Raw genomic sequence first — 57,671 nt, 5'->3', positions numbered from 1 at the left:
TTTAATTTGCTCTTGCGAAAGATTATTTTTAATTGCTAAAGTTAATGTACCGATTAAATCTGATGCATGTGGTCCTACTATTGAAGCTCCAATGAATTTATTACTATTAGCATCTTTAATTATCTTCACAAAGCCTCTTTCTTCTCCATAAGTTAGAGCCTTACCATTAGCCATAAATGGGAATTTACCAATTTTTATTGCTATTCCCTGTTCAACAGCTGTTTTTTCAGTTACTCCGACAGTAGCTACCTCTGGAGTAGTGTAAACCACACTAGGAACTGCTGAATAGTCCATTTCCTTTTTCTCTCCTAGTATATTATCTACAGCTACCATAGCTCCATGGGATGCCACATGAGCAAGTCCGATTTTATTATTAACATCCCCAATTGCATAAATATTTTCTATGTTTGTTCTTAAGCTCTCATCAACCTTAATTCCTCTGCCATTAGAATTTAGCTCTAATCCTATTTTCTCTACATTTAACCCTTCTAAATTTGGTTCTCTTCCTATAGCAACTAATGCTTTATCACAAGTAATAAACTTCTCTTCACCATTGCTCTCAAAGCATACAATTGCTTTTCCATCTTCACTATTCTTAATTGAAGTAACTTTAGATGAGGTAAAAAACTTAATTCCCTTTTCTTCTCCTATAGCTTTAACTTCTTCAATAACATCCTCATCCATGGTGCAAAGAATCTTTGGCATATACTCAACAACCATCACCTCTACCCCAAAGTTAGCATAGATAAAGGCAAATTCCATACCAATAACACCGCCGCCTATAATCACCATTTTTTCAGGAAGTTCCTTCATACTTAATGCTTCAGTGCTATTCAATACTTTATCTCCACTAAAACCTTCTATATTTAAATTTGCAATTTTTGAACCTGTTGCAATTATTATATTCTTAGTATTTATAGTAACTTCTTCTCTTTTTCCTTTTACAAAAACCTTATTCTTATCTAATATCTCACCTAATCCTGTGATTTTCTCTACTGAATTCTTCTCTAGAAGAAAATCTATACCTGAGGTTAACTTATTAACTATTTTATCTTTTCTTTTTATCACTTTATCCATATTAACTTCTGCATTTGATATGCTTATCCCAAAGTCTTCACCATGTTTTATATCATCAAAAACTTCTGAAGATCGAACTAAGGCTTTTGTTGGTATGCATCCCACATTTAAGCAAGTTCCTCCCAAGTTTTCTTTTTCAATAATTACTGTTTTTAGACCTTTTTTAGCTGCATAAATTGCTGCCACATACCCTCCTGGTCCTGCACCAATTACAGTCAAATCACAGCTTACTTCTCTTTTAACTGGCTTTAACATTGAATTAAAGTAGTCAAAAGCCTTTGGTTTTTCCATTGTCTCTGGAGATCCTTCCATAGTTCCGAACACATCTCCAACATTTATTGTAGCTCCTTCTTCAACCTTTAATTCCTTTAACACCCCTGAGAAACTTGCTTTTATTGGAGCGTTTCCTTTGTCTCCCTCAACTTGAAAAATTATATCTCCAATAGATAACTTATCTCCAACTTTAACATTTATTTTTCCAACTTTACCTGTCTTACTATGACCAGCTAATTTTTCTATTTTTAATTCAATCATTTTTACCCCTGCCTTATATTCATAAATAAATTTACTTTGAAATGAATTTTGAAAAATATTTTTATATATAAGCTTTGTTAAAATTTTATAAAATCACAAGTATACAAAGCTTTTTTATTTTCAAAAAAGTTAAATATACCTGCACAATGTAATCGCACAGGTATTTGTTTAAAAGTTATTGAAAGTCCTTTTCGAACTCATCAATTGATTCTTTTAAAAGAGTTACTGAATATGCCATTGATGGGCCTCCACCAAATGCTACTGCAACCATAGCTGCTTCCATTATTTCTGCTCTAGTAGCTCCTGCTTCTAATGCCTTATACACATGGAATACTATGCAATATTCACAACGGCTGAAAGCACCGATAGCAACGCTTATTAATTCTTTTGTCTTAACATCTAAAGCTGCTGGTGCATAAGTTGCCCCTAAAAGTCCCATGAAAGCTTCTACATTAGCTCCATTAGTAGTTCCTACTTCTTGTAATCCTCCCATAAAGGCATTTAGCATTTCTCTTGGATTGTTACTCATAATATATCTCTCCATTCACCTTAATTTACTTGCAACACTAATAGTTGCTATGGCAAGTATCTATATAGATAATACCACTAATTTGTGGTATTGACAATAATTTATCATATAGTTTTTTCAAATGATTACCTATAGATATATATGATTTTACTATAGGTAGCTATTTTTGCTCTTCCATTAAATTAATTACAATCTTATTTAATACTTCTTTAAAGATCTCCAAATCATTCTCGCTAATACCTTTTATTGCTTCATTAGAGAAATTTTCACCAATTGGAAGTAAAGCTTCCCTTTTTTCTTTCCCTTCTTCAGTTAAGTATAGTTTAGATATTCTTCTATCCTTTGCATCTTTTATTCTCTGTACTGTATTTTCTTTTTCTAATCTATCAATAAGCCTTGCAACTGTGGATTCCTTTAAATCCATTTCTTCCGATAGCTCCTTTTGAGTTATGCCTTCATTTCTTCCTATGTAATAAAGAGCTATCCACTGAACCCTTGTAATATTATAAACTGCTAATCTATTGTTAAAAGCATCAATTATATGCTTTGTTCCTCTACTTGTTATAATTCCAATACAATCATCTAAATAAAACATGTATACTCTCACCTCACTATATATTATAAACTAAAAGGAGCTACCCTTCCACCATCACTAGGTTATGGTAGCTCTTTAAAGTTAAATTCATATAAAAATTTTCTGACAAATTAAATAGGACTTCTAGTATTTATTAGCACTTATTTTATGGTAAGTCAAGGTGAACCTTTAACTTATACACTATACCTATCTTGGTTCTTTTAAGGCTATTGAAGATGAGTAAAATAATTTTCATCTTCAATGCTATAAATTTTCGTGCTCTAGTTTTACACTGTAAAATAAAACAAATTTACTCTTTTGCCCTAGTAATTTTCTCAACTCTACTCCTATAAACTTTTTTCTTATCTCTCTTTAAAAGAATATAGCTATTAGCCACTACAAAAGCTATTCCTATTGCTCCCAAGGACTTAAAAGCAGTATTTAAAGAATATTTATCTCCAAGAACTCCTATGAGTGGAAATAATGTAATCATAAAAAAGCTAAATACCATACTAGCAAAGGAAAGAATAGTAGCTCTGTTTTCACTAGGGATCATTTTATTTATATAATCGCTAATAGAAACATAAATTATTCCTTCAGTGATCATTAGTAACACGAAGAAAACATAGTTAAATTTACTAAGAGTTATTCCCCAGATGCACCCTACAGTTAGTAGTGGAGTTATCAAAAGTATTCCTTGCTCTTTAATCTTTTTCTCTATAGCATGAACCTGGGTTGAAACTAAGGCTGAACCTAAAGAGCTTACTGCATAAATGATACCTATTATAGCCTCACTATACCCGTCACCCTTAAGGTAGTTTTGAAGATAGTAAAATATACAGGTGCAGAAGGCCATAAGAATTTGAGTAAATATAATTAAAAATCCTATCTTAGGTTTACTTAAAATAATCTTCAAACTAGTTTTTAGCTGATTAATAAATATATTTTCGTCACCATGAACTGACTTTACCCTACCTACATTTGGCTCTTTAAAAGTAAAGGATTGAGCTATAGTTATTATAGCAATTACTATAGTTAGAAGAAAGGCAATATTATAGCTCTTAGTTGCTAAATATCCTCCCAGAAAAAAGGAAACAACTCCCGCTACTTGAAAGAATAATTCTTTTCTACCAGATACTTTCATATAGGTTTCTTCTTCTCCAATTTCCTTTAGGGAGTCATAAATTAAGGCATCTCCAGCACCTGATTCTAAATTGTAGGATAGGGCTGTAAAGATAAAGGATATGGAAAACCAAAGAAAACTGTTAGCAAGTAGTAAGATTATCACACTAATCAATGACATAATTCTGCCTACTATTCTACTGGTCTTCCTTCCAAAGATATCTGCAACTGCACCAGTTGGAACTTCCATAGTAAAAGATGTAATATGAAATATGGTTTCTAATAAGCCAAGTTGAGTTAGGCTCATTCCTTTGCTTGCTAGATAAATCATCCATATTCCTCGAGTTAAATCTATATTTTGTAACAAAGTATATACATAATTTTTATAAACATTTTTTCTTAGTTGTAATTTTTCATTCATAATAAAATCCCCTTTCAAATTTGTGTAAAGATTCTTTGTGCCCACCCTACCTGATGCACTCCAAAATTTCATACAACTCAGAATTTTTGCCTATGAAAAACTTAATAAGCTTTTCTCAATAATCTTAAGTTATATAATAAAATTCATTTGTTGAAATCCTTACAGTTTGTAAAAGGGTATAAAAATACCCCTAAGTAGAATACTTAGAGGCTCACTTCTGTCATAATATATGTAAAATTAATATTCAATCATCACTTTTTATATTAATTTTTATCACATACTTATATTTATAAGAGAGCAAATTCTACACTATCAGGCTTACAACATATCTATTTTTGGACGCACCTATCCCGTAGTGACCAAAAATTGCTGTAATAGCATGTGCTGTAGCTAAATACTCTAACATGCTAGACCTGATAATAACAGACATCTTACTCCCTCCATTTCTAAAAAAATAGTGTACATGTGAATTTATCCACACATACACTATTATATCATAATTCTAAAAATTTGAAAGACTTTTTTTAATCATTATCTGTAGAGTGCTTATCTAAACTATAACCCTCAATAAATTTTACTATCTTAAAGAGAGTATTCTTCCTTAGTGAAAAACTGTTTTGATTTTAAGTACTTTGGAATGCTCTTCTCCTCACCATTTATAGTAATATTAGCAAACTTCTTTCTTATTTCCAGCATGTACACATTATTATCATAAGGTAAGTTTCCAATACATCTTAATCTAATTTTCAGATTATCATCTAACTCTCTTACATTAAATAATGTGAGGAACCTTTTACATCTTCCCTTAAAGGCTCTCTCGGGATCTAAGTTGTCTATTTGAGTATTGTCAAAAGTAAAATCAATGTTTAAATACTCATCCTGAACATAAATATTAGATTTACAAAACTCATTTATATATTGTCTATTTTGATTGGCCCTAGATATCCTTGAAAACTCTTCAAGTTCATCTATAAAGGTAAGAAAAGATGAATTACCTGTAATTTCACAGATTTGAAATCCATCGCTGGTGTGGTCAGTAATTGCTACTAGAATGTTAGATAAAGCGGTTAGACTAATAATGTCGTGTTTATCTACGATTAGTGTTTTATAGTCCACGTAACTAAACTGTTTATTATTAAATACTGATAATTTTCTAAATAGTAAAAAAGCACTCATTATTCCATGTTGATAGCTCTCAAAATCCTTTGAATATCTCACATGACTAGAATAATTGAAGGATAAATTTATGTTAACATCGTTTTCCATTAAAACTTCTTTATCTTCTTCTGATAGCTTTAGAAACTCTTCTTCTTTTATGCCTACTATATTTCCATACTTATCAAGAATAAGTATTTTTTCATATATCTTATCAGCTTTTTTTCCCGAATCCTCTATAAACTTGAAGCCGTAACACATTAGATTAAGAAAATCTTTAATTAGGTTATCATGAATATCAGAATAACTAAAGTCAAATTCATTATAATTATTTATTCCAAAGTGAGGTAAAATACCTTTTATGTTTTTATTTATAGAGTTTATTTTCTTTATTGGATAACCAAGATCATGGGTAAGTGCTGCTAGGCATCTTAAAGAGTCATAAAGATTTTCATTTTCATTCATAAGCTCACCTAACTCAAGAAAACCCTTGAATACATCCTTATGTATACTATTTTTAGCAACTTCACAGAACTGTTTAAACCCTTCATTTTCTTTTCCATATCTATGTAAAAAAGGCTTAAATTCTTCATTCTTAAAGATATATTCACCTAAGAAATAAACCCATAAACAGTGCATAGTATGATCTCTATAGAAGGAATCTGATGCAAATATTAACTCTTCGAAGTTTACATACTCATCAAAGTATTGAAATAAATCATCATAACCTCTTCTATCAGGATCAATATAACCCATGGAGGCTTCAAATAAAACTTTCCATAAGTTCTTGCAAATTTTTATCTTATTATGCATTTCCTTTTCTTCTTTGAGTTTTTTAACTTCTGCAGCTATTTCTTCCTTATACCAAGGTTTATTTTTTAAAAACACTATAGAGTCCTTGTCCATCTCCTCAAGATAAAAATCTAAAACTTTTCTTTCATCAATCATATTCATATAGCCACCCCATTTTTTCTTCGACACAGTATTAAGCAATTATCCCCACGAATACCTTGTCCATATTTGTAATATAGTATATATTTAATCACAAAATAACTTATATGTAAATAAAAGTAATAGACGCTGGATTTATTATATTAAAATGGTATAAAGTCTCTTTCTGTACCTGTTGACTATTTGGAGTGTTTGTATTAGCTCGTACTTACAGTTATACATTCATAAATAAGCTGAAGGTTTAAGTTATCCTTAAGTATAGACGTTTACTAATACAAATACTAATATTAATATTAACTTATATATTTGCCTTTAAGTGAAATAATAAGTAATATAACTTCTGTTATATATGCTTCAAAATTATGTTTGATAGTTTTAACATATAAGTTGCAATATTACTTTTGAAATGTGAAAAAATTTAAGCAACTTATATTAAAGAGAATGTAAAATAGAATTGGATATATTTATGCAGTGTCTTTATTACATTCTATATATAATAAAAAGCAATTAGTAAAAACTCTGCTTACTAACTGCTTTTCTAAATATTATGGTATTAAGTCTTACTAAAACTCCTTAAGTAAATTTGCCATTTCAATTGCTGTAACTGCAGCATCGTAACCTTTGTTTCCAGCTTTAGTACCAGCTCTCTCTATTGCTTGCTCAATGCTATCTGTAGTTAATACTCCAAAAATTACAGGAACTTCTGTTTCTAAAGAAACACTGGCTACACCCTTTGTAACTTCACTTGATACATAATCAAAATGTGGTGTTGCACCTCTTATTACTGCTCCAAGACAAATTACTGCATCATACTTTTGAGATTTAGCCATTTTTTTTGCAACTAGGGGAATTTCGAAAGCTCCAGGCACCCAGGATACCTCAATAGCATTTTCCTCTACTCCATGACGCACTAATCCATCTATGGCTCCTGTCAGAAGTTTTCCTCCAATAAACTCATTAAATCTGCCTACTATAATACCTATTTTTAACCCTTGTGCTACTAATTTTCCCTGATAAACTTTCATTTTTATTCCTCCTTATAATTTATTGTTCTATGCTATTGTTAAACTCCAACATATGTCCAAGTTTTTCCTTTTTGGTCTTTAAGTAATATTCATTTCTCTCATTGTGATTCATTTGAATAGGTTTTCTTTCAACTATTTCTATGCCATAACCAGTAAGTCCCGCCATTTTCTTAGGATTATTAGTCATAAGCTTTACCTTCTTAACTCCTAAATCTACTAAGATTTGAGCTCCTATACCATAATCTCTAAGGTCTGCTGCAAAACCTAAGGCTAAGTTAGCTTCCACTGTATCCATTCCTTGATCTTGAAGAGCATAAGCTTTTATTTTATTAATTAAGCCTATGCCTCTTCCCTCTTGCCTCATGTAAAGAATTATTCCTCTTCCCTCTTTTTCAACCTCCTTCATTGCAGCTGCAAGTTGTTGCCCACAGTCACATCTTAATGACCCAAAGGCATCTCCAGTAAGGCATTCAGAATGTACTCTCATTAGAACAGGTTCTCCATTTCCTACATCACCTTTTACTAAAGCCACATGATGTTCCCCTGTTAAGGTACTTTCGTAGCCAATCATCTTAAATTCACCATACTTTGTAGGAAGCTTACATTCTGCCATTCTTTTTATGTACACCTCAGTTTGTCTTCTGTAGGCAATTAAATCTGCTATAGTTATAAATTTAAGATCATGTTTTTTCACATATTCCATAAGTTCTGGAGTCCTTGCCATGGTACCATCTTCACTCATTATTTCACATATAACTCCCGCTGGATAAAGTCCCGCTAGTTTCGCAAGGTCTACTGCTGCTTCCGTGTGACCTGCACGTTTTAAAACTCCACCCTCCTTAGCTTCTAAGGGGAATATATGTCCTGGTCTTTTAAAATCTTTAGGTAAAGTATCCTTGTCCAAAACCTTCTTTATTGTAGCTGCTCTTTCAAAAGCTGATATCCCTGTAGTAGTCTCAACTGCATCGATAGAAACAGTAAAGGCTGTATGATGGGAATCTGTATTTTCACTTACCATTGGATAAATATCTAATTCTTTAAGTCTTTCACCCACCACTGGCATACAAATTAATCCTCTTCCATAGGTAGCCATAAAATTAATTGCTTCTGGCGTGACCTTCTCTGCTGCCATAAGAAGATCTCCTTCATTTTCCCTATCCTCATCATCAATTACTACCACCATTTTTCCAGCCTTAATATCCTCAATTGCTTCTTCAATAGTATTAAATTTACTCATTTTTCATTCCTCCCCTATTATGCAAAACCATTTTCACTTAGAAAATTAAAATCTATGCCCTTATTTATTGGAGCTTGCTCCCTTGCACCTAAAAACTTCTCAACATACTTTCCTAAAACATCACACTCTAAATTCACCACATCCCCAACTTTCTTTCTAAGAAGGGTTGTCATATCCTTAGTATGTGGAATAATTGATACTTTAAATACCTTATTATCAACATAAGCTATGGTTAAGCTTACCCCATCAATTGCTATTGAACCCTTCTGCACAATATACTTTAGTATTTCCTCTGAAGTATTTATTGCTATCCACACTGCATTGTCTTCTTTTTCAAAGCTTGAAATTGTACCCATGCCATCTATATGACCAGAAACAATATGTCCACCTAATCTATCACCTACTCTTAGAGCTCTTTCTAGGTTTACCTCTTCTCCAATAGAAAAGTTTCTTAGATTGCTTCTTCTCATGGTTTCAGCCATTGCATCTACTGTGAATTTACTATTGCTATAAGATGTTACAGTGAGACATACTCCATTAGTACAAATACTGTCCCCAAGTTTTACCTCTTCAAGGACTTTATTTGCCTTTATAGTGATTCTTGCTGATTTTGTTGATTTAGAAATGGCTTCAACTACCCCTATTTCTTCCACTAACCCTGTAAACAATTAATGCTACACCTCCTTTTAAAATTAAACTTATTTAACCTATGTGCTTTTTATTTTTACTTTTATTCTTTATTAAAAGTTTATTTGAAATTATGTTTTTTAATCTTCAGTTGTCTAAGTACTTTTACTTATATTCATTTTTATATAGTAAACTTTTCTTTACCTCTATGCTTCAATTAGTCTTCTTATTTTTCTATGTATCCCTCTACCATTAAGTCCTGCCCAAAGTGATGAACCCTTATTTCTTTAAGAGTTATCGCATCTTTCATGAACTCTTTCCCAATTCCTCCCACTGGAGTTTTTGAAGTTTCACCACCTATAATCTTTGGAGCAATAAAAGCATTGACTTTATCCACAATTCCTTCTTCTAGAGCTGAGTAGTTAAGCCTACTTCCCCCCTCTAAGAGAACACTGTCAATTTTCATTTCTCCAAGTATTTTCATTAAGTAGGTTAAGTCCACACTATTATTTTTTAAAGGAGTAACTATTATTTCTGTGCCTTTTTCCTTAAGCTGACGTATTTTATCCTGATTTGCCTTCTCAGTGGTAGCAATTATAGTCTTTGCATTTGAGGAAAGATTTAATACCTTTGCCTCTAAAGATATTTTTGCTGAAGAATCCACAATTATTCTAACTGGATCCCTAGAGTTTACACCTTCTAATCTGGTAGTAAGCATGGGATCATCTACAAGAACAGTACCAATTCCCACCATTATTCCTGATAATCTATGTCTTAATTCGTGTACGTATTTTCTTGAAGCCTCTCCTGTAACCCACTTTGAGTCTCCTGTATAAGCTGCAATTTTACCGTCTAAAGTCATTGCAGTCTTCATAACACAAAAGGGAGTACTCGTTATTATGTACTTTAAAAAAACTTCATTCAGCTTTTTTCCTTCTTCCTCTAGGACACCAGTGACCACCTCAATACCTGCATCTTGTAAAATTTTTATTCCTTTCCCACTAACCAAAGGATTAGGATCCTTTAAGCCTATAACAACTTTTTTAATTCCTTTCTCAACAATTGCTCTTGCACAAGGAGGTGTTTTTCCATAATGAGAACAAGGCTCTAAGGTTACATACATAGTTGATCCTTTCACCTCTTCTGTGGCATTTTTAAAAGCATTTATTTCTGCATGATGGCTTCCATAAACTTCATGGTATCCTTCCCCAATTACCTTTCCATTTTTCACTATAACAGCTCCTACCAATGGATTAGGATTTGTAAAGCCAATGCCCATTTCTGCAAGTTTAAGAGCTCTTTTCATATACTGAATATCCAACTTAATCATTCCCTTCCTAGGTACAGCTCATATTGTGCCTATAATATTAAAAGCCCTGAGATTTTATTCTCAGGGCTTAATTCCTTATACTTTAATAATACTATAGCCAAAAATACGTAAACTATTCCTAAGTTTACATATAAAAGGGTACTGTAATATTATATTTTTCTTCTTCCATCCAGACTATACTGTCGGCTTCGGAGTTACACCGAATCTGCCTTACGGCTCGCGGGCTATACCGCCGGTGGGGACTTACACCCCGCCCTGAAGACTTATTAAATTGTTGTAAAATTCACAAGCTAAATATAACACTGTGTATTTTATTAGTCAATAGGAATTTTACTTAAAATAGTAAATTCCTTATGCCTTTATCATATAAATATTAACTATTTATCCCATTTATAAACGCTAAATTTCAACAGTAAGTGTAATATTAAAGACTTACTATTTTAAGATATTAAGCTAACAAGTTCAAAATTAATTTAGTTAGTAATTGTAATTATTTTATATTACATATATAGAAATTAAATCAGATAATATTAGGAGTTATTTTTCTTTTAATTTGGTGTCGATAATAAAAATTCACTGACAAATAAAATAAGAAAGTGAAAGGTCTTTTGAAAAACTCAGAATGAAAAATAGTTCTTTCCATAATGTTTCTTACAGCAAACACATCATTGTAAAGTTGCCAATAGGCCTCTGTGAGCTGCTGTGGAGTCATATTTTTAGGAATGTGTACAGTTTCTGTTCCATTATAAGAATATATGTTATGATTGCAAATTCGATTTTCTTTCATCATATCTTCATAAAACTTCGTTCCTGGAATAGGCGTTAAAATGTAGAACCTAGGAACCACAATTTTATTATCTCTTATAAAGTCACTAGTTGCCTTAATAGATTCTAAGGTATCACCTTCAGCACCCACTACCATTTCTGTGGACACATCTATTCCTGCCTTTTGTATTTTCTTTAATAATCTTGGATAATCCTTTGGATTTTCCCAAGCTTTATTCATACTATTTAGACTTTCTTTGCTTATGCTTTCGAGTCCAAAACTTAAGGCTATACAACCACTTTTAGCTACAGCTTTTAAAAGTTCTTCATCATCCCCAATTTTTACAGAGCATTGAGACAACCATTGCATGTTTAGCTTTTCTATTTCTCTACAAAGTTCAAACATATAATCTCTATCTGAAAGTATATTGTCATCTAATAAAAGGAACTTTTTAAACCCAAGTTTTTTCACCTTCTTTATATCCCGTATAACATCTTTAATTTCTCTTCTGAAGTATTTAGTTTTATAAAGGCAATATACTGAACAAAAACTACAAGCGTTTGGACACCCTCGTCCTGCTTGCACCGGTAAAAAATCTCCTATTTTTTTATTTAGGATCAAGTCATATCTCGGCACTGGTGTTTGTAAAGTTGTTAATTGTTTTTTATATAAAGGTTTAAGCTGTCCACTTTCATAGTCTTTTAATAAATCTTCCCAAACAGACTCTGCATCTCCAACAACTACTGCATCACAATACTTTTTTGCCTCATCAGGCATAAGACTTACCATGTAACCTCCTAAAATTACTGTTTTTCCTCTTTTCTTAAACTCTGCTGCTATATCTAAAGTTCTAATAACTGCATGTCCCATACTACTTATGGCAACTATGTCTGCATCATTTTCAAAATCTATATCTTCAATGGTTTCTAAGATTATTTCCACCTGGTACTCTTCTGGTGTTAAGGCAGCTAGAAGTGGTAAGGCAAGTCCTACGAAGTATAGTTTCTTTTTTTTTATGAGTTTACCAGCATTATCATAAGGTGTTGGTTGAATTAGTAATATTTTTTTCATTAACTCTCTCCTTCACTATGATGTAATCACAAGTTTTAAATAGGTCTTCACTACTCCAAAAGACCCTTTTGCCATTCTAAGCACAGTACCAGGTCCAAATCTTTTTATCATATAGGAGGTGCTATTCATTCTAATATTTATATAAAGTACAAACCTTAAAAGTTCAAAATAATATCTTCTTAAAGACATTTTTGAAGGTATTATAGTTACTTTGCCAAAACTCCATGCCTCATACTCCATAGGATTGTATATAACTCTTTCCTTATACTCCTTATACATTGGCAAATTAGGAAATGGGGTCAATGGACTAAAGGTGGATATCTCTGGTTTAAGCTTTCTTACATAACTTTTCATGTATTTAAAATCCTTTAAATCCCAATCAGGGTGAAGCATAAAAGAAGCCCAAACATCAATACCTATTTGTTTTAAAATTTTGCTAGCTTTAATATTATCCTCTACAGTGGATTTTTTCTTGTAGTTTTTCATTTCCTCGTTATTAAATGTTTCATATCCCACAAGGACAGCTTTAAGCCCATTATCCTTTAACCTACTTATGGTATGTGGATGAGATAATACACTATGAACACTGCCATAACAAATAAAATTCTTAACTATACCTTCTTGCTCTAATAAATCACAAAATTTTTCTAATCTCTCTTCGTCATTTAAAAAATCATTGTCACAAATCATAACAGACGGCTCTTCAATTTCCTTAAGTTGTTTTATTATCAAATCTAATTGAATATCCTTTTCCTTAGCACCTTCAATTCTCCACCTTAAGCAAAAATCACAGTTTTTGCTGCAACCTAAAGAGGTTTGCATTATAGCGCAGGGTTTATAGCCTAAATAACTATATTTACTTCTATATTTTTTAGTTGCTATTCTATCTGGTACCATATATTCATTTCTTCCATGGACGTTGGTTCCTATAAAGTCCAAAGCTTTACTATGAATTCCATCTATAGGCTCAACGATTCCCCTGGATATGATGTGCATAAACTTTTTCAAATTGTCTGTTGTGGTATATTTAAACACATGATCTATGTGATTTGTAAAAAATCCTTCTGGATTTAAATAAGCTTGAGTTCCCCCTACAAAGGTAATTACCCCAGGTTTTAATTCCTTTGCTTCCTTTGCCAGTCTTATAACATTGTTTACATCTATACAAAGAGAAGTTATCCCTACTATATCTGGATTGAATTCTTTAAGGGTTCTTGAGAAATTTTCTCCAGTTACCATTAGATCTAAAATTTCAACACGGTGATCTTCTTTTAGAACTCTGTATAGACATTCAAGTCCTAGAGGTTCACAAAACATCATTTCTCCTAGAGTAATAGCTTGTTTAATTCTTGGAGGACGAACAAGTAAAATTCTCATTTAACCATCTTTCCTTTTCTATTTTATTTATATTTATAAAATCAAAGTTACTACATAACTCTTAGTCAATTTTACCATGGCTTTTAAGGTTTCCAAATACATAAAGCAAGTCACTACATATGAACCTAATATATGACTATTTTTCAGATTTTACCCAAATTCCGCACTAACCCCGTTGTCTCCTAAAGACTTGCATAAGATTATTTCCCCCTAATAGCCTTTAACATATATTGCATTGATATATTAGAACTTCCAATAGAAAGTTTCAAAGTTTCTAGGAATCCATATTTCTTAATAATATATAATACATTTGATGGCCTCATGATGATCTTGTAATATAGTTTTATTATATTGAAATAATAACTTCTAATGGATAGCTTTGATGGGGTCACTGTCATGTGAGCTAAATCCCACTTTTCATACTCTTCTCGCTTTACTATTAACTGGTTTTTATACTGCTGAAATAAATCTGTTCCTGGAAGTGGAGTGAAGGGCTGAAGGTTAACAAATCTTATATTAAGCTTTTTTATCCACTGGTATAACCTGTGAAAATCCTCTTTACCCCAATCTATTCCTAGTATTAAAGTAGCATAACATTCTATATCATATTTTTGAAGAATTTCAACAGCTCTTTCATTTAATTTCACTTCAGATTTTTTATTATATTTTATTAACTCTTCCTCACTTGAAGATTCAAGACCTACAATGCAAGCCCTAAGCCCTACTTCTGAAAGTTTTTCAATCACTTGTTGATTTTCAGCTATAAAATCTGCTCTTCCATAAACTAAAAACTTTTTTTTAATTCCGTGAGCTTTAAGAATTTCTGCAAACTTTAATAACCTTTCCTTGTTAAAAAGAAAGTCATCATCTACAATATAAACTTCCTCTTCTTCAATATCTTTTAATTCACATACAATATCCTCTAAATCTCTGGTAAAATACTTCCCATCAGTAATGTTTCTACAAAAGCAAAAACTGCACTTATAAGGACATCCGTAAGAAGTTTTAATAAGTGCACAGGGATTATGGAACATGTAATAGTATTTATTTCTATACCTACTTACACTTTTCCTATCTGGATGCTTCCATTTGAAATCCATAGCTTTCTCAATTGTTTCACCGTCATAGGTCCCCGGAATTTTAGAACACTCATGTGTTTCTAAGGAATTAATAATATTTATAAAAGTTTGAATTCCATTAGCTTTTATTATATAGTCAATGTGCTCTGATAAAAAATCTTCAGGTACTACTTCTGCATGAACTCCTCCCACCACAACTTTTATAGCCCTTGATACCCCTTTTATTTCTTTTGCATAATTCTTAATTACATTTACATGAGAAATATACCCAGTGATTCCCACTACTTCAGGGTTATATTTTTTTATATAATATTCTAAAGAATTCTTTTCTAGAATCATATCTAGAATTTCTATCTCATGTCCTAAAGGTTTAATATTAGCTACTAAATATTCAAGTTCTAGAGGCTCACAAATCATTACACTTTGAAGTCCTATAGTTTCCTTCGGCGGCCTTGGTCTTACTAGTAAAATCTTCAAACTATTTCCTCCTTAATTTAAAAACTACTATAGATGGCATATAAGCTCTTTCCCTTATAAGAATCTCTTTTTCCAAAATAAAATAGTCCTTTGTCAGTTCTCTTATTTCCTTTGGACTCAAATATTTAGCCTTAGTAGTAGTGAATTTAACTATAAACATAGCTACTTTATCATAAAAACTTCTTTCAGAAGCTTGAGCTAAAATTAAATATCCCTGGTCCTCTAGCAAATTATAAAACTTTTCCATAGTTGCTTTTTTGTCTTTATAATAGGGAAAAGAATGGCTACAAGTTATAATGCCATACTTCTTTTCTGCCTTAAATTCTTCTATTGAATAGTTGCTATAGCTAACTTTTGAAGCCTTATTTCTAGCTTCTTCTACCATTGCCTTAGAATAATCTATTCCTTCCAATGAATAAATATCATCCCTAAACTCTTCATCAATTTCTCTTGTTAGCTGACCTGTACCACATCCCACATCAAGAAGTGCTATTTTTCCTCTATTTGTAGATTCATTATTTCTTGTATTCTCACTTCTAATTATTTCTTCTATCTCTTTTAGGATAACTTTTCTAGTTGGTCCTAAGGAATATTTCTGAACCCATAACCTTTCATATTTCGATGCCCAAAAGTCCCAAATACTCATAATTATTCCCTCCTAATCTTTATACTCAAATTAGACTTATTGTATTATACTAACCTAACTTCCTGTACTTAAAATGTTTTCGCCCTGACGTGAAATCCTTATATTCAATAGTACATAAATAAAAATTTATAGCCACTTGAAAGGTGCTTAATAAACTCATTGTTTCTTAATGGACTTTTCATTGTTGAAAAGCATTAATTTTAAAGTGTTAAAATACACCTTTAAATGCAGGATATAAAAATAAAAATAGTACTTTAAAACAGAAAGATTAGTTGGTTTAATTAAAAGATGGAGAAAATCCATCTTATCATAATTATGGAACCTTATTTCATCTTTATATTTTTCATAAAGTTCTGTACCTGGAAGTGGTGTATATATTGAAAATGTACATAACTTTAGTCCAACCCTTTTAATCCATTTATATAATTTATTAAAATCCTGTTTTTTGTAATTAATGTGAGTTACAAATAATCCAATGCACGCTATTTCAAATTCCTTTAAAAAAGCCACACAATTTTCATTGATATTCTTATCCGTTCCCTTAGAAAAACCTTGAAGTTCTTCACTATCCACAGCTTCTAGCCCAACTATTACTTGTTTTATACCTATTTCCTTCATAAGAGGAAGCAAGTCTTTATTTTTCACAATAAAATCAGCTCTAGAATAAATTATAAAGTTCTTCTCAATTTTATTTATTCTTACCATATGAGCAAAAGCTATTAATCTTTCTCTAGAGATAAGAAAAGTATCATCTATAATCCAGATATTTTTGCAATTAATACTTTTTATTTCTTCTACAACACTTTCTAATCCCCTTTGAATATAAACTCCTCCATTTAAAAGCCTGCAATAGCAAAAGTTACAGGAATAAGGACAGCCATAAGAAGTTTTAATCATGGCACAAGGTCCTAAATTTAAGTATTTAAACTTATTCTTATTTTTATAGAAAAAAGCTCTATTTGGAGTTTTTTGCTTCTCCGGATTAAAAACTTCTCTTTCATTGATCTTCCATTGACCTTTTTCTCCCTTACAACAAATACCCTTAATCCCAGAAAAGCAGTCCTTATTAAAGCTACCACTAGCAAGATGTTCTAAAGGCTTATAACCTCCTGAGTAACATACAATATCAATAGCCTCATGGAAGAAATCCTTATAGTTAACTTCTGCATGTACTCCTCCTACTATTATAATAGTGCTTGGATTAGTCTTTTTCATTTCTACAGCATAAGAAATCATAGTGGACACATTATTTAGATAACCTGACATGATAACCACCTGTGGCTTTTCTTCTTTAAAAACTTTTAGGGTGTTCCTCTTACTTGTAACTTCGTCTTGAATAAAATACTGAAGTTTATAATCCTCTAGTAATGTAGCTATATATTCTAACTCTAAAGGCTCTACTACAATTGGAGAAATCACATTGTATGCACTTTGAGCTTTTGTTCTAATTAGCATTATTTTCATTAAAAATCTCCTTTAGATTTATTTATATATACTAAAATACTCAATACTTCTAACCAATTATTCCCTTTAGTATGTTTTCACTTTGCTAAATAGGGTCTACTTAATGCATTTGCTAACTTCTACTTCGTACACATTAAACTTTTTGTGTTCTTGAAAATCAAATACCAACCCACAATTCACTGAAGGAAAATTATAATCTAATATCCAACTTGACTCACAATACTTATACTTATTCTTAGAAAGGTCATAACACTTTCTTAAAAGACCAAAGGCTACTCCTGTATTTCTGTACTTTGACATAACTCCAAGCTCTACAATTTTTATCTTGTCAATATTAAATAGGTTTATTTTATTTTTTAATACAGTTCCAATTCCAAAACTTTTATAAGGTGGAACTAACTCATGAAAGTCAGGATACCACAATAAAAATCCTATAGGTTCATTTCCTTTATAGGCAAAGATAAGATTTTCACCTTTAATTAAATAAGATAAGTCTTTAAAAAGTTCAAAATCCATAGAAGCTTCTCTTGGATAATAAAATTTATGTTCTTTAAAAATTTCATTATTAAGCTTAGTATAAATATTAATCTCACTTTTAAGGTCTTTAATATTCATAGTTTTAAAGGAGTAGTTTCTATTAACTCTTTCTATAACCTTATCTATCTTAGACATATGAAATTCCTTTAAATCCTTTATTAAGGAGGTAAGTACAACCTTATTATGTGGATAGGCTTCAAAGATTTCTAAGTAAAAGGGAGGATTGTAGGAAGTACCAAAGCTTTGAGGAGTTTCAAAATGGCTGCTAAGAATACCTAACCCGTAGTTCACATGACCATTCATACCAATAAGTATTTTGGGTATTCCTCTTTTTCTTGCTATTTCAATAGCATAATCAATCAAACCCCTTCCAGCCTCTTCTTCTCCTTTCTTGCACTCAAAAAAAGAAATCTGAAGATAATCCTTGTAATCTCTTTCATGGATTAATAAGGCAGCAGCAAAAACTTGTCCAAATTCTTCAACTAGCACTCCCTCTATACTAGCTTTTTTTGAAAAAGTAGTATTTTTAAAGAGCATATCCTTTAGAGTTAGCTCCTCAGAATTCTTCATGTAGGGATTATTTTTATATAAGCTTCTTCTAAAGCTTATAATTTTATTTTTTAGCTCTTTAGTATTACAATTTATAATTTGCATTATAATCCCCTTTCATAATTTTATTTCAATAAAAAATAATTTTTATTTTCATTAACACTTATAAGTTTAGTTTAAATCTAAGGAATTATTTTTTCATTATTTATAAATACATGGTACTTTTTAAAATTATATTTATAACTTAGAAATGGAACTAAATATTGAATTATCTTATTTAAAGCCCTATTAGAACTATGAATGTATAAGTACTTTTCTTCAATTATACATCCTAGCCTCAATTTAGCATCCTCAGCCGTTTGTCCCATCTTTATACTTTTTGCTCCACATTCTATTGCCCTAGCAATAATATGATAAAGCATATTAAAATATAAACTGTGCTTCTTATTTACACTATAATCTATTCCTCCAAATAAAAAGTAAAAGGTTTCCTCTTCTTTAAAGGTTTGAACAAACCCCACAGTCTTTCCCTCTAGGGTAAAAACTGTGGTATCTGCACTATTCTCTCTAAAAAATTCTATAGGTAACTTTTCAAGCTTAAAACTTGATTTATTATAAACATTTTCATATAGCTTATAAAGTTCCCCTGTAAACCTCTCCTGTTTTTCTAGCTCCCTTATATCTAGCAATTTTCCATGTTTCCTTATTTTATTATATCGATACCTATGCGATGGTTTCATAGCTTCTAAGTAACTCTGAAAGCTATTCCAGGGCAGTTCCATAATACAATCAGGTAAAGTATATCCTCTTTTTAATTCTTTAAATTTATCATTACTATTAAGCACTACCTTTATTCCCTTTATTGATTTTAATACCTTTAAAAATATCGCTTCCTTTTCACAACAGTATCCTGACGCTGACACTGAAGCTGGAACACCTATAATAGTTATGGGTATGTCTAACTTTAACTTGCTATAGGTAAACATATTAAGTTTTAACTTATATGTGACAAAACAGTATTTGTTTTCATCTTCATCAGTGACGAAATAGTATTTAGCTCCACAAGGATTGGTTTTTTCTAATAACTTTAAATACTTCCTCTTTAATAAAGGGGATTTTTCCACTGCCTCATCCCAACAATTTGGAACTTCTTCTACTTCGTCGAAAACTTTTATATTCATATTACCCCTCACTTGAATTTCCCTAAAGCTTTAATTAAATTCACTTTTGAAAATTTACTTTCATAATATTCGTAACTTAATTCTAACATATAAATGACATTTATAAATATTATCACTGCATAATCTCTTTGATATAATTCACAGCCTATTACTTGTACTTATAAAATTTATGACTTTAATATATGTATTATAACTTTCATTTTTAAAATTTCTAAGGAGCCAATTGTAGTACTTCACTAATTTGCTACTCCCTTATTATAGGGAACCAGAGTTAAAACTTAATTTATACATGAATCCTCCCCTGGTTCCCTTAAGGGATTATGAAGATGAATAAGTTAAATTTCTATCATGGAACCCTATAGCCAAAATACTTCCAAATAGCTTTTTTAGTGCTAGGATGCTGTGTTCATTACACCTTTAACATTAACAATTTCATCATCATTTCATTTACACTTAGAAGTTACTAATTGCTCTTCCAATAATATTTAAAGATATCTATAAGAAAAAACGGAAGTCAATTGACTTCCGTTAGTTATTGTTCATTAGTAACAGTTCTAAATCTTACATTGAAACTTACATATCCATCCTTATACTTAGCTTCAATCCACCCTCCTTGAAGTTGCACTATGCTTTTTGCAATAGCAAGCCCCAAGCCACTTCCTCCAGTATCCGAAGACCTAGATTTTTCTGCCCTATAAAACCTGTCAAATATTTTTTCTAAATCTTCTTCTCTTAAATTATCACATTTATTCTGTATACTAACTACTGCTACATCTCTTTCTTTTGTAAGAATCACTTTTATTTGTCCTGGCTTTAAGCTATATCTTATAGCATTCATAAGAAGATTTTCAAAAACTCTTACTGTTTTAGCTGGATCAATATTAACAATTACTTTTTCATTTATAAATTGTTCTGTAATTACTAAGTTATTCTCTTCACTAATAGGACTTAATTCATCTATAAGTTGATCTAGAAGTCCATTTAAAGCTATATTTTGTTTATCAACTCCGACTCCACTACCGCTTAGCTTAGTGTACTCAAACAAATCACTTATTAGCACCTCTAGTTTCTCCGTCTTATTGTAGGCAATAGTTACAAAATCTGCTAGCTGCTCTTGCCCTTTATACTTGTTTTCCTTTATAAGCCCTAAGTAGCCCTTAATAGAAGTTAGTGGAGTCCTAAGGTCATGAGAAACATTTGTTATTAACTCACTCTTTGTTCTCTCTGCTTTTCTCTCATTTTCAATTCTTTTTTTTAACTGCTGAGCCATGAAATTTATGTTATTAGCCAGAGAGCTAACCTCATCTTCCCCCCAAATATTGATTCTGTGATCTAAGTTTCCCTTTGAAATCTCAATAAGTCCATGGGACACTTCCTCAACATATCTCATTTTCTTATTAGTTATAAAGTAAAAAGACAAAAGGAAGGTTAATAACGCTGCAACATCCCCAGCCATAGGATCATTATTGGTTTCATAAACTATTTGCCCTTCAGGTATTCCACTTACAATGACATACCCTTTGCTATCAGTAAAATTTATAGGATAAAAGCTTACATATTCCTTGCCTTCGTTGAGCTGATATTGGTCCCTATACTTTGTTATTTCCATGGCACTCTTTATTGTTGTATAGATATCTACTTGTGTTTCGTTTGCATTTTCAGATTTATATAAAACCTTCCCATCTAAATCCGAAATAATAGTTTTAAAATTATGATTTTGTGAAAGATTATTTAAAATTTCATCAATAGCCTTCTTATCATTTATACTTATTTGAGAATTGGTTATATTATCCACTATATTCCCTGCTTGATCGGCCATTCTCTCAGTGCTTCCACTATAATCTATTCTTGCATATCTGCTTCTATCCCTAAAGAAATCATTTGTAATTCCTGAAACTATTGTGGACAGCAAAAGGCAAATTCCAAAAATTGTAACTAGTTCTAGCCTAATACTTTTTCTAACTTTACTCCAAAACATTTGATACAAGTTCGTTATTGGGGAAAACAACTTCTTTATAAACCTCGGAAATCTAATTTTCAATTTTATAACCTACTCCCCATACAGTTTTTATAAATCTAGGTTTTCGTGGATTTTCTTCGATTTTTTCTCTTATTTTTCTTATGTGTACCATCACCGTGTTGTCTGATTCAAAAAAGTCTTCCTTCCACACCATAGAATAGATCTTTTCTATACTGAAAACCATGTTTTTATTTTTAGCCAAAAGATATAATATCTCAAACTCTCTTGGGGTAAGCTTTGCCTCTTTATCACCCACTCTAACCTCATGAGTGTTAGTATTAATAACTAAATCCTCTATCTCAATTATATCATCTTTTTTCTCAATAGTAGTGTTTAACCTTTTATACCTTCGAAGTTGAGACTTAACTCTAGCTAAAAGTTCTAGGGGATTAAAAGGTTTAGTAACGTAATCATCTGCCCCTGTAGTTAGTCCCATTATCTTATCCATATCCTCTGATTTTGCTGAAAGCATAATTATAGGCATGTTTTTATCTTCCCTAATTTTCATGCAGGCTTCTATACCGTCCATATCAGGCATCATCACATCTAGAATTATTAAATCAACTTCCTCACTACCTAAAAGTTTTAAAGCTTCTATTCCATTGCTAGCCTTTAAGACTCTATAATTTTCGTTTGCTAAATATATTCCAACTAGGTCTCTAATTTCTTTTTCATCATCCACCACCAAGATGGTTTCTTTATCCATAATAAGCACCTCTTTAAATTAAAATTATCCACAATTCTATATGCCCCATCTGCAAACACAATTCCAAAAACCACATCTAAAATAACATGTTGTTTTACCAAAAGAGTAGATATGATTATTAACCAAGCTGTGAAGCTTACTAGATTATTTACTTTTAAATTACTACTTCCACTTTTCCTCATACCTATTATCATAGCATAGCTAGTTAAAACATGTATACTTGGAAAACAATTATAGGGATTATCTGATTTATATACAATGCCTATAATTTTAGTTAATATGTCATCACCTATTAATTCAGGTCTTGGCACAGTGGTTTGGAAGAAGAAATATACCACATAACATAAAACCATACCAAGAATTAAAGTGCTTAAAGTTTTATAATAAACTTCTTTGTAGTAAAAACAAAAATATACTAAGGTCAGAAGTATAAAAGGATACCATAGCATATAAGGCAAAATAAACACTTGCGAAAAAGGTATTATTCTATCTAAATCTGTTACAAGAGAGTAAACTCCTCTATTAGAATTATTTAAAACTCCATAAAATATATTTGTTATAGGAATTAAAAGCATAAGCATTAGGGAAAATAAGTTATCCTTTATTTTTTTAATCATGACTTACTTCTCCACCTCTAGTAATTTAGCCCTGAAGCTCTTACTCCGCTATGATAAGACTCTCCATAGCTTACTGCTTTAACATATAAATCTTCAACTCTACCAGCAAAAGTTTTACTTGAATATTCATTAGCCTTGCTCATTGCTTTCCTACTCAACTCTTTTCTTAGTTCGTCATTAGCTAAAATTTCACTAGCATACAAGATAAACTCCCAGGAATTCTTATAGGAAAATCCATTAGTTCCCTGAACTATTACTCCATCTATGGCCTTATCATATCTGCAAACTATAGGACATCCACAACTTAATGCCTCAATATAAGTTAAGCCTTGAGTTTCACTAGTAGAGCCTGTTACAAATACATCTGCTATTTTATAGTATTTGTAAACTTCCGTTGGTTCAACCATGCCAGTAAAGATTATAGACTCTTCTAAGGCATTTTCCTTTGTCAACGCTTTTAACACTTCAAGATGTGGACCTGCACCAACTATTAATAGTTTAGCCTTTGGCACTCTCTCTAGAATTTCAGGGAAGTGGCTTATAAGTTCATCAATATTCTTTTCTTCAGCTATTCTGCCTACATAAGTCATAATTTTATCCTGATCACTTAATCCTAACTTTAAAAGAAGTTGTTCCTTTTCATCCTGCCTAACATTATTTTGAAACCTACCTAAGTCTATGCCAGTTGGTATTATATTAATAGGACAGTGAAGTCCATATTCCCTAAGAGCAGTTTTAGTCTTATCTGTTGGTGCAATTACTTCATCCACAGAATCTAATATGAACTTTGTAACTTTAGCTGCTCCGCCTTTTTTAATAACCTTGCCTCCTAAAATATATCCTAAATAATCCTCGTACATGGTGTGATAGGTGTGCACTTGAGGAATATTTAATTTTTTAGCTATATGCTTTGCCACTAACATTGTTGAAAACTCAGTTTGAGAATGAACTATATCTGGATGCCACTCTATAATCTCCTTTATAAGTTTATTATAAAAAGGAACCTTGATTCTGGCATCGGGATAAACATTAACTTTTAAAGATTTCAAATAATAAATATCCCCTTCTATTCTTTCCTCTCCTGTATGCGATAAAGTAAGAATTCTAACCTGATGTCCCTTCTCTTTCAGTTCTTTATATAAATTACTTGTAGAAATCACAACTCCATTAATCATTGGATAATAAGTGTCAGTAGTTAATAATATCTTCACCAGTATAACCCCCTAAATAAAACCATAAAATAAGTTCTCTATTTTTATATTATATATGTATATCTATTTATCTAATTCTAAATCGCCAGAATGCAACTTGAAGATTTCTCTCTGTGAAAGTTTTTCTTCACTTCCTTAAAGTGTTTTAATTCACAATAAGAAGCATTCAACTTGAATTCTATACTATAATTATAAAAGCTACTCCTTAATAAAATTATAGTATAAATCTTAAAAATTTCTTAAGATTTATCAAAACTCAATGAAGAAATAGATTATCCCCTGCACTCTTTATTTTACAATGATTTTTTATTAAAGCTTATTATATTATTATGAAGTCTAGCAATTTAAAAAATGTTTTTAACCTCTCAATATTAACTTTAGGATTTATTTAATAAAAATGTCCACTAAAAAGTGGACATAATTGATTATGTATTTATATTAAATTCACGGAATATATATTTTTATTGTGATTATAATATGCTCTATGTTTATATTTAAAGAAATAGTAGAGATACCCCTACTAGGGATATAACTGCACCAGCAATTTCTCTTAGTGGAACCTTTTCTTTAAAAATAAATATTGCTGCTGGTATAACTAATATGGGTGTTATCGATGTTATAGTGGAAACTATACCCGTTGGTGCATACTGAACTGCAAGTAGAGATAAAGAAACTCCAATAAAAGGACCAAAGAAAGATCCTAAGGAAATGTGTTTAATTGCTTCTTTATTTTTTATAGCCGCCTGTACTTCTCCCCATCTTTTCCACATAGTTATTACAACAGAAAATCCGATAATTGCAGCTATTATCCTAATTTGTGTTGCTGCAAAGGCATTATAAGCACCCATTCCAAACTTACTAAATACTAACCCAAATGCTTGTCCTAAAGCACCGATGAAAGCATAAAGCATCCCTTTAGCAGAATGAGATAAGGTTACTTTATTATCATCAGGATTTTTGCTGAAAATAACTATTATAATTCCTCCCATGGTTATAAACATACCAATTAGCCCTAACAAGGAAATTTTTTCATCCATTAGTATAAAACCTGTTAGAGCTGTTATAGGTGGTACCGTTGACATGATTAACATAGCTATACGAGAACCAATTTCTACATAAGCTTGAAATAAAAATAAATCTCCTATTACGAAGCCTATTAATCCTGAAAAACTTAACCAAATCCAAGTAGAACTTGAGGCATCAAAGGGTAAAATCATCCCCCTAGCCAATAGATTAAATAAGGAAAGCAGGAAAAATGCTATTACTAACCTTATTAAATTTACTGCTAGAGAACCAACTTTTTTCCCAGCCGATTCAAAAGCTACAGCAGTAATTGTCCAGCATAATGCAGTTCCAAAGGCCGCAATTATGCCCAAATTAAATCCATTCATTATTAATCCTCCACTTTTATACTCTAAGATTCTACTAACAAAACTTTTTATGAATAAATGTCTGAAAACTCTATGTTAACTCTTTCAACATGATTATCAGTTACCCCTACCAGTTCAATTGCATCAGCAGTTTCTTCTACTAAGATTATAGGAATCGATATTATAAACTTTGTGCCTTCTCCTGATTTGCTTTCAGCCTTTATATTTCCTCCCTGCATTTCAACGAAGGATTTTACTATAGATAACCCTAATCCACTTCCTTCATGATTTCTCGTAAAAGATTTGTCTACTTGAACAAACCTATCAAATATTGAGTTTAATTTGTCACTAGGTATACCAATACCATCATCTTCTACTACAACTTTTAGATTAGATTTTTCATCATAGATATTTATTTTAATTTTTCCATTGGATTTTGTAAACTTTATAGCATTTGAAAGTAAATTTAGCATAACCCTTTCTATTTTATCTGGATCACAAGCTGTTACCTTCTCCTCGATTTCAGTGTCAAACTCGATAGTAATCCCTTTATTTTCTGCATATTCTACTACTGATAAAGAGATGTCTTCTATAATAGGTATAATATTGTGATTTTGAAGACTAATATTGAAATAACCTGCATCTATTTTTGTCATGTCAATTAGATTATTAATTAATCTTAAAAGTCTATAACAATTTTGCTTTAAAGTTTTTAGCCTTTTACCCAATAATAAATCTTCTTCTATTAACTCTCTTTGTTCTTTTTCTAACAATTGTATGGTTCCAAATATAATTGTTAAAGGAGTTCTTAACTCATGTGACAAATTAGAAAAGAATTCATTTCTTAATCTGTCAATTTCTATGGCCTCTTTTAACTTTCTTTTCTCTTCTTCCATATTTTTTTGTAACTTTTCCAGTTCCTTTTGTTCTGTAATATCCTTCAAAATGTTTAATACAGTAATTTTTCCATTTATTTTTAAAGGTGCAGAAAAAGCTTCCACCTCTACTACTTCTCCACTTGCTTTAGTAATTAAATTTTCAACTAAGGGTTGAAAATTATTTTCATTTAGCGCATTGTTCAACCTCTGTTCTCCAATTATCTCAGTGTTGAGTTTTACAAAATCATTAACTGATCTTCCAATTAGGTCTTTAGGATCTTCTAGGTTAAAAAACTTAGCACCTTCTTTATTTGCATAAATAAACTTTAATTTCTTATGTATAAAAACTGCATTAGGCAGTACTTCTATTACTTTATCAAAAACCTTTTTATCCTCTTTAAACTTTTCTAGATTTGTATGTATTTTAAAAGCACTAATAAGTTGATATCCATTAGATAATATAAATAGCACTACTAATATTATTATAGTATATTGATTTATTTTGCTTTTCGAAATTACCGCGTTGACAAAAAAGCAACATAAAATGAAATTCATAATGTTTCCTAATAGAATTTTATAAAGTAGTTTATATTCTTTCAGCTTTAAATTTGACATTTTTTCCCCCGAAACCTAAATTTAATTTTAATTTAAAGTTTTCTTAATATAGGTCTATAACTAATATAATATCTCAAGTCTATATCAAATTTCAACAAATTTTGATATATTTTACCCATAATTTTATTTTCTTCCTAATTAACCATTTTATAGTTCAATATAAACTTATTATTCTTAAATATTATTTTTATTTTTTTCGCCATCTCAATGAGATTATATTTTTATAATAAATGAAACATTAATTTTTAGATAGTTCGTATCTTTTCGTTTTTAGGCTAACTGCTTTCCTATTTTTAACAATTTATAGTTGATAAAAGTTTTAAATACATCATAGAATCCTCAGTTAATCAGATAAAAATATACTTATGCAACTTCTTGCATAAGTATATTTTTATCAAGGTTTCATTTAATTTAAAATTAAATTAACTTTCTCATCACTACATTTAAATAATAAACAACTAGTCGAGATCTTGCCAGGCATTGCTTTTCCCAAATCCTCAAGTGTAATCTTCTTAACTTCCTAATATTTAATGATATTTTGGAAGCTTCTGGTCTGCCAGCTTCTTTACTGGGCTGTTAACCAGCCTTGCAATTACTTAGCTTAGGTAAATTGCTAGGCAATATAAAAAGGATGATTTTTAAACTTAATCATCCTCTATAACATCAATATATTGTTTTAAAGCTATTGGGTCATTAAGAATGATTTTTTTGCCATCATAACTTATAATCCCTTCATCAATAAATTTATTTATACATCTAGTCACTGTTATCCTTGAACAACCTATGTTATTAGCTAACTCTTGATGGGTAAGAGGTGTATCAATGAGTACTTGTGCTAGCTCTCCAGCACCTATACTGCAAGAGGCAAGTCTTAAAAGAGCATCTGCTATTCTTCCTATAGAATCGTTAAACACGTTATTTGTTAATTGAAGCATTACTATTCTATACTTTCTTGTAATGCTGTGAATAAAATATCTATATATATGAGGATTATTTTTTAATTCCTCCTCCAAAATATCTTTATGTATTATAGAAACCTTTGCTTTTTCCTTTATAATTCCCATGGTAAAGCTAGAGCCTCCACAGAAATAATTCATTTCTCCCAATATCTCTCCTGGGCGTAGCATATATAAAAGTTTCTGATTTCCTTTAGAACTTAAAATATTTACCGATACTACTCCATCCACTACTATTCCAAAATAATTATTATAATCAATATCAAGTATTTCATTTTTTCCGTAATTTCTTATAGAGCCAGCTTTGCTAAGTTCCTTTAAAAAATAGTCTCTCATTATGGTCTGTCTTTTTTCATCGAATAACTCATTATACATAAACTTCCCCCCAATTCTTTGTTGAAAGTCCTATGGAAATTTCTATAAATAATTATGCTATAGTTTGTTATAAGCTCCTCATTACTTAAAATACGTAATATTAATGTATACTATTAATTAGAAAATTATATCAAAGTTATAGAATTTTTTCTATGAAATATTGAATATTTCTTGATTAAAGTATTATTTCTTAATAGTGGTACTTCTAAAGTAAAGATAAACACAAGATTTTTATGGTAGAACATTTATCATTTAAAATTTGTTTTAATCTTAAATCTATTTTTCTCAAAAAAAATAGTAATTTAGATTTACCTAAATTACTACTTTCTTATTTCTATCATTTTTACCTATTGGTTTCATGCTAAAGCTTTCATTAGAAGTTGTTCCTTTTCAAGAAAACTTCTCCAGTCTCCATTTTTGATATAAGGATTGTTCTCTTTTAACTCTAGCCCATCCTTAGCATTATATATATAAGCATTTGCCAACTCTTCCTTGCCATTATCTAAAAGTTGTACCTTGATAATTTTTCTATTATACTCATTATCAGGATTTCCTTCGCCAAAAAAGTGTTCCATGGCATCAAGCTCTTTTAAAGTATTTTCGTAATCACATACTTCAATAAGCTCTCCGTAAATGTAATCAGTACCTTCAATCATTGCTGGATACCCACACTTTGTAAGGTGATAAAGCTCTCCCTTAGTTCGTGCATACTTTCTGCTAATCACTTTCCCTTTAAGGTATTTTTCATGATTGAAAAGATCTTCCATTAGACTACCGTATACAAAAATCTTTTTAGTCATAAATTCCACCTCCTAGCATATTTTCCCGTGTGACACCTTTATATCTTCCTTATTCTCAACCGTAGCTTTAATTGCAAGTTCCAAGCCCCTTGAAATCTGCTGAAGACTCATATAAGGTGTGTTAGCTCTTGTTATAACCTGTTCAGGAATAAATGGAACATGGATAAATCCCCCTCTTATGCCTTTATACTTCTTATCTACAAGATATAAAAGTCCGTACATAATATTATTGCACACATAAGTTCCTGCAGTATTTGATACTGCTGATGGAACACTTCCTGCTCTCATTTCTTCAACCATTGCTTTAATTGGTAAAGTTGCAAAGTATGCATTTTCTCCATCTTCAAAGATCTTTTCATCAATAGGCTGATTTCCATCATTATCTGGAATTCTTGCATCATCAATATTTATAGCAACTCTTTCGATTGATAATTCAAATCTTCCACCAGCTTGTCCAACACATATTACAACTTGTGGCTTTTCCTTTTCTATAAGCTCATCAAGCTTTTTAATTGACTTTCCAAAAACTACTGGTATGGATGCTTTTACAATTTCTGCTCCTGAAATTTCCTCTGGTAGCATTTTCACTGCCTCCAAGGATGGATTTATTTTTTCTCCTCCAAATGGTTCAAATCCTGTTACTAATACTTTCATTTCTTTACCTCCCAAATATTTTGCCTTAGACAAATATTTTGTACCTTTAAACTATTTATCTTTTGAAATAACTTTTGGAGAATAACATAGTTCTTCAAAAGTATACTTTATATTCTTTCTATTTGAATTAACAAAACCACTAGACTTTTAATTACATCATTATTCTAATGGTTTTGTACTTAAACCGTGATTAACTCATTAACTCCACTACCTGGATACTATTGTGTAACTTTAGAATAACTATAGTAATAGTATTAGGCTTTTATAATTTTAAAAAGCCCACACATACATAAGAACTATATGAATTACAAGCATTGTGATTGCTACTGGTGCCTGGTATTTAATTACTCCATTTTTCTTATCTTTCATTTCAAGGATTGCTGTTGGTACTATGTTGAAATTTGCCGCCATAGGTGTAAGTAAGGTTCCACAATATCCTGCTGTTAAAGCTAAAATACCTGCTATAGCTGGATTTGCTCCTTGTGCTAGTACAAAAGGTACTCCTATACCTGCTGTAATTACTGAGAAGGCTGCAAAAGCATTACCCATTATCATTGTAAATACTGCCATACCTACACAATATGCCACAACCCCTAAAAGTAGATTTCCATCTGGAATTACACTACTTATTCCTGAAGAAATAACCTTACCAACTCCTGCCGCTGTAAACACTGAACCTAAAGCCGCAAGCAACTGTGGAAGTATATTTACTGGTCCAACCACTTGAAGTAGTCTACGTCCATCCTCTGCCATTTCACTTGTTTTCCCTTTTGTATAGTAAAGTCCAAGAACCGCTGCTACAACAGTAGCAATTCCAAGTGGAACAAGGGTTCCAAGTTGTTTATTCCATATTTGTGCAATTGCAAAAGCTAAAATTGCAAGTGCTAAAGCTGGTACAAATATTTTATTTCCAACTCTATCAGCCGCCGCCTTTTTGAACTCTGCACTTGACTCACTGAACTTATTAACTTTAACTACCTTAAGCGCTGATAAAACAGCCATTACTAAGACTAAATACCCTACATACACATCTTTAATATATATATCCTTATTTCCCCATAACATTCCAACCTTACTAAAGGTAAAGATTATACCCAGTATGGACCAAAATAATGCAGTAGGTATTCTTGAAGGGTGATTTTTATCTTTTATTGTTTTATAAGCTGCAAAGAAGGTTACAAGCCCCATTATCACATATAAATATTCAGTTAATATATCTTTTAATAAAACTGGACTATTCATGTTTCCACCTCCACTTTCTTAAGCCTTATGGCTTGTACTGTTTTTATTTACTTTGTTTTTATATTTTTTATCAAACTTTTTATCATAGTATAGGAATTGTATTGTTCCTAAAACCATTGCAATGATTGCAACTGGTAAAGCTGCCTTTGCAACGCTCAAAGCATCTACCGTATAGTTAAGCTCCTTTAACACACCAACAACTAAAAGCACTCCACCTGATGCAACGAAGAAGTTTTGACCATAAAAGTTTCCATAGTTCTCAACTGCTGCAGTAAGACCTTTTATAGCTTCCTTATCTTTATCTTCAATTTCTCCATAGCTTGCATCTGCTGCTCCTTGAGCCATAGGAAGTATTAACGGTCTTATAAACTGTACATGTCCTCCTACTCTTAAGCTGAACATAGCTGCAAGAGTTCTTATTACAAGATAAAGTGATGTCAATCTACCAAAGGTAGCTGATTTTAACTTTCCTATAAGGAATGCAGCTCTTTCCCTTAATCCATATCTTTCTAAAAGTCCTATAACTGGAAGAGAAATTATAAATATGGACATTAATCTGTTACCAACAAAGGCCTTGCCTAATATCTCCATTATTTCATTAAAGGAAAGTCCTGCAACTAAGCCTGTAGCAATACCTGCACTTACAACAACTGCAATGGTATCAAGTTTTAAGATAAAACCAATTATAATTATTAAAATACCTATAAGTTTAATCATTTTAGTACCTCCTTACTAATTATCTGATACATATAAATTATCAAAATATTTATTCCATTGATGTATCCCAGGCTACATTATTCATATTTTATTTCTAAAAACTTCACATTTACATAAAGACCTCCTTTATCAAGGGAGGTACCCTTAACAAAGGAGGTTAAATTTTTTCTAAAAACTCAAGAATTCTAAAGGTATACAGGATTTCAAATAGATGTTCACCTTCCCTAAAATCCATGCTTAATAGCTCTTTTATTTTACTAATTCTATAACTTAGAGTATTCCGATGAATGAAAAGTTTATTTGCTGTCATATTAATATTTTGATTACTTTCCATATATATTTTTAAAGTTTTGCAATACTCTGTTGAATTTTCCTTATCAAATTGCATAAGCCTCAAAACGTCTTCGTTACAATACTTTAATAAGTTATCTTCAACCTTGTTTAATATGTCATAAAATTTAAAGTCTTTATATTTATGGATAAAACTTTCTTTATTTATCTTTTTAGCATAATTCATTGTATTTTTTGCTTCAAAATATTTGTCTTTTATTTCTGTAAGTCTTGTGGTTTTACCACTTACAGCAATAACTAATTTTTTCTTTTTAAGAAATGGAAGGAAGCTTTCTAATACTTGGTCTAAAGATTGATTCTTATGCTTTTTATCTAATAAAATTAATATATCATCTTTATAAAATATAGATTTAGACCCAATAAGCTCCTCCTCAATAGATGCTTTAAGATTTTTATCTTTACCATTTAAAGTATAATTTGAAATATCCATAAGAAGCACATGTATTTCTTCACCAAAATTACATTCAGCACTTTTCATTCTCTCTAGAGCCACAGCCTCTTCTGTTATTTTACCTTCTAGTAAATCCAAAAGTAGGTTTTCATATTTTACCCCTTTTATATTCTTGTAAGTGGAATTACTTTTTAGCTCCTCAGTAATTGCACTATTGAGAACTTTGAAAATATTAAGATGCTCCTCTAATACTTCCCCCTCTTCCTGTAGTAAAAGAAGATATGCAACTACCTTTCCATGTATTATTACTTTACTTACAAATTTATTTATATTACTTTCATCACAAACTACTTTATAGGGTTCAATACTTAAAGGTGATTCTTTTACAGATTTTATCTTTTTTACTGCTGCAATAAATTCATAAGAACAATATCCCACCTCTATATTTTCTTTCCATAAACTATCCTTAATTTCTTTATTTGTTGAGTATGCAAGTACTGAAAATTCACCATCAATTAGTATAATTGGGTTGTTTATGTTTTCTGCACCAATTTGTAATAAATACTTTAAACCTTTCCCCTGAGCTAAAGAATTTAGTAAGCTTGTAGCAGGATTAGATGTATACATTTGTTTCATAAATAAAGTTTTTATGTAATTCCATAGTTCAAATAAGTCTTCGTCACAATCTACAAGCACATAATTGCAGTTTTTTAACTTAGTACTTAAATCCACATCATTTATTAATATGAAACTTCCTTTCATATCTCCATGAAAATTCAGTAATTGGGATGACTTCCCTAAGTATAATATTTGGTTTTTATTTGAATTAAAATCCTTTGTGATAAACTCTATATCAGTTATATCAATTGGCTCTGCTATGTTGTAATCCTTAATACCTAAATAAGTTTTTCTTAATCTTTCAAAAAGTTCTACTATAGAAATAATCATTGTATCACCCCTAGCTTTATTATAACTCATAATATTTCATTATAGTGCATAATGCACTATAACCTCAATTATTTTTGGGTATGGGTTACATAGAATAAAGAGTGTAACTGTGTTAAATTATAAACAAATCTTACTTTGGAGGGGAATTTATGAAATTTGAGAACCTATTTGCAAAAGGTAGAATTGGAAACTTAGAGCTAAAAAACAGAATTGTTATGCCTGCCATGGGAACTTCCCTAGCTGGTTATAATGGTGAAGCTTCACCAGAACTTATTGCATTTTATGAAGAAAGAGCAAAGGCAGGTTGCGGTTTAATTATTACAGAAATAACAAGAATAGATGACGAATTTGGAGTTGGAACACCTAACCAATTAAGTGCAACTAACTTAAAACACATACCTAGCCTTGAAAGATTAGCTAAAACTGTTCATAAATACGATACCAAAATCTTCCTTCAGTTACATCACCCTGGAAGAGAAAGCCATGGACGTTTAATAGATGGAAGACAAATTGTAGCACCTTCTCCTATCCCTTGTAAAGTCTGTAAGGAAGAGCCAAGGGAGCTTACAACAATGGAAGTGGAAAACTTAGTTAAGAAATTCGTTACAGGTGCAAAATTCGCACAGATGGCAGGTATTGACGGAGTAGAACTTCATGGTGCTCATGGATATTTGATATGTCAATTCCTTAGCCCTTATACAAATAAAAGAACAGATAAATATGGTGGAGATTTTAATGGAAGAATGAGATTTATCACCGAAATCATTGTTGGTATCAAACAAATTTGCGGCAAACACTTCCCTATAAGTGTGAGAATTGACGGTGATGAGTTTATAGAGGGAGGCATAAACTTAGAGGAAGCTACTAAAATTGCTAAGTATTTGGAGTCTCTTGGTGTTGATGCAATCAATGTAAGTTCAGGAATCTATGAGACAGGCTTTACTATAATTGAGCCAATAGGTCTAAAAGAAGGCTGGAAGAAGCATTTAGCAAAAACTATAAAAGCAGAAGTTAACATTCCAGTTATTGCTGTTAACAACATTAAACATCCTGAAATTGCTGAAGAACTTCTAAGCCAAGGCGTAATGGATTTTGCAGGTATAGGTAGAGGTCAACTTGCTGATTCACAATGGTCCCTAAAAGCTTATGATGAAAGAAGCGAAGAAATAAAGCCTTGTATATCTTGTTTACACTGCATAGAAGAGCTTGAAAAATGCGGAACTACTAAATGTGCAGTAAACCCAAGAATGGGCAGAGAACTGGAATTTAATAATTTAGAGGCTAATGGAGAAAATAAAGTTGTAGCAGTTATTGGTGCAGGTCCAGCCGGCTTGGAAGCTTCTAGGGTTTTATCTTTAAGAGGCTTTAAAGTTGTCTTATTTGAAAAGGAAAACACCTTAGGAGGAATGGTTTCCCTAGGAAGTAATCCTCCAGACAAAGAAAAACTTACTTGGTTCATTGATTATTACAAAAGAACCTTAGAAAGTTTAGGAGTAGAAATTAAATTAAATACTAAAGCTACAATAGAAGCTATTAAAGAAATTAACCCTTATGCTGTCTTTATAGCCACAGGTTCTAACCCAGTTATTCCAAACCTTGAAGGTATAAACAACAAAAATGTATTAACTGTAGCTCAGGTATTGAGCGGTAAAGAAAAAGTAGAAAATGAAAGTGTTGTTGTTATCGGTTCTGGTATGACTGGCTGTGAGACAGCTGAGTACTTAGCTGTGAGAGGAAATAAAATAACCCTTGTGGAAATGCTTCCTCAAATAGGTGCAGGAGTTTACCCTTCAAACCTATACACTGTTATTAAAAATTTAAATGCTCATGGTACAAAATTCTTAACTTCCCACAAATTAATGAAGGTTGCTGAAACTTCTGTGGAATTATTAAACTTGAAAACTAACGAAACTATAATTATCCCTACTGACAAGGTAGTGCTTTCTCTTGGAATAAGATCAAACAATGCTATAGCTAAGGAATTAGAGGAGCATTTTCCTATTGTTAAAGTTATTGGGGATGCTGAAAAACCTGGAAGAATTGCAGAAGCAGTAAGACAAGGCTTTGAAAAGTCTTATATACTATAAAATTAAGAAAGAAGGTCTATTATGGAATTACAACAAGCAGTAGAAAGTAGAAGAAGTATAAGAAAGTTTAAAACTGATTCAGTGTCTGAAGATCTAATTCACCAGTTAATTGAAGCAGCTAGACTTGCTCCCTCTGGAACAAATCTTCAGCCTACTCGTTACATCATAATAAAAAGTGAAGAAGCTCGAGAGCAATTAAAGGGATGCACACCTCTACCTTTCGTTTCACAAGCTCCACTAACAATTGTAGCACTTATAGATAAGCAATCTGTTATGTCTCAAGGTAATAGAATGAAAGAGCTTAGAGAAGCTGAAGCCTTCACTGATACACCTCTAGAAAAAGCAGACGAATCTTCTGAAGATTATTCAAAACGAAAGGCTACCTTGGATGAAAATGCAATTAAAGCTTACCTAACCTTAAATGCAGCAATTGCAATTGATCATATTACACTTAAGGCAACAGACTTAGGTCTTGGAACTTGCTGGGTTATGATGTTTGATAAGGAAAAGCTTCATAGCATGCTAAATCTTGAGGAAAGATATGAAGCGGTTGCATTAATTCCTGTGGGTTATCCAGATCAAGATCCATCACAAAGACCTAGACTAGCATTAGAAGAAATATTACTAAAAGAAATATAATAAATTTTATAGCAAAAGCACAGTAGANNTCTACTGTGCTTTTGCTATAAGGGACTCATTATTATATTACTAACTTCTATCCTTAGCTTTATTACGCTAGAATATTAAAGAATATTGCTATCCAATTTTAAGTACAATACTTAACTATATGAGTTTTGAAAATCTAAAAAATAAACCAACTTCCTAAGAAGATTATTAAAGTTATTCCTTATTTCCTTCCTTGTGTCTTTCTTCTAAATATTTGCAAAGCTCCTTAAATTCACTTAGCCATTTAATTTTTGCAAGCTCTCTTAAATCAATAACAATTCCTGTACTTAACTGTTTAATATATTCCATTTCATGAATTTCAGCCTCCACAAACCCTTGCTTGTGGTTATAAGTACAGGGTTTAAAGTTATACCAATTGCTTTCAAAATACTTGGTCTTTGCATAACATAATCTATATATTTGAAATACCATACCCAAAGGAGTCGCTTTCAAAGCTAAATTATGACTGAAATATTCTTGAATAGGATATTTCTCTTGCCGTCTTTCCCAATAGAGTCTTTGATTTGGGTGAAGGTTGTACTTATCAATTATTTTGCACTTTTCCTCTCCCAGTTCTTCTCTCATAATCTTTTCCCTTGTATCTGCATCTAAAGATTTTAACGTATCTCTATCCAAGTATAATACCTCCTAAGACTCAACACTAAAAATCCAACTAATAAATATTTAAATAAATTAACAAAATTCCTTAAAATTAAGCCGAAAAAGTATTGGCTAGGGTAGCAGGATTTGAACCTACGAATACTAGAGTCAGAATCTAGTGCCTTACCACTTGGCTATACCCCATCATGGTGACCCCTAGGAGGATCGAACTCCTGACTCCACCGTGAGAGGGTGACGTCTTAACCACTTGACCAAGGGGCCTAATATTTACTACACTTATAATTTTAATAGTATCTTTCATATTTTACCAATACATATTATTTATGAAACAAATAGCACCTATCAGTTTTTGTAATAACTGAATACTTTGCTCTCATTAACCTATTATAAGTAAATAAAAATCATCAATTTCCTCCATAATTTAATAGGGATTCCATTGATGATTTTTTATAGTTAATTGAATATGCAATTATCTTCTTTGTTTTCATAATCCATATGAACTGTTTTTCTTACATTCTAAAGCTATGAATATTATCAATCCACAAGTAATTTTTCCGCTCTTTGATTTTTATATAACTCCACTTATCATAACTATTATAACTTTTACTTAATAAATTCATTACTATATTTTTCATACTTATCAACCTTCCTTATTTTTGATTTTATGAACTATGATATTCATTCACTGAAAGTTGCTATCATTTTTCTATAAGTTCTCACTTGTTTATATACGTTACATATATACCCTATGATACTTCCCAACTTTTACATGAATATTATAAGTTTCTAATTTGTGTAACAATAACTTCCTATTACATTTTTAACGTAGTAATATTTTCAATCCTTTGATTTTTATTGTGATTTGTGTCCATGATCACATCCCACATACTTTTTATGCCATTGTATGATTTTTCTCCAAATATAGAATTTAATATAGCTTTCATAAATTATCACCTCCTTCATAATTTAAATTGTACTGAAATATATCTAAAGCTTTGATATTATTACCCCCTTTTGGAATTTTTATACTTATAAGTGTTTTTTTTCTATATTAAAGCAATAAAAAAATCACAGTACATCTTTTAGCTTTAAAAGCATAAAGACATACCATGACTCTTTATATCACAATAGTATCATACATATAAAAAGTCATAGAGTTTCACAACCCTATGACTTTAAAATATCAAAATTTATATTTTAAACTTTCTCACACAGGTCGCTTCTAAAATTATTTAATTTAGTTAGATTTTTGTTCATTACTGTTAAATAAAAGTTTTTCATATACAAACGACCTCCTTTTAAAATATTATCAACAAAAACAATTTTATCATGATTTTACATTTATGTCAAACATTTCTTGAAGGTTTCATTAATTTTTTATTAACTATACTTTATTTGCCCTTAAAGCTTTATGGCTATGACGGTTTACTATTGAATTATGCTCCAAATTTGCTTCATCTCCTCAGAGTTTTCTAATAATACTTCTAAGGTTCCTTGGGCTTCTATCTTTCCTTCCCTCATTACAATGATGTTATCTGCATGCTGCAGTACAAACTTTCTATTGGAAACCACTAGACAAGTAGGTTTATCATCATTAAACAGTCTATTCCATAAGGTAACTTCTGTGTCTACATCCAAAGCACTAGAAATATCATCGAATACATATAACTCTGCTTTCCGTGCAAACATCCTAGCTGCTGCGGTTCTTTGAATTTGACCACCTGATAGTTTTACTCCTTTAGAACCTATTATTGTTTCTAACCCTCTAGGTAAAGTTTCTATATCTCTTTCTAGCACAGCAGAATTAATTGCCTTGTCTAGTTCTACGGGATTTTCTTCAATTCCTAGAAGAATATTTTCTTTTACAGTGTCGCTAAATAAATTAGGTACTTGGGAAGTATATGCACTTATAGGAGGAAGAAAAAATTCTGCTGGTTCTTCAACCTTTGAATTGTTCCAGTAAACTTCACCATTTTCTTTTGGTAGTAATCCAAGTAAAGTTTTCACTAAAGTGCTTTTGCCAGAACCTATACGTCCTGTAATTACAGTGAAATCTCCTTTATTTATATTAAAACTCACATTTTTTATACCATTGCCTGCGCCTTCGTAGGTGTAGGTTAAATCCTTAATCTTTAATTTTTCTAATATTTTAGTGTTACCTTCCTCCTTCAGACTTTCATTTTTAATCTTCTCTTCTGGCTCTACTTTTAGGTATAAAGGGCTATGCTTCACTAATCCTTCCCCATCTCTTTCTTGCAAAAGCTGTATCATCCTTCTTAAAGCCACACCAGTTTGTTGGTAATGAGCTATAAAGGAGCCAAAAAATTGAGTGAAATCAGCAACAAAAGTTAAATAGTAGATAAATAAAGCAAAATCTCCTACGGTGAAATTCTCTGCTCTAATAGATTGACCAACTAACAATAGTATTAAACCTGTTCCAAAACTTACAGTGTTCTCATATATAGACTGCATTAATTGATTTAAAATGCTATCCTTTAAAGTGAGGGTGTGTCTTACTTTATTTAACTTATTTAGATTCTTTAGAATATCTTTTTCAGCACCAGCTACCTTAATTGCTTGAACTGAGGAGAAGATCTCTCCCATAGCACCTGTTACATTGGCTGTGGCGTCCCTTGATGCTTCTCTATATTTTTCTATTCTCTCACCAGCCCTTTGTGCTAAAGCTACCACTAGTACTAAAGGGGTAAATACTAACAAAGTAATTTTTACATTGATATTTAACAAAATTATTATAGCAACTAGAGCAAAAACCGCACTCCCTATTACATCCAAGGTCCAGCTAATAGAATTTTCTGCTTGGTCTGCATCATCTCTGAAACAATTTACTGCTTCCCCTGCTGAACAAGCTATCGATGCTGCTCCAGGTTTATCTAGTATTCCTTGTAGCAAATTTCGCCTGATAAGACCACTCATATTAAACCTATGAATTATGTCTACTCTTCCTCCAATAGTAATAAAAACTACTCTCATAAGTGTAACTACTATCATTAAAACTAAAAGACCCCAGATACCAACATTTAAGCTTGCGTTTCCGCTTAAATTATCAAAAAACTCTTTAGCTAAAAGCCCTGGTATTAAAGGTGAAATATGAATTATAGTCCAAAGTATGCAGTTACATAAATAAAGCCATGGTCTATAGGTTATCATTTTCCACATATAGTAAAGAGTGTTTTTATCCTTTTTTACTTCCATTACACAAGCACCTCCTCCATACCTTTTTGTAATAAATTATAAAACTTAGAATCAGCATCCCTCGCCAAAACCTCTCGCTGTCCTTGCTCTACTATAGTACCTCTATCTAAAATCACAATATTATGGGCTCTTTGTACTGTCCATAGACGATGTGCAATTATTATGCAAGTTCTATCCTTTAAAAGCTTATCTAAGGCCCTTTCTATTAACTGTTCTGTTATTGGATCTAATCTAGAGGTTGCTTCATCAAGAATAACCAACCCTGGATTTTTTAAGAATACTCTAACAAAAGCTAATAACTGAGCTTCTCCCGCGGATAGTCCTCCTCCACCAGCCTGAAGTATAGTATCTAGACCATTAGGCAATCCTTCATACCATTGGTTTAATCCCACATCATAAAGAACATTTACTATTTCTTCATCTTTTACATCGCCGTTGAACATGGACAGGTTATCTCTTACCGTAGCCTGAAAAAGTTGAACTTCCTGAGTTACATAAGCTATTTTTCTTCTAAGCTCCTTAAAGCTTAAAGCTTTAATATTTTCATTGTTCAAGTAAATTTCTCCAGCATCTGCATCATAAAGTCTTACAAGTAGTTTAGCTAAGGTAGTCTTTCCACTACCTGTATGTCCTAAAACCCCTAAAATTTTACCTTTAGGTAGTTGTAAACTTATATTGCTCAATACCTGTGCTTCTTCTTCGTAGCTAAAATAAACCTTGTCTAATTTAACTTCTATTGCACCTTTTGACTCTAAAACCTTACACCCTTCTATAACCTTGGAGTTAGTGTTTAAAAGTTCCTTAACTCTGGCAATACTAGCTCCTGCTTTCTGCAAATCCTGTAGTTGCTGCCTAATTTGCTCTATAGGTCTTGCCAAAAGCTCTGTGTAACTAAAAATAAGATATACAGTTCCAATAGTTATACTTCCACTTAAAAAGAGATATGCAGACATAGCGAAGGCAATAACATTTCCTATGGTAAACACTATCAAAGTAGCGGACCACATATTATAATAGTTCATTACTGCCTTTGTAGTAATTGGTAGTAGCTTTCTTAGAATTATATAAAATCTATTCATCACATGATTTCTAGCACCATTAGCTCTAATATCCTCTGTGCTTGTAATTTGTTCTCCTATAAACCCATATAACTTTCCGTATGCCTCACGATCAACTACCCAAGACTCTACCTTTGTGGATTGCAAATACCAAAGTATACAAAGTGCTATTGCAGCAAAACCTCCCAAACTAAGCCCAATTCTTAAATCTTCTCTAAGAAGCAATAGTAGAATACCTATTAGAAGCACCCCATTAGTTAGTACATTAAGAATAAACTTAGAAAAAAAGTTGAATAATGCATTCACATCCCCATCTATTCGCTCAATTAATTCCCCTGCTTGATGTTCCTTATGAAATTCCATATCTAATTTGATGCAATGCTGGATTAAGTCGACTCTTAATCCATTAGTAGCTTTCCAGCCCACATTTTGACTTAAGTACATAGCTACTAAATTAAAACCCTGTTGAAGTAAAGCTGCTCCAATAAATATTATGGCAGCTATAGTTAGCCCTTTGGTTGTGTCCCCTTTAGTTGCTTCATCAATAAAGTAACGCAATATTTGTGGATTTGCTAATTGTAGAGCTATATTACTAGCTAATATAATTGCTAAAAATATAACACTTGTAATTTGTGACTTTAAGTATTTTGATAATAAATTTAAGTATTCCTTTAATGGTATTTTCATATTTTCCCCTCCCCTAAAAAATAAAAGGCTGTAAATGAACCCCCATTCACTTACAACCTTTTCAACTCATTTTTCTAACACATAACTTTCTATATATTTTTAAAGTTATAGCATTAAATATCTACAAAGTACTAGCTTCTTCGGTAATGACATTTCATAAAATAAAAGCACTAAAATAGAATAGCTTTTATAAATAAATTAACCTACCAATTAGTTAATAGACAATCAATATCTTTTATTTTGTAGACTTATAAAATGATTAATAAAAATGCCATGGAGTAAAAACACCATGACATTAATCATCATTTATTTAATTAAAAACACTTTATTAACTAACTACCGCTGCTTTTATCATGGTGATTACAAAATAGAATATTTACTATTTTATAACCCATATCCAAAATATTTACTTAGTTATTCCAAAGCCAAATATTAAATGGAATAACTACAGCAAACCTAATAGTTTTAATAAGCTTAAATTTTAATTAAATTCAAAGGATTGTAATTAATGTTGTTCTACTCATTGTTTCAGCAAACACCTTCATAAACTTTTAACTTTATAACAATCAGTAACTTGTTATAGGTTATACAATCTACGAATTTTACTAATGAAACATTGTATTTAGTAGTAATAAATTATTTTGTGCATCACAAATAAACCTCATAACTTAAAGGCTTGTGAAATTTCTGCACAATTATTACTGGATACTAAAGTAGAACATTATAATCATTACCCTTACCTCCGAATTTATTTTATCTCGCTTTTAGTTTTGGAATAGAATTAATCTCCTATCCCTCTCAAAGGCTCTAGAGATTAAATTAAAATTTCTAAAAAGAACTCTATATTTAACCCATATAAATATATATTAGTACTTTTTTCCATTATAGTCAATATTATTCTTAAATTAAACTATTAATAAATTCTTATAAGCACCTTATTAAATGTAATTATAAATTTAAGCCTTTTGCTAGTACTAGAGCTGCCTTATGAGTATCCTTAGAATCTATTGTGTAGGAAATGCTTATTTCAGAAGTAGTTACCTGCTTAAATTCAATATCATTGTCCGCAAAAATATTAAATACAGTACCAGCAACTCCTGATTGTTTTTTCATTCCTATTCCTACTACAGATACCTTTGCCACATTAGAATCCTTATATATTTCGATATCTGGCATTTCATCCATTAGCTCTGTAGTTACTTCATCAATGGCTTGTTCATCTTCTAAATTAGCTGTAAAGGATACATTAACATAATCATGTAAAGGTGCCGTTTGACTTATCATATCAATATTTATATGGTGGTTTGCTAATTTATTAAATATAATTGATACATTTTTAGATTTATGTAATACATTGTTTATTGTTACCATCAAAATATCATCATTTATTGTAAGCCCTGTAATTGCTTTTTCTTCCATAGTTTCATCATACTCCTTTATATAAGTACCTCTTTTTTCTTCACTACTTAAAGCTACATAGATGGGTATATTATACTTACATCCTATTTCAACAGCTCTTGTCTCCATTACTCCAGCCCCTAAGCTTGCCATCTCCATCATTTCTTCATAGCTGATATTATGAATTTTCTTTGCCATAGGATATACTCTTGGATCTACACTGTAGATTCCATCTACATCAGTGTAAATTTCACAAATGCAGTTTAATTTGGCCGCTAAAGCTACTGCTGTAGTATCGGACCCACCCCTACCCAAGGTGGTAATATCGCCATTCTCATTTACCCCTTGAAATCCAGCTACAACTACTATTTTCCCTGCATCTAAATAATTCTTTACTGTATCGATATCTATATCTGTAATTATATTTTTTGTATGGACTCCAGTTGTTTTTATTCCTGCTTGCAATCCTGTTAAGGAAATAGAATCAAAACCATACTGTTGAAAAGCCATTGAAAGTAGAGCAATTGAAACCTGCTCCCCTGTGGCTAACAGCATATCTAATTCCCTTTTGTTAGGATTAGGTGATATCTCTTTTGCCATATTAATAAGGTGGTCTGTTGCTTTGCCCATAGCGGAAACCACTACTACTACCTCATCACCGGCTTTTTTTCTCTTTATTACTCTTTCTGCAACTGCCTTTATTCTATCTGTAGTTCCTACAGAAGTTCCTCCATATTTCTGTACAACAATAGCCATTATTATTCCTCCTAGTTGATTCTAAATATCTTGTATACATATAATTACCATTGAAAGTTAGATGTTTAATCCTACGAGATATTTAAAATACTTAACTCTATTTTAAATTTGTATGTCTTATATTCTTGTATTCTTGTATTCTCTTGTATAAATAAAGTAAAATCTCTTGGCTTCATTGATATGCGCACACTTTAAATTAAACATACCATTTGCATTTTATATGCCTTTTATGTTTCTTAGTCATTTAAAGAAACAACTTCTCATCATGAATTACTTACAATTGAAGTTGTTTCTCCATAACTTTCATTTATTTTTAGAACTCAACATCATTTCTTAATATATCCTCATAACTCTCTCTTTTTACAGCTAATTTAGCTTCTCCATCCTTTGCAAAAACTACTGCTGGTCTAGGAATTCTATTATAATTACTTGACATACTATAGTTGTAAGCCCCTGTACTAAATACAGCTAAAATATCCTCAGGCTCTGCTATTGGCAATTCAATATTTTTTATTATTACATCTCCGGATTCACAACACTTTCCTGCCACTGTGTAAGTCTCTTTATTTTCATAGTTAGCTTTGTTTGCAATAACAGCTTCATATTTGGCATCATACAATGCAGTTCTTGGATTATCTGTCATACCACCATCAACAAAAATAAAATTCTTTCCCCCATAGGTTTTCTTAGTTCCACCTATGCTATAAATAGTAGTTCCAGCATTAGCAACTATTGCTCTCCCTGGTTCTATCATTATCTTTGGAAGCCTAATATTAAGCTTCTTTGCATTCTTTTTAATTGTCTCAATCATATTCTGAAGGCAATTGGGAATATCAACTGGGGTATCATCTTGGGAGTAATATACTCCAAAGCCCCCTCCTAAATTTAATTCCTCAGTAATAAAATCACATTCCTTAGCTACTTTCCCCAGAAATTGCAACATTACTGAAACTTCTCTATAAAATGAGGTTTCCTCAAAAATCTGGGATCCAATATGACAATGGAATCCTTTTAAAGTCACATTGTCACTACTTTGAAACTTACTTATTATTTCACATATCTCCTCTTGAAATATAGAAATTCCAAACTTTGAATCATTAGTTGAAGTTTGAATATATTCATGAGTATGAGCCTCAATTCCTGGATTTACTCTTAATAACACTTCAGCTTTTGTTTTTAACTCCTGGCATAATCTTTCAGTTAAATATAATTCTTGAAGATTATCCACAACAATTCTTCCAACTTGAGCTTTAATGGCAAGAGTAAGTTCTTCTTTCGTTTTATTATTTCCATGCATATAGATTTTATCAGGAGGAAACTTTGCTTTAATTGCTGTGTACAACTCCCCTCCAGATACTACATCTAACGATACCCCTTCTTCATGAATAATCTTACACATAGCTAAATTTAAAAATGCCTTTGATGCATATATCACTTCAGCTTCAATGTCACTATCACTAAAGCTACTTTTAAATAGTCTACAATTATTTCTAATTAACTCTTCATCAACTAAATAAAGTGGTGTACCAAATTTATTTGCTAAGTCCACTACATCACATTTACCTATTTCTAGATTTCCTTTGTCATTTACACTTGCAGTTCCAAATAATTTCATAGGACTCTCCCCTTTTTTATTAATTAGTTATTTTGGAAAAACAAAAACAGCCATGAGCAAAAGGTCTCATGACTGTTATAAATAACAATAATCCTTTTGCCCCAATATGATAAGCACTCCTTTAGAAAATTGGGCAATTCTCTAAAGACAGTATTATACTTATTCAGTATAATCCCAATTCATAACTTTGATGTTACAAACTTCGGCGAACGCCCCTTTTGCATATACTTACTTAAAGCATATGTTACTATTGACAATTCGCGGCCTCTATATCATATTGTTTATGCGCTATTTTGTTTTAACTGTTGTTCAAACATTGAAGTGAGTATATCAAAATTAATCCATGAAGTCAATATAATTTCTATATGTATAATTTATCAAATCTCCTAACAATTAGATATTTTCTTGAAAATTAAACTTTTCATTTATAACTTTAAAATTTACCTCAATATAATTCTCATGGTTCTTCTATTATTATAAGTGTATGCATTTAATTTCAGATAACAAAAAGGCACCCCAAATTTTGAGGCACCACATAAGTTTATTAATTTTTAGAATAAAACTCTATAATCTTTGAATACTTAACTTCCACAGGGACTTCTTCACTGTTTGGAAGTCTTATTAATTTTCCTGAGAATGCTTCAACATTTTTCTCCAAATAAGGTACTGAAATCATAGTGTCTGTGAAATTAGTTACAAACATAGAAGTCTTCTTAGACTTTTCTTTCAATGTAATTATGTCTCCCACATTAACCTTATAGGAAGGAATATCAACTTTTTCACCATTTACTAAAATATGTCCATGATTCACCATTTGTCTTCCTTGTCTTAAAGTAGCTGCAAAACCTAGTCTATAAACTAAATTATCAAGCCTTCTTTCAAGACTTTGAACCAACATATCTTCAGTCTTCGATTTTGATTTTATTGAATCAAAAACTATTTTTCTAAACTGCTTTTCTAACACACCATAGTATGCTTTTAATTTCTGCTTTTCAAGTAGTTGTTCTCCATACTCAGAAAGCTTTTGTTTTTTTACACCCCTGTTTAATGCTTTTGGGTGATTAAATACATTTACTCCTAGACGTCTTGCAACTTTAAATCTAGGTCCCATATATTTCGCCATATTATTCCTCCTGTTATTGAAGAGCTTACAGGAATATTTCTCTGCCGCTCTAATTAATTATCGCGGTAATAATTTGGCGCCAGTCAGCCGTAATCAAATTATAACATAGTTGCTTAATGTTGTAAATGATAATCTTTATCATTTACAACTCCAATTTTTTCCTATCTTCTCTTACTTTTTATGAATAAATCCTTTATTAAACTATAGGTACTTTTGTATACCTTCTTTTTAATCAATATTATTTGATTTCTAGAGGGCTTAATACACTGTTATCATTAAATTTTATATGAAACTCCATACGCTACTTAAATTGCATATTCTGTAATATGCAATTTAGGGCTACATAGTAATTTTTTATAGTGACTTAAGTCCTAATTACATATATAATAAATTGAGATATGTGTATGGATTCATTTAATTCTCACAATTAATTATAAAAATAATTTAAAAGTTGTTATAAATGTGTTATTAAAAAAATATGTTTTTATAGTATAGAAAATTTATCTTTCCATAGCGTGTTTAAATTCTTATTTATTAAAAAGTTATACAAATTTTATACCTATGAAGTTAGTTACCAATAAATATACAAGGAGCTTAAATTTATGACTAAACTGCTAAAACTCAAAGTAAACTACAAAGTTATTTTTCTATTTCTATATGTTATTCTACTTATAGTTTTATATAAATTCAAGTTGATACCTAGTGATTTACAAAGTCTAAAAAAAATTGTCCTTAGTAATCCTAATTCTACTCTACTAACCTTTATGATTCTTTCTATTGTAAGGGTTTTTATGGGGATTCCCGGCTCTGTATTTTGCGTTTTAGGTGGTTTAATTTTACCTCCTGTAAAAGCAATATTTTTTTCTACCCTTGCATACCTAATTAGCTTGATATTAGTATTTTTAGCAGGTAGGTATTTCCTTGGTGATAATCTTAAAAGCTGGCTAATAAAGAAAAATCCTAATCTTCACCAACTACTAAACAATAGTGGGACTAAAGTTTTTACTATTGGTCTTCTTTGCCCCATAGCTCCTGGTGATTTGCTTTGTTTACTATTATCAACCTTAGATATTTCCTTTTCAAAATATGTTACTATAGTTCTTTTAACTCATATTCCCTGGGTTATTATTTATAGTATTTTAGGTTATAGCTTCCATATGTCCACACTTACAATAGTTTTACTTCTATGTGGAACTGCATTAATTACACTTTACAGCATAAAATCTTGGAATAAAGTTAAAACCAAAAAAGGTTATACTAAAGGACTATAAGTTCCCTTTAGTATAACCTTTAAACTTTCTATTTTTGTAGAACTAAATCTTTTAAATTTTTACAAGCATCACCTATATTAGATTTTCCAAATATAGCTGAAATAACCGCAACTCCATCTGCCTTAAAACTCATGACCTGTCTACAGTTATCTGCGTTAATTCCTCCAATTGCAACCACTGGTATTTTAACATTTTCCTTTATAACTTTAAGAATGTCTAATCCTACTAAAGTAGCATCATCCTTTGATCCTGTAGGGTAAACTGCTCCAACTCCTAAATAATCTGCTCCATTTTCCACAGCAGCTAAGGCTTCTTCTAAAGTTCTAACAGACACCCCTATTATTTTATCTTTACCAAGGACTTTTCTGGCAATAGCTAGTGGCATATCATCTTGTCCAATATGAAGTCCATCAGCATCAGAACTCATAACAATATCAATCCTGTCATTGATGATTAGAGGCACCTTATACTTAGAAGTTATAGCCTTGGCTTTCAATGCAATATTGTGAAATTCCAAAGTAGATATATTTTTTTCCCTAAGTTGCAATACAGTAACTCCACCTTCAATTGCTTCTTCTATACTCAAATATAAATCTTTTTCTCCTAAAATCCCTCTATCTGTAACTGCATAAAGAGATACATCTATATTATTCATAAGTAACTTTCCCCCTTGATTTTAAGTCTTTTTCACTAAAATTGTATATATTATCAAAAAGTCTTCCTTTAAATGTCCCTATACCTTCATCTTCTTTCAAGGATTCATAAGACTTTTCCCCTGCAATGCCCATTGTTATAATGCCGGCAACTGCTGATATTAAAGAATCTTGAGTTACTCCCATATAAGTACCTATCAAAGATGTGCTCATACAACCAGTTCCTGTAACTCTAGACAGGATTTTGTGTCCATTGTCAACTAAACAATATCTTTTCCCATCTGTTATTGTATCTCTCGCTCCAGTTATTGCCACCACTGTACTTAATCTTCTAGCTAAATTCTGTGCTATTGCTAATGCACCCTCATCACTAGCTACTGAATCTACTCCTTTAATATCTACATCTATACCAGCAATAAATTTTATTTCAGACATATTACCTCTAATTACAGCAAACTTAACTTTCTCTAATAATACCTTAGCAGTTTTTGTTCTCAAAGCGGTAGCCCCTACGCCTACTGGGTCTAATATTACAGGAATATTTAACTCATTCGCTCTAATTCCAGCCTTGATCATAGAATTAATAGTTCTTTCATTTAAAGTTCCAATATTAATAACTAGTGCCGATGCAAAAGAAACCATTTCTTCAACTTCTTTAATATCATCAGCCATAACTGGAGAACCCCCTAATGCTAGTACAATATTTGCACAATCATTAACAGTAACATAGTTTGTTATGTGATGCACCAAAGGACTTTTTTCCTTTACTTCTCTTAAACCATTAATAACTTCCTTTATAATATTCATCTCAAACTCTCCTTCTATAATATTCATTTTATCTTCATTACTAACCTAATATACTTAACAAATTCATTGAAAAACACATAGTTAAAACTTATCACTAGTATTTGAGCCTTTAGGTAAGATATTATGTTAAGTTTTAGTGTACTCAAATACATAAATAAGCAAATAAAAAAACTACTCTTCTAATATCCCTGCCTTTTCATATAAAGAATAAAAATGGTTAGTAGGCCCAACACCTTTTCCTAATTCTATTGAATGCTTAATAGCTAAAGTTATATACTCCTTTGAGTTTTTTAAGGCAGTTTTTATATCTTGTCCTTTTCCTAAATTAGCGGCAATGGAAGAGGAAAGAGTACAACCAGTACCATGAGTATTTCTAGTATCTATCCTGTCCATCTCATAAAAGGTAAATTCTTCTCCATCATAGAGCACATCTACCGCTCTATCTGGCAAATGACCACCCTTAATAAGTACATTTTTAACTCCCATTTTATAAATTTCTCTTGCAGCAACCTTCATATCTTCTAAAGTTTCAATTTTCCTTCCTGTAATTGCTTCAGCTTCTGGAAGATTTGGAGTGATTAATTTTGCTAATGGTATTAATTCTTTAATTAAAGTAGCCTTTGCTTCAGGTTTGAGCAAATCATATCCACTTTTTGAAATCATTACAGGGTCTACTACCACATTAGGTGGATTATACTGCTTAATTTTCTTACCTATTGCCTTAATAGTTTCTATTTGCGATACCATACCAATCTTAACTCCATGAACTTCTATATCTTGAAAAATGGCATCAATTTGAGCCTCAATTATTTCAGGATTAATATCTTGAACTGCAAAAACTCCCTGAGTGTTTTGAGCAGTTATAGCTGTAATAGCGCTCATGCCATAAACTCCATGAGCTGAGAAAGTCTTTAGATCAGCCTGTATTCCAGCTCCTCCGCAAGAATCTGACCCTGCTATAGTTAATAAATTTTTCATAATACCCCTCCGTTGCATTTCTATGATATACGATTGCTATCTTCGATAATAAGTTTTCTTGAATTAAAAATCTTTCTACACACAATGTAAAGTGTAGATATAATTATCATTACTGGTACTGTAGCTCCTAAAACAAAATCCAATTTAACAAAGCCATAATAGCATCCTACTCCAACTATCCAATTTAAGAGTGCTACTAGATCAACTTTAATTGATTTCTCTAACTTTCTCTTCAAAATAAAATAATCAGTTAGCACTATAGAAAACAGTGGTGCAAATACAGATCCTATAGCATATAAAAAACTTTCATAGGTTTCAATTGGAAAGAACAAGGCTAACCCAAACCCAATGATAGTCATGGAAATTGCCACAGACTTTTCTTTAAACTTATTCGTTATGCTTAAAAATGAAACTCCTGCTGAATATGCATCTAAAAAAGTGGTGGTAACTGTTGATAGTACTACAACTCCTAAAGCTATAACTCCTAAGTTAAGACCTAATAAAATTGTACCTATGTCAGAATTTCCAATAACAATAGCAGCACCTAATCCAATTATATACATAAAGGAACTTCCTAAAAAATATCCTAAGAAACTTCCTATAGCATCCTTCTTAACGCTTGTACCCTGTCTAGTATAATCCGCTGCAAGTGGTAACCAGGATAGAGGCATAACTGCTGAAATTTCTATTGCTGCACCAAAAGACATTGCTCCTTCTACTGTTTTATTCAATTCAGCTGGGTCCTTAAATATAAAATATGCAACAAATAGCATCAAGCCTAAAAGTAAAGTTACTGCTACTCCATTTACATATTTAATACCCTTATTACCATACCAAATCCAAAGAATTACAAGGACCCCAATAAAAGCTGACCAAATTATATTATTATTAAACTGCCATAGCTCCACTGAAATTGCATTTAAAGAAGATGAAGCTGATTTAATCATAACCGCTGTCCATCCAACCAACTGGAGAACATTTAATATACCAAAAAGCTTCTTTCCATATATTCCAAAGGACTTTTCTGTTGAATTAATGGCTGATATTTTTTCCTTACTTCCAATAATTCCTCCTAGCACAAAAATAAAAGTTCCTAAAAAATGTCCAATTAAAATAGCCAAAACCCCTTTTTTAAAACCTAGTGGTGCAATAAGTCCTCCACTAAAAATCTCTGCTATTGATATAGCTGCACCAAACCACAATGTGAAAAATGATAAACTTCCTAGCTTTACTTCCATTTTTTCCATACTAAAGCCTCCTAAAAATAATTATTTATTGTACTTTTATTAATTTTGTTTAACCAAGCCAAGAAGTGAATTTTTAGCATAGCCTTATTCAGTTTTTTAAATCATGTATATCTTCTCGAATTCTTAACTTGTTAATCAAAGAAGTTTGTTCTAATACTTTCTAAATAGGACTTCAATCACGGTTCTTAAGTTTAGTTAGATAATAACCATCTCGAGCTTATTACTAGTGGAAAACTTGCGCTATCAAATAAATTGGATTATAGCTATTAAAATAAAAAAAAGCATAAACCCATAGGTTTATGCTCAAATTACACTTTGATAATTTATAGCAATGCTAAAAAATAGCTTTGCCACGCAACTTCCCTACGCTAGTATTACCTAGATCAGGTTAAAGGGTCAAAGAATTAAGGTTCTTAATCTCAGCCAGCCTATCTGGCCCCCCTAGTTATATTTAGTTTTACAGTGATATTATACCATAAGTTTTGTAAGATACATATAAATAAAAAAATTATCTTCGTATTTGTAATTCCTTGTATACTACGTTGCTTATATAACTACAGTACCCACTTTACTAACTTAGCTTCCTTCAACTATCTTGACTTTAAATCTTATTTACCTATCCTATCCTGATTCTCAAGTATTACACTTGCAAATTCCTCAACAATTTCAGGATCAAATTGAGTTCCACTACATCTTCTAAGTTCTTCTACTCCTTCTTCATAGGTCTTTCTCTTGTTATATGGTCTATTAGAAGTCATAGCATCAAAACTATCAACAACTGTTAATATTCTTACAAGGTAAGGTATCTCCTCACCTTTCAAGTTATGTGGATATCCTTTACCGTCATATCTTTCATGATGATATAGGATCAAAGGTGAAATATATTCAAGAGAATCCACTGGTTTTATTATTTCCACGCCATTTGCTGAGTGTTGTTTTAATATATTCCATTCCTCATTTGTTAAAGGCATTTTTTTATTTAATATATCCTCTGATATATTTATCTTACCTATATCATGCATATAAGCTCCATATATAAGAGTTTTTTTCTCATCTTCACTTAACCTTAATCTATCTGCAATTAATCTACAGTAAACTACAACTCTTTCAACATGTCCATAGGTATACTTATCCTTGGCATTTATAACACTTATAAGAGTTTTTATAGAGGTAACTAAATCTATGTGTTTTTCTTCAATATCTTGTTTTAATTCATCCAATATAGATGTATATATTTCTACTCTATTCTTATTAAAAAACTTGGCTCTATATAATGCATCATCGGCACTTTTTATCAAATCAATATCATTTTTAGCTTTGTCAGGAAAAACAGATATTCCTACAGAAACTGTAAGTTTCCCATTAGGCTGATTTTCTTCACCTTCAAAATAAGTAGTCTCAATATTCCTTCGTATGTGTTCTCCAATTTTAATCACTTCGTTTTCATTTGTATTAGGTAGTATTAGAGCAAACTCTTCTCCACCATATCTTGCTACTATATCCTTTGATCTTGAAATTTCCTTTAATAAAATCCCTATATTTTTAAGCACTTCATCTCCCTTTTGATGTCCATAAAGATCATTATAATGCTTAAAATAATCTATATCCATAATTATCATCGAAATAGGTTGGTTATCCCTTTCTGATAATATTATTTTCTCTCTTAATGTATCATGAAAATATCTATGATTATATAATCCAGTAAGTCCATCTTTATTAGCTTGAATTGTAAGCATTTCAATATGCTCACCTTCAATTTTCACATAAAACCCTAGTGGCCAAGCTGTAAGAATAAAAATTCCAGCAAGAACTAAATCATTTTCAAAATATGGATTTACTAGTGTATTTGGCACATACACTAAATCCATTACAAGTATAATTGCTGAACATACTAAAGAAATGATAATTCCATCTCTCATACCTGCTTGTATAGTTGTTGTGATGATAATAAACAAAAATAAAAGCTTATAATTGCTACTGTATCCTCCTGAAAGAAGAATTATAATAAGAAAAACAACGATAAATAAAATACTCTCAATTAACTGAATAGTTTTCATATGTTTCTGCTGAAACTTACTAATTGTAGAAAATGTCCAAATAGCATATATAGAAATAACTAAAAGCATTACTATTAAAACAAAGGCTAGCATTAATCGTGCGCTTATTGAACTAACTACACCATCTCTACCCCCGAATAAGAATCCCATTAATGCTATTCCAGAAAATAAAAGAGAAGATAATTTTACTATAGATAATATTTCGTTTATTTTCTTCAGTTTAAGCTCTTCAAGTCTTTTCATATTTCGATACCTCATTATCTTTATTAAAATTCATCTTTTATAATAATATGAAGTCGGATAAATCCGACTTCATATTATTCTTCTCTTAAACATTCTGGCTCTTCTGGTTGATATAAATACCATGCACAAGCTGATGTTGCTACTGTAGTAGCCATAATAGTAGTTATTGTAGCTATTAAAGCTAAGAATTTTTTGTTTAATTTTTTCATTTTAATTCTCCCCCCCTATTGTGATAATTTATGAGTAAAAAGTGCATCTATTTTTTTCATCATAAAATGCCCATAAGTCGTAAGTGTAAATACCTGCCACAGTACTCCAATATATATACATAAATAATATTTTATGAAGTTCCTGTCACCAGTGTAACTATACATAATAAGACTTATAATTACAATAATCAAATAGGCAGTTAAAGTTATAATAGAGCCCTTTCTCATCCGTTTTCTTTTCGCTTCTTTCTTTATTGGTTTAGCTGGACTATCCACTGGTGCTAATTTATAAACTGTATAATAACTCCATATAAAAATTAGCGAACCTATCATTATATTTAAATTTAAATTAATGTCATAACCAGTTAATACTTTTATTATAAATGCTTGCCCAATACATATGATTGTTCCAATAATTATGCATGCTCCTGATGAGTTTGCATGAACTCCTCCAGAATATTTTCTTAGTATGCTTGTGGTAAAGGAAATTATCAAAGCCTCTATAAGTACATTAAAAACACTTCCAAATATTATTACTAAGGCTATAGATAAAGTCATTTGTAGTAAAGCAAACATTCCATATGCAATTACTTCTTTTTTATTTTTTTCAAGATTTAACTCTAAAGTAATCTTTTCCGCAAATATTTTACATATTTTTTCCATTTAATCTCACCATTATTTTCTTCTTTTTTTAGTGATTTTATAGTAAGCGACTGCTATAGCACCAAAAATAAGCAAAGATGGAATTCCATACAGGGTTTTTAGCTTAGGAACACTAAGTATGTAATCCATATCTTGTTTGAATAAAAATTGAATAATACCAATATTTATAAGTTCACAAAGGCTTTGAAGAAACATGGAAATAGCACCAGCCTTTATAGCCTTAACTAAATCGATTTTATTAATATTATAGGATAGTATTATAAACGCAAAAAGATTCAATATAGTATGTACTCCATAGTTAATGGGTAAATATCTTGTGACAAATCCAATAACTGAAAGAATGATTCCAGATAACAAACATTTTTTGTAGTTTATGGTAGTTTTAGAAATTGCATATGCTGTAAAAATAAATAAAATTGATTCAGGTATTCCTCTTATAAAAAATTCAAAAATAGTTAACTTTATCACGTTAAAATTCTCCCTTTATGTCCTTTGTATTTTGTTCACATATTTTATTGAGCTATAAATAATTAAAAATGCAAATAATCTAATAAAAATATCACCAATACTTATAATGCTATAGCCTACATCAAAAATATCCGTTAGAAATTTTAATTTAGTAGCCTCATTTCCTAATACATGTATATCTTTAATTTTATCAAAAGCTTCCTTAGTTGCATATCCTGTGTAATAAGATAATGTAGGAAATACAGGCATTGTTCCATTATTTGCAGTTATTGCAATATTATTCAATATAGTCCCAATGAATATACATACTGATCCAATAATGGCACTAATATATTGCTTATGTTTTATAATTAAAAATATGAATGAGTAAAGATAAAGTTTCTTATATATGCCACTATATATTATAAAATCATAGTTGCCTAGAAAGACTGAAATTTGCATAAAAACATAAAATAGTTCAAATATTATTATTGGATATATCCCCCACGACTTAAATATTAATTTAATATTGTATCCTTTTAATTTAGCAACTATAAATGCTATTAATATGGTTTCCAACATAGTTTTAACTCCTATCATAGTTTTTAATATATAGTAGTTTTTTAATATATAATAGTTTTTTATCTATAAATTTTCAAGATTACTTACTTTTTTACATAAACTATTAAAAATAAACTAATTTAGATAGCATATAAGTGTATTAGTATATTTGACATGTTATTTCGATTATTTTTAGCAATTGAATTATGTTTCTTGTAGTAAACTAATTACATTTTTATTTTTTTTTAAAAATAATTAAGCTTAAAATTAAATTATTTTATTAATTACTATTCCATTATACCAATTTTTAAAGTTAATTCCATAGTTTGTCCTTAATTTTGTATGAATATTTTAAACTTAGATCTATCTTCATTTTCTGAAAGTACAATTTTACATTTTTATGTCACATTTTTTCACAAATAATTATTCACATTTTTGCTGAATCCATATTTTTCACTTTATAATTTTCACACAATCAAAATTAAAATATATACATATTATATATAAACACTATAATTGCTGAGGTATTTAATGGATTTATTAACATTAGAAAAACGCAGATTACTCAGATACAGTCTTCTATTTCAACTTTATAGGGATTTTTTTACCTATGGTTATGAAGTATGTGTAAATATTGACTATATTGTACCAGAGGATTGTAGAATTGAAATAATTGCTGCACTTTATTTCCTGAATTTTCAAAGATGGATTTTCTTTAATATAGAAAAGGATAAAACTGTATCTGCTTATATTCTTGGTCGTGGAATAGAGGAAGTTGAAGATTATCTAACGGATGCAGGTCAACTTGTTATTTCCGCCTTATTTGAAAACATATTAATACCTATAACTGAAAATAATGAAGTAGCTGGAGGTGTAGTTAATGGTTCAAATAATTGATCCCCTATATGATAGAAATGCTAGTTTTGTTGGATGGTTAGTAGATCGTTCTTATGTTTTTGACAGAAACTTAAAATGGGTAGCATATATTTTTAATAGGTATATTTGGTCAGTAAAAAGTCAAAAATGGATTGGACTGCTCCTAGACACCAATCTTCTTGACCGAGATGGTAGAATTGTAGCTTGGAGCACACGTGGTCCTGTAATTGGAAGTTTAGACCTCATAGAAGAACCTCTTGATATAGGACTGCCCCTCACTCCAGCTCCTCCATTAATTGAAGGAAGTCCTTTAAATCCTGGTTTTGTACCAGTACCTATTGGCGAGTGGTCACCACTGTCTTTTAATCAATGGCTTAATCAACGGTAGGTGATTATACTTATGCTTCAGATAGAGAGAGAGTTGCTCAGGCTACAAATACTTTTGGAACTATATGAGTTTCTATTTTGTGTTTGTGATTATAGGAATATACAAAGGCAAGAATATATAATTCCTGATGAAAGAAGATGTGAAATAATTGCTGCACTTTACTATCTCGATGATAGAGGACTCATTACTGTAAGGAATACTGATAGAGAGAATGTACTTATTATTTATATAAGATCAAGAGGTATTGATGAGGTTGAACTAAAAATAAGAAAAGCAACCACTGTAGCTTTAGCTAGTAGCTATAATCAGATACTTATGCCAAATTTTGATGATGTACCTGAGAATGATTTGAATAAAGATTATTGTAATTATTGTTGTAAAGATAATTCTAAGAATAAATCTAAGGATAGTGAAAAAGATAAAAGCAAAGACTCTTAGCAAAAATGAGAGTGTGTAAATAAGTCTGT

General features: G+C 30.9%; 51 protein-coding genes, 2 tRNA genes and 3 riboswitches (1 of these 56 running past the window's edge). Of the genes, 6 read left to right on the top strand and 47 right to left on the bottom strand.

Annotated features, from left to right (window positions below; all coding sequences use genetic code 11):
- The 29 genes from lpdA to B3040_RS03145 all read right to left on the bottom strand — a co-directional run.
- Positions 1-1,611: the 5' portion of a dihydrolipoyl dehydrogenase gene (gene lpdA / locus B3040_RS03285; protein WP_291570148.1), read on the bottom strand. It extends 90 nt beyond the left edge of the window; 1,611 of the gene's 1,701 nt are visible here — the first part of the coding sequence; it begins with the start codon at positions 1,609-1,611; the stop codon falls past the left edge of the window.
- Positions 1,612-1,786: 175 nt separating this feature from the next.
- Positions 1,787-2,140 carry a carboxymuconolactone decarboxylase family protein gene (locus B3040_RS03280; RefSeq protein WP_017416336.1) on the bottom strand — a complete coding sequence of 118 codons (354 nt, stop codon included), beginning with the start codon at positions 2,138-2,140 and terminating at the stop codon, positions 1,787-1,789.
- A gap of 160 nt (positions 2,141-2,300) precedes the next feature.
- Positions 2,301-2,735 (bottom strand): MarR family winged helix-turn-helix transcriptional regulator, encoded by a 435-nt coding sequence (locus B3040_RS03275; RefSeq protein WP_291570146.1) that lies wholly within the window; start codon positions 2,733-2,735, stop codon positions 2,301-2,303.
- A gap of 289 nt (positions 2,736-3,024) precedes the next feature.
- Complete coding sequence (locus B3040_RS03270; RefSeq protein WP_291570144.1) at positions 3,025-4,257, bottom strand: MFS transporter; 1,233 nt, start codon at positions 4,255-4,257, stop codon at positions 3,025-3,027.
- A 304-nt stretch (positions 4,258-4,561) separates the two neighbouring features.
- Positions 4,562-4,687 carry a hypothetical protein gene (locus B3040_RS03265; protein ID WP_017416333.1) on the bottom strand — a complete coding sequence of 42 codons (126 nt, stop codon included), beginning with the start codon at positions 4,685-4,687 and terminating at the stop codon, positions 4,562-4,564.
- A gap of 152 nt (positions 4,688-4,839) precedes the next feature.
- The gene (locus tag B3040_RS03260; RefSeq protein ID WP_291570141.1) at positions 4,840-6,366 is read right to left on the bottom strand and encodes a hypothetical protein; all 1,527 of its coding nucleotides are present in this window, start codon (positions 6,364-6,366) and stop codon (positions 4,840-4,842) included.
- A 560-nt stretch (positions 6,367-6,926) separates the two neighbouring features.
- Positions 6,927-7,388, bottom strand: coding sequence for a 6,7-dimethyl-8-ribityllumazine synthase (ribE, locus tag B3040_RS03255; RefSeq protein WP_291570139.1), 462 nt, complete (start codon positions 7,386-7,388; stop codon positions 6,927-6,929).
- A gap of 19 nt (positions 7,389-7,407) precedes the next feature.
- A complete protein-coding gene (locus tag B3040_RS03250) occupies positions 7,408-8,625 on the bottom strand; it encodes a bifunctional 3,4-dihydroxy-2-butanone-4-phosphate synthase/GTP cyclohydrolase II (protein WP_017416331.1) in 1,218 nt (405 codons plus the stop codon).
- Between the two features lie 17 nt (positions 8,626-8,642).
- On the bottom strand, positions 8,643-9,293 hold the full coding sequence (locus tag B3040_RS03245; protein WP_291570136.1) for a riboflavin synthase: 651 nt from the start codon (positions 9,291-9,293) through the stop codon (positions 8,643-8,645).
- A 185-nt stretch (positions 9,294-9,478) separates the two neighbouring features.
- Positions 9,479-10,582 carry a bifunctional diaminohydroxyphosphoribosylaminopyrimidine deaminase/5-amino-6-(5-phosphoribosylamino)uracil reductase RibD gene (gene ribD, locus B3040_RS03240; RefSeq protein WP_349679159.1) on the bottom strand — a complete coding sequence of 368 codons (1,104 nt, stop codon included), beginning with the start codon at positions 10,580-10,582 and terminating at the stop codon, positions 9,479-9,481.
- 153 nt (positions 10,583-10,735) lie between these two features.
- A riboswitch (FMN riboswitch) is annotated at positions 10,736-10,849 on the bottom strand.
- A gap of 253 nt (positions 10,850-11,102) precedes the next feature.
- Positions 11,103-12,419: a B12-binding domain-containing radical SAM protein gene (locus tag B3040_RS03235; protein WP_291570134.1), complete on the bottom strand. Its 1,317-nt coding sequence runs from the start codon at positions 12,417-12,419 to the stop codon at positions 11,103-11,105.
- Positions 12,420-12,434: 15 nt separating this feature from the next.
- On the bottom strand, positions 12,435-13,796 hold the full coding sequence (locus B3040_RS03230) for a B12-binding domain-containing radical SAM protein (protein WP_291570131.1): 1,362 nt from the start codon (positions 13,794-13,796) through the stop codon (positions 12,435-12,437).
- A gap of 200 nt (positions 13,797-13,996) precedes the next feature.
- Positions 13,997-15,352 (bottom strand): B12-binding domain-containing radical SAM protein, encoded by a 1,356-nt coding sequence (locus B3040_RS03225; RefSeq protein ID WP_291570129.1) that lies wholly within the window; start codon positions 15,350-15,352, stop codon positions 13,997-13,999.
- A 1-nt stretch (position 15,353) separates the two neighbouring features.
- Positions 15,354-15,998: a class I SAM-dependent methyltransferase gene (locus tag B3040_RS03220; protein ID WP_291570127.1), complete on the bottom strand. Its 645-nt coding sequence runs from the start codon at positions 15,996-15,998 to the stop codon at positions 15,354-15,356.
- Between the two features lie 156 nt (positions 15,999-16,154).
- On the bottom strand, positions 16,155-17,462 hold the full coding sequence (locus B3040_RS03215; protein ID WP_291570125.1) for a B12-binding domain-containing radical SAM protein: 1,308 nt from the start codon (positions 17,460-17,462) through the stop codon (positions 16,155-16,157).
- A 96-nt stretch (positions 17,463-17,558) separates the two neighbouring features.
- Positions 17,559-18,653, bottom strand: coding sequence for a GNAT family N-acetyltransferase (locus tag B3040_RS03210; protein WP_291570124.1), 1,095 nt, complete (start codon positions 18,651-18,653; stop codon positions 17,559-17,561).
- Positions 18,654-18,730: 77 nt separating this feature from the next.
- A complete protein-coding gene (locus tag B3040_RS03205; protein WP_291570122.1) occupies positions 18,731-19,729 on the bottom strand; it encodes a GNAT family N-acetyltransferase in 999 nt (332 codons plus the stop codon).
- Positions 19,730-20,261: 532 nt separating this feature from the next.
- Entirely contained in the window at positions 20,262-21,707 is a 1,446-nt protein-coding gene (locus B3040_RS03200) for a sensor histidine kinase (protein ID WP_291570119.1), read from the bottom strand.
- A gap of 52 nt (positions 21,708-21,759) precedes the next feature.
- Positions 21,760-22,455 carry a response regulator transcription factor gene (locus B3040_RS03195; protein WP_291570117.1) on the bottom strand — a complete coding sequence of 232 codons (696 nt, stop codon included), beginning with the start codon at positions 22,453-22,455 and terminating at the stop codon, positions 21,760-21,762.
- Entirely contained in the window at positions 22,401-23,072 is a 672-nt protein-coding gene (locus B3040_RS03190) for a phosphatase PAP2 family protein (protein ID WP_291570115.1), read from the bottom strand. The genes B3040_RS03195 and B3040_RS03190 overlap by 55 nt, the downstream gene beginning before the upstream one ends.
- Positions 23,073-23,089: 17 nt before the next feature.
- A complete protein-coding gene (locus B3040_RS03185; protein WP_291570113.1) occupies positions 23,090-24,283 on the bottom strand; it encodes a glycosyltransferase family 4 protein in 1,194 nt (397 codons plus the stop codon).
- A gap of 494 nt (positions 24,284-24,777) precedes the next feature.
- Positions 24,778-25,674 (bottom strand): DMT family transporter, encoded by an 897-nt coding sequence (locus B3040_RS03180; RefSeq protein ID WP_291570111.1) that lies wholly within the window; start codon positions 25,672-25,674, stop codon positions 24,778-24,780.
- Between the two features lie 47 nt (positions 25,675-25,721).
- Complete coding sequence (locus B3040_RS03175; protein ID WP_291570109.1) at positions 25,722-27,146, bottom strand: sensor histidine kinase; 1,425 nt, start codon at positions 27,144-27,146, stop codon at positions 25,722-25,724.
- A 644-nt stretch (positions 27,147-27,790) separates the two neighbouring features.
- On the bottom strand, positions 27,791-28,477 hold the full coding sequence (locus tag B3040_RS03170; protein ID WP_291570106.1) for a Crp/Fnr family transcriptional regulator: 687 nt from the start codon (positions 28,475-28,477) through the stop codon (positions 27,791-27,793).
- Positions 28,478-28,833: 356 nt separating this feature from the next.
- Complete coding sequence (locus B3040_RS03165; RefSeq protein ID WP_291570104.1) at positions 28,834-29,277, bottom strand: gamma-glutamylcyclotransferase family protein; 444 nt, start codon at positions 29,275-29,277, stop codon at positions 28,834-28,836.
- A gap of 12 nt (positions 29,278-29,289) precedes the next feature.
- Positions 29,290-29,931 (bottom strand): pyroglutamyl-peptidase I, encoded by a 642-nt coding sequence (gene pcp / locus B3040_RS03160; protein WP_291570102.1) that lies wholly within the window; start codon positions 29,929-29,931, stop codon positions 29,290-29,292.
- A gap of 270 nt (positions 29,932-30,201) precedes the next feature.
- Positions 30,202-31,173: a DUF979 domain-containing protein gene (locus B3040_RS03155; protein ID WP_017416312.1), complete on the bottom strand. Its 972-nt coding sequence runs from the start codon at positions 31,171-31,173 to the stop codon at positions 30,202-30,204.
- A gap of 18 nt (positions 31,174-31,191) precedes the next feature.
- A complete protein-coding gene (locus tag B3040_RS03150; RefSeq protein WP_414632515.1) occupies positions 31,192-31,887 on the bottom strand; it encodes a DUF969 domain-containing protein in 696 nt (231 codons plus the stop codon).
- A 160-nt stretch (positions 31,888-32,047) separates the two neighbouring features.
- Positions 32,048-33,610, bottom strand: a complete 1,563-nt coding sequence (locus tag B3040_RS03145; RefSeq protein WP_291570097.1) for a PucR family transcriptional regulator — start codon at positions 33,608-33,610, stop codon at positions 32,048-32,050.
- A 119-nt stretch (positions 33,611-33,729) separates the two neighbouring features.
- Here B3040_RS03145 and B3040_RS03140 point away from each other — a divergent pair, with 119 nt between their 5' ends.
- Positions 33,730-35,667: an NAD(P)/FAD-dependent oxidoreductase gene (locus tag B3040_RS03140; protein ID WP_291570095.1), complete on the top strand. Its 1,938-nt coding sequence runs from the start codon at positions 33,730-33,732 to the stop codon at positions 35,665-35,667.
- Between the two features lie 21 nt (positions 35,668-35,688).
- Positions 35,689-36,306: a nitroreductase family protein gene (locus tag B3040_RS03135; protein WP_291570093.1), complete on the top strand. Its 618-nt coding sequence runs from the start codon at positions 35,689-35,691 to the stop codon at positions 36,304-36,306.
- 201 nt (positions 36,307-36,507) lie between these two features.
- Here B3040_RS03135 and B3040_RS03130 read toward each other — a convergent pair whose 3' ends face one another.
- The 9 genes from B3040_RS03130 to rpsD all read right to left on the bottom strand — a co-directional run bounded on the left by B3040_RS03130 (position 36,508) and on the right by rpsD (position 46,804).
- On the bottom strand, positions 36,508-36,969 hold the full coding sequence (locus B3040_RS03130) for a hypothetical protein (RefSeq protein WP_291570091.1): 462 nt from the start codon (positions 36,967-36,969) through the stop codon (positions 36,508-36,510).
- A 93-nt stretch (positions 36,970-37,062) separates the two neighbouring features.
- A tRNA-Gln gene (locus B3040_RS03125) sits at positions 37,063-37,137 on the bottom strand.
- 3 nt (positions 37,138-37,140) lie between these two features.
- Positions 37,141-37,215: transfer RNA gene (locus B3040_RS03120), tRNA-Glu, on the bottom strand.
- A 551-nt stretch (positions 37,216-37,766) separates the two neighbouring features.
- Positions 37,767-37,898 carry a hypothetical protein gene (locus B3040_RS03115; protein ID WP_291570089.1) on the bottom strand — a complete coding sequence of 44 codons (132 nt, stop codon included), beginning with the start codon at positions 37,896-37,898 and terminating at the stop codon, positions 37,767-37,769.
- 484 nt (positions 37,899-38,382) lie between these two features.
- Complete coding sequence (locus B3040_RS03110; protein ID WP_291570087.1) at positions 38,383-40,167, bottom strand: ABC transporter ATP-binding protein; 1,785 nt, start codon at positions 40,165-40,167, stop codon at positions 38,383-38,385.
- On the bottom strand, positions 40,167-41,912 hold the full coding sequence (locus B3040_RS03105; protein WP_291570085.1) for an ABC transporter ATP-binding protein: 1,746 nt from the start codon (positions 41,910-41,912) through the stop codon (positions 40,167-40,169). Before B3040_RS03105 ends, B3040_RS03110 begins: the two co-directional genes overlap by 1 nt.
- A 948-nt stretch (positions 41,913-42,860) precedes the next feature.
- Positions 42,861-44,066 (bottom strand): aspartate kinase, encoded by a 1,206-nt coding sequence (locus B3040_RS03100; RefSeq protein ID WP_291570083.1) that lies wholly within the window; start codon positions 44,064-44,066, stop codon positions 42,861-42,863.
- A gap of 313 nt (positions 44,067-44,379) precedes the next feature.
- Complete coding sequence (gene lysA / locus B3040_RS03095) at positions 44,380-45,681, bottom strand: diaminopimelate decarboxylase (RefSeq protein WP_291570081.1); 1,302 nt, start codon at positions 45,679-45,681, stop codon at positions 44,380-44,382.
- A gap of 104 nt (positions 45,682-45,785) precedes the next feature.
- Positions 45,786-45,959: riboswitch (Lysine riboswitch) on the bottom strand.
- A 266-nt stretch (positions 45,960-46,225) separates the two neighbouring features.
- Positions 46,226-46,804, bottom strand: a complete 579-nt coding sequence (rpsD, locus tag B3040_RS03090) for a 30S ribosomal protein S4 (protein ID WP_017416301.1) — start codon at positions 46,802-46,804, stop codon at positions 46,226-46,228.
- Between the two features lie 602 nt (positions 46,805-47,406).
- On the opposite strand from rpsD, the gene B3040_RS03085 reads away from it, so the two are divergent.
- Entirely contained in the window at positions 47,407-48,075 is a 669-nt protein-coding gene (locus B3040_RS03085) for a TVP38/TMEM64 family protein (RefSeq protein WP_291570080.1), read from the top strand.
- A gap of 28 nt (positions 48,076-48,103) precedes the next feature.
- On the opposite strand, the gene thiE is transcribed toward B3040_RS03085, so the two are convergent.
- The 9 genes from thiE to B3040_RS03040 all read right to left on the bottom strand — a co-directional run bounded on the left by thiE (position 48,104) and on the right by B3040_RS03040 (position 55,961).
- Positions 48,104-48,730: a thiamine phosphate synthase gene (thiE, locus tag B3040_RS03080; protein ID WP_291570077.1), complete on the bottom strand. Its 627-nt coding sequence runs from the start codon at positions 48,728-48,730 to the stop codon at positions 48,104-48,106.
- A complete protein-coding gene (gene thiM, locus B3040_RS03075) occupies positions 48,723-49,535 on the bottom strand; it encodes a hydroxyethylthiazole kinase (RefSeq protein WP_291570075.1) in 813 nt (270 codons plus the stop codon). Before thiM ends, thiE begins: the two co-directional genes overlap by 8 nt.
- A gap of 171 nt (positions 49,536-49,706) precedes the next feature.
- Positions 49,707-50,513: a bifunctional hydroxymethylpyrimidine kinase/phosphomethylpyrimidine kinase gene (thiD, locus tag B3040_RS03070; protein ID WP_291570073.1), complete on the bottom strand. Its 807-nt coding sequence runs from the start codon at positions 50,511-50,513 to the stop codon at positions 49,707-49,709.
- A 20-nt stretch (positions 50,514-50,533) separates the two neighbouring features.
- Positions 50,534-51,760, bottom strand: a complete 1,227-nt coding sequence (gene cytX / locus B3040_RS03065) for a putative hydroxymethylpyrimidine transporter CytX (protein WP_291570071.1) — start codon at positions 51,758-51,760, stop codon at positions 50,534-50,536.
- Between the two features lie 343 nt (positions 51,761-52,103).
- Positions 52,104-52,213: riboswitch (TPP riboswitch) on the bottom strand.
- Positions 52,214-52,368: 155 nt separating this feature from the next.
- Positions 52,369-54,060: a diguanylate cyclase gene (locus B3040_RS03060; protein ID WP_291570069.1), complete on the bottom strand. Its 1,692-nt coding sequence runs from the start codon at positions 54,058-54,060 to the stop codon at positions 52,369-52,371.
- A gap of 74 nt (positions 54,061-54,134) precedes the next feature.
- Positions 54,135-54,269: a cyclic lactone autoinducer peptide gene (locus B3040_RS03055; RefSeq protein WP_291570067.1), complete on the bottom strand. Its 135-nt coding sequence runs from the start codon at positions 54,267-54,269 to the stop codon at positions 54,135-54,137.
- 15 nt (positions 54,270-54,284) lie between these two features.
- Positions 54,285-54,932 carry an accessory gene regulator ArgB-like protein gene (locus B3040_RS03050; RefSeq protein ID WP_291570065.1) on the bottom strand — a complete coding sequence of 216 codons (648 nt, stop codon included), beginning with the start codon at positions 54,930-54,932 and terminating at the stop codon, positions 54,285-54,287.
- 12 nt (positions 54,933-54,944) lie between these two features.
- Positions 54,945-55,400, bottom strand: coding sequence for a hypothetical protein (locus tag B3040_RS03045; RefSeq protein ID WP_291570064.1), 456 nt, complete (start codon positions 55,398-55,400; stop codon positions 54,945-54,947).
- Between the two features lie 15 nt (positions 55,401-55,415).
- A complete protein-coding gene (locus tag B3040_RS03040) occupies positions 55,416-55,961 on the bottom strand; it encodes a DUF5317 family protein (RefSeq protein ID WP_291570062.1) in 546 nt (181 codons plus the stop codon).
- Between the two features lie 510 nt (positions 55,962-56,471).
- On the opposite strand from B3040_RS03040, the gene B3040_RS03035 reads away from it, so the two are divergent.
- From B3040_RS03035 to B3040_RS03025, 3 genes are read left to right on the top strand one after another with little or no spacing between them, the layout of a single operon-like run.
- A complete protein-coding gene (locus B3040_RS03035; RefSeq protein WP_291570060.1) occupies positions 56,472-56,837 on the top strand; it encodes a hypothetical protein in 366 nt (121 codons plus the stop codon).
- Positions 56,821-57,204 (top strand): 4-fold beta flower protein, encoded by a 384-nt coding sequence (locus tag B3040_RS03030; protein WP_291570058.1) that lies wholly within the window; start codon positions 56,821-56,823, stop codon positions 57,202-57,204. The genes B3040_RS03035 and B3040_RS03030 overlap by 17 nt, the downstream gene beginning before the upstream one ends.
- 12 nt (positions 57,205-57,216) lie before the next feature.
- Positions 57,217-57,642: a hypothetical protein gene (locus tag B3040_RS03025; RefSeq protein WP_291570056.1), complete on the top strand. Its 426-nt coding sequence runs from the start codon at positions 57,217-57,219 to the stop codon at positions 57,640-57,642.
- Positions 57,643-57,671: the final 29 nt, after the last annotated feature.

This window comes from Clostridium sp. UBA4548 (assembly GCF_002387895.1).
GTDB lineage: Bacteria > Bacillota > Clostridia > Clostridiales > Clostridiaceae > Clostridium_J.
The sequence above is the reverse complement of the archived record's forward strand: the minus strand, read 5'-3'. Positions and strand labels throughout refer to the sequence as shown.

Excerpts from the sequence above, each read along its gene's own strand:
- B3040_RS03280 (WP_017416336.1), bottom strand. The coding sequence starts at position 2,140 with ATGAGTAACAATCCAAGAGAAATGCTAAATGCCTTTATGGGAGGATTA.
- B3040_RS03275 (WP_291570146.1), bottom strand. The coding sequence starts at position 2,735 with ATGTTTTATTTAGATGATTGTATTGGAATTATAACAAGTAGAGGAACA.
- B3040_RS03270 (WP_291570144.1), bottom strand. The coding sequence starts at position 4,257 with ATGAATGAAAAATTACAACTAAGAAAAAATGTTTATAAAAATTATGTA.
- B3040_RS03265 (WP_017416333.1), bottom strand. The coding sequence starts at position 4,687 with ATGTCTGTTATTATCAGGTCTAGCATGTTAGAGTATTTAGCTACAGCA.
- B3040_RS03260 (WP_291570141.1), bottom strand. The coding sequence starts at position 6,366 with ATGAATATGATTGATGAAAGAAAAGTTTTAGATTTTTATCTTGAGGAG.
- ribE (WP_291570139.1), bottom strand. The coding sequence starts at position 7,388 with ATGAAAGTTTATCAGGGAAAATTAGTAGCACAAGGGTTAAAAATAGGT.
- B3040_RS03250 (WP_017416331.1), bottom strand. The coding sequence starts at position 8,625 with ATGAGTAAATTTAATACTATTGAAGAAGCAATTGAGGATATTAAGGCT.
- ribD (WP_349679159.1), bottom strand. The coding sequence starts at position 10,582 with ATGATTAAGTTGGATATTCAGTATATGAAAAGAGCTCTTAAACTTGCA.
- B3040_RS03235 (WP_291570134.1), bottom strand. The coding sequence starts at position 12,419 with ATGAAAAAAATATTACTAATTCAACCAACACCTTATGATAATGCTGGT.
- B3040_RS03230 (WP_291570131.1), bottom strand. The coding sequence starts at position 13,796 with ATGAGAATTTTACTTGTTCGTCCTCCAAGAATTAAACAAGCTATTACT.
- B3040_RS03220 (WP_291570127.1), bottom strand. The coding sequence starts at position 15,998 with ATGAGTATTTGGGACTTTTGGGCATCGAAATATGAAAGGTTATGGGTT.
- B3040_RS03215 (WP_291570125.1), bottom strand. The coding sequence starts at position 17,462 with ATGAAAATAATGCTAATTAGAACAAAAGCTCAAAGTGCATACAATGTG.
- B3040_RS03210 (WP_291570124.1), bottom strand. The coding sequence starts at position 18,653 with ATGCAAATTATAAATTGTAATACTAAAGAGCTAAAAAATAAAATTATA.
- B3040_RS03205 (WP_291570122.1), bottom strand. The coding sequence starts at position 19,729 with ATGAATATAAAAGTTTTCGACGAAGTAGAAGAAGTTCCAAATTGTTGG.
- B3040_RS03200 (WP_291570119.1), bottom strand. The coding sequence starts at position 21,707 with ATGTTTTGGAGTAAAGTTAGAAAAAGTATTAGGCTAGAACTAGTTACA.
- B3040_RS03195 (WP_291570117.1), bottom strand. The coding sequence starts at position 22,455 with ATGGATAAAGAAACCATCTTGGTGGTGGATGATGAAAAAGAAATTAGA.
- B3040_RS03190 (WP_291570115.1), bottom strand. The coding sequence starts at position 23,072 with ATGATTAAAAAAATAAAGGATAACTTATTTTCCCTAATGCTTATGCTT.
- B3040_RS03180 (WP_291570111.1), bottom strand. The coding sequence starts at position 25,674 with ATGAATGGATTTAATTTGGGCATAATTGCGGCCTTTGGAACTGCATTA.
- B3040_RS03175 (WP_291570109.1), bottom strand. The coding sequence starts at position 27,146 with ATGTCAAATTTAAAGCTGAAAGAATATAAACTACTTTATAAAATTCTA.
- B3040_RS03170 (WP_291570106.1), bottom strand. The coding sequence starts at position 28,477 with ATGTATAATGAGTTATTCGATGAAAAAAGACAGACCATAATGAGAGAC.
- B3040_RS03165 (WP_291570104.1), bottom strand. The coding sequence starts at position 29,277 with ATGACTAAAAAGATTTTTGTATACGGTAGTCTAATGGAAGATCTTTTC.
- pcp (WP_291570102.1), bottom strand. The coding sequence starts at position 29,931 with ATGAAAGTATTAGTAACAGGATTTGAACCATTTGGAGGAGAAAAAATA.
- B3040_RS03155 (WP_017416312.1), bottom strand. The coding sequence starts at position 31,173 with ATGAATAGTCCAGTTTTATTAAAAGATATATTAACTGAATATTTATAT.
- B3040_RS03145 (WP_291570097.1), bottom strand. The coding sequence starts at position 33,610 with ATGAGTTATAATAAAGCTAGGGGTGATACAATGATTATTTCTATAGTA.
- B3040_RS03140 (WP_291570095.1), top strand. The coding sequence starts at position 33,730 with ATGAAATTTGAGAACCTATTTGCAAAAGGTAGAATTGGAAACTTAGAG.
- B3040_RS03135 (WP_291570093.1), top strand. The coding sequence starts at position 35,689 with ATGGAATTACAACAAGCAGTAGAAAGTAGAAGAAGTATAAGAAAGTTT.
- B3040_RS03115 (WP_291570089.1), bottom strand. The coding sequence starts at position 37,898 with ATGAAAGCTATATTAAATTCTATATTTGGAGAAAAATCATACAATGGC.
- B3040_RS03110 (WP_291570087.1), bottom strand. The coding sequence starts at position 40,167 with ATGGAAGTAAAAAAGGATAAAAACACTCTTTACTATATGTGGAAAATG.
- B3040_RS03105 (WP_291570085.1), bottom strand. The coding sequence starts at position 41,912 with ATGAAAATACCATTAAAGGAATACTTAAATTTATTATCAAAATACTTA.
- B3040_RS03100 (WP_291570083.1), bottom strand. The coding sequence starts at position 44,066 with ATGGCTATTGTTGTACAGAAATATGGAGGAACTTCTGTAGGAACTACA.
- lysA (WP_291570081.1), bottom strand. The coding sequence starts at position 45,681 with ATGAAATTATTTGGAACTGCAAGTGTAAATGACAAAGGAAATCTAGAA.
- rpsD (WP_017416301.1), bottom strand. The coding sequence starts at position 46,804 with ATGGCGAAATATATGGGACCTAGATTTAAAGTTGCAAGACGTCTAGGA.
- B3040_RS03085 (WP_291570080.1), top strand. The coding sequence starts at position 47,407 with ATGACTAAACTGCTAAAACTCAAAGTAAACTACAAAGTTATTTTTCTA.
- thiE (WP_291570077.1), bottom strand. The coding sequence starts at position 48,730 with ATGAATAATATAGATGTATCTCTTTATGCAGTTACAGATAGAGGGATT.
- thiM (WP_291570075.1), bottom strand. The coding sequence starts at position 49,535 with ATGAATATTATAAAGGAAGTTATTAATGGTTTAAGAGAAGTAAAGGAA.
- thiD (WP_291570073.1), bottom strand. The coding sequence starts at position 50,513 with ATGAAAAATTTATTAACTATAGCAGGGTCAGATTCTTGCGGAGGAGCT.
- cytX (WP_291570071.1), bottom strand. The coding sequence starts at position 51,760 with ATGGAAAAAATGGAAGTAAAGCTAGGAAGTTTATCATTTTTCACATTG.
- B3040_RS03060 (WP_291570069.1), bottom strand. The coding sequence starts at position 54,060 with ATGAAAAGACTTGAAGAGCTTAAACTGAAGAAAATAAACGAAATATTA.
- B3040_RS03055 (WP_291570067.1), bottom strand. The coding sequence starts at position 54,269 with ATGAAAAAATTAAACAAAAAATTCTTAGCTTTAATAGCTACAATAACT.
- B3040_RS03050 (WP_291570065.1), bottom strand. The coding sequence starts at position 54,932 with ATGGAAAAAATATGTAAAATATTTGCGGAAAAGATTACTTTAGAGTTA.
- B3040_RS03040 (WP_291570062.1), bottom strand. The coding sequence starts at position 55,961 with ATGTTGGAAACCATATTAATAGCATTTATAGTTGCTAAATTAAAAGGA.
- B3040_RS03035 (WP_291570060.1), top strand. The coding sequence starts at position 56,472 with ATGGATTTATTAACATTAGAAAAACGCAGATTACTCAGATACAGTCTT.
- B3040_RS03030 (WP_291570058.1), top strand. The coding sequence starts at position 56,821 with ATGGTTCAAATAATTGATCCCCTATATGATAGAAATGCTAGTTTTGTT.
- B3040_RS03025 (WP_291570056.1), top strand. The coding sequence starts at position 57,217 with ATGCTTCAGATAGAGAGAGAGTTGCTCAGGCTACAAATACTTTTGGAA.